52 protein-coding genes (1 of these 52 running past the window's edge) are annotated in these 57,671 nt (G+C 64.7%); 13 read left to right on the top strand and 39 right to left on the bottom strand.

Translation table 11 applies throughout. The features are described from left to right. From FJZ36_00005 to FJZ36_00075, 15 genes are all read right to left on the bottom strand, one after another. A partial coding sequence (locus FJZ36_00005; protein MBM3213288.1) for a hypothetical protein occupies positions 1–562 on the bottom strand: 562 nt, incomplete at its 3' end. Positions 563–578: 16 nt separating this feature from the next. Beyond that, the gene (locus tag FJZ36_00010) at positions 579–923 is read right to left on the bottom strand and encodes a histidine triad nucleotide-binding protein (GenBank protein ID MBM3213289.1); all 345 of its coding nucleotides are present in this window, start codon (positions 921–923) and stop codon (positions 579–581) included. 18 nt (positions 924–941) lie between these two features. Next, positions 942–2,528: an aldo/keto reductase gene (locus FJZ36_00015; protein ID MBM3213290.1), complete on the bottom strand. Its 1,587-nt coding sequence runs from the start codon at positions 2,526–2,528 to the stop codon at positions 942–944. Then, positions 2,525–3,520 (bottom strand): hypothetical protein, encoded by a 996-nt coding sequence (locus FJZ36_00020; GenBank protein MBM3213291.1) that lies wholly within the window; start codon positions 3,518–3,520, stop codon positions 2,525–2,527. Before FJZ36_00020 ends, FJZ36_00015 begins: the two co-directional genes overlap by 4 nt. A gap of 41 nt (positions 3,521–3,561) precedes the next feature. Continuing rightward, positions 3,562–4,752, bottom strand: a complete 1,191-nt coding sequence (locus tag FJZ36_00025; protein MBM3213292.1) for a Gfo/Idh/MocA family oxidoreductase — start codon at positions 4,750–4,752, stop codon at positions 3,562–3,564. A 173-nt stretch (positions 4,753–4,925) separates the two neighbouring features. Continuing rightward, the gene (melA, locus tag FJZ36_00030; GenBank protein MBM3213293.1) at positions 4,926–6,230 is read right to left on the bottom strand and encodes an alpha-galactosidase; all 1,305 of its coding nucleotides are present in this window, start codon (positions 6,228–6,230) and stop codon (positions 4,926–4,928) included. Positions 6,231–6,254: 24 nt separating this feature from the next. Further along, positions 6,255–7,292: a zinc-binding dehydrogenase gene (locus FJZ36_00035; GenBank protein MBM3213294.1), complete on the bottom strand. Its 1,038-nt coding sequence runs from the start codon at positions 7,290–7,292 to the stop codon at positions 6,255–6,257. A 42-nt stretch (positions 7,293–7,334) separates the two neighbouring features. Continuing rightward, positions 7,335–8,336: a zinc-binding dehydrogenase gene (locus tag FJZ36_00040; GenBank protein ID MBM3213295.1), complete on the bottom strand. Its 1,002-nt coding sequence runs from the start codon at positions 8,334–8,336 to the stop codon at positions 7,335–7,337. A 25-nt stretch (positions 8,337–8,361) separates the two neighbouring features. Next, positions 8,362–9,264 (bottom strand): diacylglycerol kinase family lipid kinase, encoded by a 903-nt coding sequence (locus tag FJZ36_00045; protein ID MBM3213296.1) that lies wholly within the window; start codon positions 9,262–9,264, stop codon positions 8,362–8,364. A 28-nt stretch (positions 9,265–9,292) separates the two neighbouring features. Continuing rightward, positions 9,293–10,897: a DUF2088 domain-containing protein gene (locus tag FJZ36_00050; GenBank protein ID MBM3213297.1), complete on the bottom strand. Its 1,605-nt coding sequence runs from the start codon at positions 10,895–10,897 to the stop codon at positions 9,293–9,295. Positions 10,898–10,918: 21 nt separating this feature from the next. After that, a complete protein-coding gene (locus tag FJZ36_00055; protein ID MBM3213298.1) occupies positions 10,919–12,136 on the bottom strand; it encodes a zinc-binding dehydrogenase in 1,218 nt (405 codons plus the stop codon). A 9-nt stretch (positions 12,137–12,145) separates the two neighbouring features. Next, complete coding sequence (locus FJZ36_00060; GenBank protein ID MBM3213299.1) at positions 12,146–13,213, bottom strand: NAD(P)/FAD-dependent oxidoreductase; 1,068 nt, start codon at positions 13,211–13,213, stop codon at positions 12,146–12,148. A 25-nt stretch (positions 13,214–13,238) separates the two neighbouring features. Next, positions 13,239–14,261 (bottom strand): hypothetical protein, encoded by a 1,023-nt coding sequence (locus FJZ36_00065; protein ID MBM3213300.1) that lies wholly within the window; start codon positions 14,259–14,261, stop codon positions 13,239–13,241. 14 nt (positions 14,262–14,275) lie between these two features. Further along, positions 14,276–15,526 (bottom strand): molybdopterin molybdotransferase MoeA, encoded by a 1,251-nt coding sequence (locus FJZ36_00070; protein MBM3213301.1) that lies wholly within the window; start codon positions 15,524–15,526, stop codon positions 14,276–14,278. Next, positions 15,519–16,079, bottom strand: a complete 561-nt coding sequence (locus tag FJZ36_00075) for a molybdenum cofactor guanylyltransferase (GenBank protein MBM3213302.1) — start codon at positions 16,077–16,079, stop codon at positions 15,519–15,521. Before FJZ36_00075 ends, FJZ36_00070 begins: the two co-directional genes overlap by 8 nt. A gap of 193 nt (positions 16,080–16,272) precedes the next feature. Between FJZ36_00075 and FJZ36_00080 the strand changes: the two genes are divergently transcribed. The 3 genes from FJZ36_00080 to FJZ36_00090 are packed head-to-tail and all read left to right on the top strand — an operon-like array spanning position 16,273 to position 18,740. Next, positions 16,273–16,923 (top strand): CDP-alcohol phosphatidyltransferase family protein, encoded by a 651-nt coding sequence (locus FJZ36_00080; protein MBM3213303.1) that lies wholly within the window; start codon positions 16,273–16,275, stop codon positions 16,921–16,923. Next, positions 16,880–17,818, top strand: coding sequence for a hypothetical protein (locus FJZ36_00085; GenBank protein ID MBM3213304.1), 939 nt, complete (start codon positions 16,880–16,882; stop codon positions 17,816–17,818). Before FJZ36_00080 ends, FJZ36_00085 begins: the two co-directional genes overlap by 44 nt. Before the next feature lie 13 nt (positions 17,819–17,831). Continuing rightward, entirely contained in the window at positions 17,832–18,740 is a 909-nt protein-coding gene (locus tag FJZ36_00090; GenBank protein MBM3213305.1) for an FkbM family methyltransferase, read from the top strand. On the opposite strand, the gene FJZ36_00095 is transcribed toward FJZ36_00090, so the two are convergent. Then, entirely contained in the window at positions 18,735–19,121 is a 387-nt protein-coding gene (locus tag FJZ36_00095; GenBank protein ID MBM3213306.1) for a cupin domain-containing protein, read from the bottom strand. The two genes, FJZ36_00090 and FJZ36_00095, sit on opposite strands and share 6 nt — an antisense overlap. A 47-nt stretch (positions 19,122–19,168) precedes the next feature. Here FJZ36_00095 and FJZ36_00100 point away from each other — a divergent pair, with 47 nt between their 5' ends. Then, positions 19,169–20,278, top strand: a complete 1,110-nt coding sequence (locus tag FJZ36_00100) for an acetylxylan esterase (GenBank protein ID MBM3213307.1) — start codon at positions 19,169–19,171, stop codon at positions 20,276–20,278. Positions 20,279–20,288: 10 nt separating this feature from the next. Here FJZ36_00100 and FJZ36_00105 read toward each other — a convergent pair whose 3' ends face one another. Together FJZ36_00105 and FJZ36_00110 are read right to left on the bottom strand one after the other, a co-directional pair. Then, complete coding sequence (locus tag FJZ36_00105) at positions 20,289–21,272, bottom strand: NAD-dependent epimerase/dehydratase family protein (protein ID MBM3213308.1); 984 nt, start codon at positions 21,270–21,272, stop codon at positions 20,289–20,291. Between the two features lie 81 nt (positions 21,273–21,353). Continuing rightward, positions 21,354–22,532, bottom strand: coding sequence for a hypothetical protein (locus FJZ36_00110; GenBank protein ID MBM3213309.1), 1,179 nt, complete (start codon positions 22,530–22,532; stop codon positions 21,354–21,356). Between the two features lie 97 nt (positions 22,533–22,629). On the opposite strand from FJZ36_00110, the gene FJZ36_00115 reads away from it, so the two are divergent. Next, positions 22,630–23,241 carry a hypothetical protein gene (locus tag FJZ36_00115; protein MBM3213310.1) on the top strand — a complete coding sequence of 204 codons (612 nt, stop codon included), beginning with the start codon at positions 22,630–22,632 and terminating at the stop codon, positions 23,239–23,241. Here FJZ36_00115 and FJZ36_00120 read toward each other — a convergent pair. From FJZ36_00120 to FJZ36_00160, 9 genes are all read right to left on the bottom strand, one after another. Continuing rightward, positions 23,238–24,326 carry a Gfo/Idh/MocA family oxidoreductase gene (locus tag FJZ36_00120; GenBank protein MBM3213311.1) on the bottom strand — a complete coding sequence of 363 codons (1,089 nt, stop codon included), beginning with the start codon at positions 24,324–24,326 and terminating at the stop codon, positions 23,238–23,240. The two genes, FJZ36_00115 and FJZ36_00120, sit on opposite strands and share 4 nt — an antisense overlap. Before the next feature lie 50 nt (positions 24,327–24,376). Continuing rightward, a complete protein-coding gene (locus FJZ36_00125) occupies positions 24,377–25,486 on the bottom strand; it encodes a hypothetical protein (GenBank protein ID MBM3213312.1) in 1,110 nt (369 codons plus the stop codon). Positions 25,487–25,586: 100 nt separating this feature from the next. Next, on the bottom strand, positions 25,587–26,897 hold the full coding sequence (locus FJZ36_00130; GenBank protein MBM3213313.1) for an alpha-L-fucosidase: 1,311 nt from the start codon (positions 26,895–26,897) through the stop codon (positions 25,587–25,589). 127 nt (positions 26,898–27,024) lie between these two features. Continuing rightward, entirely contained in the window at positions 27,025–29,406 is a 2,382-nt protein-coding gene (gene recG, locus FJZ36_00135) for an ATP-dependent DNA helicase RecG (protein MBM3213314.1), read from the bottom strand. Then, positions 29,315–31,447 (bottom strand): bifunctional (p)ppGpp synthetase/guanosine-3',5'-bis(diphosphate) 3'-pyrophosphohydrolase, encoded by a 2,133-nt coding sequence (locus FJZ36_00140; protein MBM3213315.1) that lies wholly within the window; start codon positions 31,445–31,447, stop codon positions 29,315–29,317. The genes recG and FJZ36_00140 overlap by 92 nt, the downstream gene beginning before the upstream one ends. Positions 31,448–31,453: 6 nt before the next feature. Next, positions 31,454–34,033 carry a single-stranded-DNA-specific exonuclease RecJ gene (gene recJ, locus FJZ36_00145; protein MBM3213316.1) on the bottom strand — a complete coding sequence of 860 codons (2,580 nt, stop codon included), beginning with the start codon at positions 34,031–34,033 and terminating at the stop codon, positions 31,454–31,456. A 104-nt stretch (positions 34,034–34,137) separates the two neighbouring features. Beyond that, entirely contained in the window at positions 34,138–35,163 is a 1,026-nt protein-coding gene (locus FJZ36_00150) for a hypothetical protein (GenBank protein ID MBM3213317.1), read from the bottom strand. Then, positions 35,160–36,023, bottom strand: coding sequence for an S-methyl-5'-thioadenosine phosphorylase (gene mtnP / locus FJZ36_00155; protein MBM3213318.1), 864 nt, complete (start codon positions 36,021–36,023; stop codon positions 35,160–35,162). Before mtnP ends, FJZ36_00150 begins: the two co-directional genes overlap by 4 nt. 10 nt (positions 36,024–36,033) lie before the next feature. Continuing rightward, on the bottom strand, positions 36,034–37,578 hold the full coding sequence (locus FJZ36_00160; GenBank protein ID MBM3213319.1) for an NAD(P)H-hydrate dehydratase: 1,545 nt from the start codon (positions 37,576–37,578) through the stop codon (positions 36,034–36,036). 195 nt (positions 37,579–37,773) lie between these two features. On the opposite strand from FJZ36_00160, the gene FJZ36_00165 reads away from it, so the two are divergent. Beyond that, the gene (locus FJZ36_00165) at positions 37,774–38,043 is read left to right on the top strand and encodes a hypothetical protein (protein ID MBM3213320.1); all 270 of its coding nucleotides are present in this window, start codon (positions 37,774–37,776) and stop codon (positions 38,041–38,043) included. Continuing rightward, positions 38,043–38,300, top strand: coding sequence for a hypothetical protein (locus tag FJZ36_00170; GenBank protein MBM3213321.1), 258 nt, complete (start codon positions 38,043–38,045; stop codon positions 38,298–38,300). The genes FJZ36_00165 and FJZ36_00170 overlap by 1 nt, the downstream gene beginning before the upstream one ends. 102 nt (positions 38,301–38,402) lie before the next feature. Here FJZ36_00170 and groL read toward each other — a convergent pair whose 3' ends face one another. Together groL and FJZ36_00180 are read right to left on the bottom strand one after the other, a co-directional pair. Beyond that, positions 38,403–40,034 (bottom strand): chaperonin GroEL, encoded by a 1,632-nt coding sequence (groL, locus tag FJZ36_00175; GenBank protein MBM3213322.1) that lies wholly within the window; start codon positions 40,032–40,034, stop codon positions 38,403–38,405. A 34-nt stretch (positions 40,035–40,068) separates the two neighbouring features. Next, the gene (locus FJZ36_00180) at positions 40,069–40,359 is read right to left on the bottom strand and encodes a co-chaperone GroES (GenBank protein MBM3213323.1); all 291 of its coding nucleotides are present in this window, start codon (positions 40,357–40,359) and stop codon (positions 40,069–40,071) included. A 426-nt stretch (positions 40,360–40,785) separates the two neighbouring features. On the opposite strand from FJZ36_00180, the gene FJZ36_00185 reads away from it, so the two are divergent. The 3 genes from FJZ36_00185 to FJZ36_00195 all read left to right on the top strand — a co-directional run bounded on the left by FJZ36_00185 (position 40,786) and on the right by FJZ36_00195 (position 43,931). Next, positions 40,786–41,499: a LamG domain-containing protein gene (locus FJZ36_00185; protein ID MBM3213324.1), complete on the top strand. Its 714-nt coding sequence runs from the start codon at positions 40,786–40,788 to the stop codon at positions 41,497–41,499. Positions 41,500–41,601: 102 nt separating this feature from the next. Next, positions 41,602–43,248 (top strand): hypothetical protein, encoded by a 1,647-nt coding sequence (locus FJZ36_00190; protein ID MBM3213325.1) that lies wholly within the window; start codon positions 41,602–41,604, stop codon positions 43,246–43,248. Positions 43,249–43,304: 56 nt separating this feature from the next. Further along, positions 43,305–43,931: a DUF1080 domain-containing protein gene (locus tag FJZ36_00195; GenBank protein MBM3213326.1), complete on the top strand. Its 627-nt coding sequence runs from the start codon at positions 43,305–43,307 to the stop codon at positions 43,929–43,931. A 44-nt stretch (positions 43,932–43,975) separates the two neighbouring features. On the opposite strand, the gene rpsR is transcribed toward FJZ36_00195, so the two are convergent. The 6 genes from rpsR to FJZ36_00225 all read right to left on the bottom strand — a co-directional run bounded on the left by rpsR (position 43,976) and on the right by FJZ36_00225 (position 49,947). Beyond that, a complete protein-coding gene (gene rpsR / locus FJZ36_00200; protein MBM3213327.1) occupies positions 43,976–44,296 on the bottom strand; it encodes a 30S ribosomal protein S18 in 321 nt (106 codons plus the stop codon). Positions 44,297–44,396: 100 nt separating this feature from the next. Continuing rightward, the gene (ilvE, locus tag FJZ36_00205) at positions 44,397–45,266 is read right to left on the bottom strand and encodes a branched-chain-amino-acid transaminase (GenBank protein ID MBM3213328.1); all 870 of its coding nucleotides are present in this window, start codon (positions 45,264–45,266) and stop codon (positions 44,397–44,399) included. A gap of 18 nt (positions 45,267–45,284) precedes the next feature. Then, a complete protein-coding gene (locus tag FJZ36_00210; protein MBM3213329.1) occupies positions 45,285–46,007 on the bottom strand; it encodes an ABC transporter ATP-binding protein in 723 nt (240 codons plus the stop codon). Next, the gene (locus tag FJZ36_00215) at positions 46,000–47,268 is read right to left on the bottom strand and encodes an ABC transporter permease (GenBank protein MBM3213330.1); all 1,269 of its coding nucleotides are present in this window, start codon (positions 47,266–47,268) and stop codon (positions 46,000–46,002) included. Before FJZ36_00215 ends, FJZ36_00210 begins: the two co-directional genes overlap by 8 nt. Before the next feature lie 52 nt (positions 47,269–47,320). Further along, positions 47,321–48,790 carry a lysine--tRNA ligase gene (gene lysS, locus FJZ36_00220; GenBank protein ID MBM3213331.1) on the bottom strand — a complete coding sequence of 490 codons (1,470 nt, stop codon included), beginning with the start codon at positions 48,788–48,790 and terminating at the stop codon, positions 47,321–47,323. Between the two features lie 53 nt (positions 48,791–48,843). After that, entirely contained in the window at positions 48,844–49,947 is a 1,104-nt protein-coding gene (locus tag FJZ36_00225; protein MBM3213332.1) for an NYN domain-containing protein, read from the bottom strand. Between the two features lie 241 nt (positions 49,948–50,188). Here FJZ36_00225 and FJZ36_00230 point away from each other — a divergent pair, with 241 nt between their 5' ends. Together FJZ36_00230 and FJZ36_00235 are read left to right on the top strand one after the other, a co-directional pair. After that, positions 50,189–50,959 (top strand): phytanoyl-CoA dioxygenase family protein, encoded by a 771-nt coding sequence (locus FJZ36_00230; GenBank protein ID MBM3213333.1) that lies wholly within the window; start codon positions 50,189–50,191, stop codon positions 50,957–50,959. A gap of 32 nt (positions 50,960–50,991) precedes the next feature. Then, positions 50,992–52,956 (top strand): DUF2961 domain-containing protein, encoded by a 1,965-nt coding sequence (locus tag FJZ36_00235; GenBank protein ID MBM3213334.1) that lies wholly within the window; start codon positions 50,992–50,994, stop codon positions 52,954–52,956. Between the two features lie 26 nt (positions 52,957–52,982). On the opposite strand, the gene FJZ36_00240 is transcribed toward FJZ36_00235, so the two are convergent. The 4 genes from FJZ36_00240 to pabB are packed head-to-tail and all read right to left on the bottom strand — an operon-like array spanning position 52,983 to position 57,650. Further along, complete coding sequence (locus FJZ36_00240; GenBank protein ID MBM3213335.1) at positions 52,983–54,005, bottom strand: hypothetical protein; 1,023 nt, start codon at positions 54,003–54,005, stop codon at positions 52,983–52,985. Between the two features lie 39 nt (positions 54,006–54,044). After that, entirely contained in the window at positions 54,045–55,364 is a 1,320-nt protein-coding gene (locus tag FJZ36_00245) for a hypothetical protein (protein MBM3213336.1), read from the bottom strand. Next, the gene (locus FJZ36_00250; GenBank protein MBM3213337.1) at positions 55,361–56,245 is read right to left on the bottom strand and encodes a hypothetical protein; all 885 of its coding nucleotides are present in this window, start codon (positions 56,243–56,245) and stop codon (positions 55,361–55,363) included. The genes FJZ36_00245 and FJZ36_00250 overlap by 4 nt, the downstream gene beginning before the upstream one ends. Next, positions 56,187–57,650 (bottom strand): aminodeoxychorismate synthase component I, encoded by a 1,464-nt coding sequence (gene pabB, locus FJZ36_00255; GenBank protein ID MBM3213338.1) that lies wholly within the window; start codon positions 57,648–57,650, stop codon positions 56,187–56,189. The genes FJZ36_00250 and pabB overlap by 59 nt, the downstream gene beginning before the upstream one ends. Between pabB and FJZ36_00260 the strand changes: the two genes are divergently transcribed. Further along, positions 57,643–57,671, top strand: the start of a protein-coding gene (locus FJZ36_00260) for a hypothetical protein (GenBank protein MBM3213339.1). It continues 1,381 nt past the right edge of the window; only the first 29 of its 1,410 coding nucleotides appear in the window; the start codon lies at positions 57,643–57,645; its stop codon lies beyond the right edge, outside the window. The two genes, pabB and FJZ36_00260, sit on opposite strands and share 8 nt — an antisense overlap.

Consider the following 57,671-nt stretch of genomic DNA (forward strand, 5'->3'; position numbering starts at 1 on the left):
GGGGGTAGATCAGGTCGGTCTTGCAGTAGACCTCGAAGCCGGCGTCGCCCGCCTTCTGGCAGAAGTAGAGGTCTTCACCGACGTATCTGCCGTCTGGCAGCCGGTGGTGGAACGAGAAGTAGGGCGGTTCCATGGCTTGGAACACGTCCGTCTTGATCAGCGTGCCGCCGCCGCCCACCGCGCCGCAGCGCGTCAGTCCACGCGTCGCCGGCACTTCCACTTCGAAGACGTAGGGCGTGCCGGTGGGTTGGAGGCAGACAGGCACATGCGGTGGGTTCCGCCGGCAAGCGAGACCGCACACGATATCGACGTCCGCTCGAAGCAGATCGATGAGCGAGTTGGGCGGGTAGATCATGTCGGCGTCGAGCATGAAGAGATGCGAGAACGAGCCTTCGACTGCGAGCTCCGCAAGACGGTTGCGCATCTGATCCAGTGTGTGCGAGCGCACGAACCGCGTCTGAGTCAGCGGCGGCTTCTGGAGCTCCACCAGAGACTGGACAAACGGAACCGGCACGGTATCCCAACTGCACGGGATCCCCACCAACACCCTTGGACTTGGCATCGCGTCCCTCCGTGCGTCAACCAGGCGGCCAGCCGAAAGCCCTGCCAGCGAGCAGATGAACGTGCAAGTGAGCCACTTCCTGACCCCCGTCGTTGCCGTGGTTGATGATCAACCGGTAGCCGGAATCGGCCACTTCGAGAATCCGTCCTACTTCCGCTGCGCTGGAGAGAAGACGACCCAGCATCGCCTCGTGGTCGGGCGTCGCGTCCGCGATGGACGCGATGGGTTCCTTGGGCACGATCAGCACATGCACGGGCGCCTGGGGTTTGATATCGCGAAACGCCAGGACATCGTCCGACTCGTAGACGATGTCAGCCGCGATTTCCTTACGGATGATCCTGCCGAAGATGGTATCTGGCATGTTGGGTCCTCCCGTCGCTCAGGGCGTACCGCCGCGTTCGGCAGCGCGGAATGCTGCCAGCGGATCCGCGAAGTCATCCTGAGCTAACACCTGCAACGCATCGAGCACGTACGGGTCCCGCCGCATGCCGGTGAGCACCGACGTCACCCCGGGTACCGACGCCACCGCGTTTAGCGCGATCTGGCTTAACGGGCGGTCGAGCACCACGTCCCCGAGCTCGACTCGAAGGCGTTCGCTGAGCGGCGCCAGCGCGTCACGATCCATCCGATTCACCTGTGCTGTCACGGAGACGGACAGCGCCATCAGCCCAGCGTGGTACTCGCGCACCAGGTTCTGCCACTCGCTTCGACGGCTGTCGTCGATCTGGGCGGACACGGACGACGTGGCTTCAACGACCGCCGGAGCGATGACGTGCTCGAACGCCTGAGTCCACTGGATCCGATTGCGCAGCTCAGGAATCCAGCTCTTCATGGTTTCGCCGATCCGGAAAGAGAGCTCGTTCGGCATTCCTTCGGACACCGCGTCCCAAAGCCGCCAATTCCTCAACGCCAGAACGATGTCGCGCTCCTTCGCGGCAACACGCGCCACGGCGGACAGCGGCGGCTCGCCGTCGGCGACCGCATCTGGCAATGCCAGACGAACCAACTCGCCGTCGGCTATCGCATTGAGCGGGCGGTTCGCCAGCACACCAATCCCAGCCTCGCGAGCGGTATCCATGAATGTCCGGCTGCGCGCTCCCGTCTTGGACGTTACGGCGTCGGGCTCGAACAGGTTCATCGGAAGCTGCGCGACAGCGAAGTGGTGCTTGCCGGGATTGCCAAGGATATCCTGTGCCGCGCGTCGAGCGCAGTCGAGGATCGCTGACAACGAGACGCGATCGAGCCTTTCACCGGACGCCGCGAAGGTGTTCGACGATACGCCGTAGTACGAGATGGAGCCCTCGGACACGAAGCGTTCCATCTGACGAAACGACTCGGTCATGCGGCGATAGAACTCGGCGCGGACTTGCTCGGGAGACTCGCCAGCGCTCTTCTGAGTCGCGACGGTGAGGTAGTACTCCGGGTTGTGCAGCAACAGCACGTCAAGATGGTCGAGTCCGAGCCGCGATCGGCTCTGGTCTAGCTGATGGCGCAGCCAATCGGGATGGATGCAGTGCCACAGGTCCGGCGCGACCTTCACCATCTCTGGAAACGGCTCGCTCGCCTGCTCGCGCGCCATCGCCGCCGACAGGTTCGATCCCTGAACGTAGCCTGCCTTCGTGACGACGACGATCTGCCCACGGCTGACGCCGCGGGAATCGACGAGCGCGCGAAGCACATTTCCGACAAGGCGTTCGCTGCCGCCATCCGTGTAGTTCGTCGATGTGTCGATCAGATTGCATCCGTGCAGCAGCGCGTAGATGAGCGTTCGGACGTGCTCCTCCATGTCGGCATGCACTCGGTATGTCCCGTATCCGACTTTGGACACGAGGAGACCGGTCGATCCCAGCGAGCGGTGGACTCGTTCGGCGAGGGAAACGCCGCGCAGCCGCATCTCATCGACGTAGGCGCGTGTGGACTCCGGCGTGGCGGCTCCTTCGAGTCGCTCCCGGTCGACAGACGTCAAGGGGTGCTCTCAGGACTGGCGGGAGGCGTCGCCTTCTCGTCCGCCCCTCGACGGCGGATCAGCCGGTCCAGCGTCTCCGGCGGAACGGTGGCGGTCAACAACGCTCGGTCACGAGCCACTTCGATACTCACGTCGTCAAGGAACTCAAGGATCAGCGGATCGATCTTCCCGCCCAAGGACGCCAGCCCGATCAGCGTTTCGATGCTCGACTTGACCTGAGCCGCCGACGTCTCCGAATCGCAGACCGCACTCAGGCGAAACCTCAGTCCCTGCGAAGCCGTGTAGTCTCCATCCCACACGAGATGATGAACGGCTCCGAAGCCGGACGTCATGGGGTTCTTCTGGGCTTCCTCCGCGATGGGGCCCGACACGTTCACGACGCCCCACATGGCGGCGTCGCGGTTCACGTCGCCGGCTTCCGCGAAGAGGGGCGACTTACGGGTCAGTCCCGACGCTTTCTTCTGGTCGCGTTCCACCACGGCGGTGACGGCGTCGTGCGCGCCGAAGGCGATGACGCCCTTGCGCAGAGCGACGATGGCGACGCGGTCCGGGTCGTCCGGACTGACCCACCCCTCGTACTTCCCGAAGGCTTCCCGTCGGAACGAGTGGTCTGACCTCTCCATCACGTCGCTCAGGAAGCCATCCGGCAGGTCCGTCACCAGAACGGCGACGACCTGGCTCGGGGCGTCAGCGTCGGTCGGGTTGACGCTGGATGGGATGGCGACGTAGAGGCTCCGCACGCTCTCCGCAAGCCGCACGTTCGAGTCCCGAAGAACGTCCCCCAAGCCTTGTGTCTTGCGGAGATCCTCCTCGATGGATGCCAGCGCGGAGGACCCATCGAACGCCGAAACCGAGAGCGCGACGAGCACCCCGGTGTCGGGCGGCAAGAGCGCGATCACCTTGTCGGAGGGGCTCTTCGACGCCCGGTCGCCGCAGCCCGCCGCCGCCAGTAGCAACGCCGCGCACACGGACGCAGCCAGGGTGCCCGTCAAACGAGCACCCCAACGGTGTCGCGCGCGACCGGAGCGGGTTGTCAGAACCGTGCCCATACGTTCCATTTCGTGTCGAGGATGCCCAGCTCGCGATTGATGTCCGCCTGGTAGTTCTCGATCTGGCACGACTCGACCTGGCGAAGGCTTACCGAAGCGTTGCGCCACGCCGATTCGAAGACGCCCATGCAGATCGCCATCGCCTTCATGCCATCGAGACCGTCCGTTTCGGGGTAGTAGCTGTCGTCGCGGAGCGCCTTGCCGAACTCCCAGAGCTCCGTCGCGATGGAGTCCGTCACGCCGTTGGGGAACAGACGGTACTTCTCATCTTCCGTCAACGACTGGTGGTACTCCTCGGTCACGTTGACGGGTTCCTTGCCCCGAAGGACGACGTTGGCTCCGTAGTCGATGGAGCCCTCTTCGCCATAGATGATGTGCTGGTTGAACCCGCGTCCCGGAGCGGCGCGGACCGAGCTCCACTGAACGAGCGCGCCGGACTCGAACTTCACGATGGCGAGGGCGCTGTCCTCGACCGTGACGCGCATCGCGCCCGACTTGTCCTCGCGGTTGCCGTAGCGATGCGGGTCGAACGAACGCACTTCGGCGTAGACCTCGGTCGCCTCGCCGAGGTGATACCGGAACATGTCGGTGTAGTGAACGCCTCCGTCGAGGACCCATCCGGCTCCGGCGTCGATCTTCGAGTCACGCCAGCCCCACGGGCCCAACGCCTCGCCGTAGTCGATGTAGACGAGAATCCGCGGAGCGCCGATCATGCCCTTCTTGAGAGCCCAGTTGACGGCTCGTTGGTTCGGGGCGCGCCGATAGTTCTCCGCCGTCGCGAGGATGCAGCCGCTGCGCTTTGCCGCCTCTAGCATGACGGCGCACGCCTTCATCGTGACGCCCAGGGGCTTCTCGATGATGACATGCTTCTTGGCGTCGAGAGCCGCTGACGCCAACTCGTGGTGGACACGATGGAGTGCACAGATGTCAACCGCCTCGACATCGGGCTCCTTGTCGAGCATGTCGCCGATGTCCGTATAGACATTGGGCTTTCGCCCGTCTTGCAGCGCGGCAGCTTCGGCGGCGCGGGCTTCCGCTGCATCTCGGCGCACATCCACCGTCGCGACGAAGTCGAAATCAAGAAGCCCTTGGGCGGCGAGCGCCTTGTATCCGTTCATATGGGCGCCGGAGATGCCACCACAACCGACGAGTGCCAGCTTGACCTTGTCAGCCATGTTCGTCCTTCCGGTCAGGAATCCGCCGTCACCGAAAGACTCCGGGTCCAACACCCTCGACGGCAATCTAGCACGGCGATGCGGAGGGGTGCAACGCGCGCAATCGTTGGGAAGCGACGGCACATCTGGCGGGGTCCTGTTCCCGGGCGCTAGCGACCTGAGCGATCCGTCACTCAGCCCGCCAACGAACGCGGGATCAGGTCGCGTTGCGCCGCGAGCAGTTGCGCCATGACCTCCCGAATCTGAGGGAGCGTGAGTTGAGCCGTCGTGTTGGGGTCTGCCATCGCCGCGTGGAAGACGTGCTCGCGGTTCGATTCGAGAATTGCGCGAACCACCAAGCCCTGCACGCGGATGTTCGACTCGCACAGCGCGGCACACTGAGGCGGAAGGTCTCCGACGAAGCACGGGTGCAGTCCGCTTCGGTCCACAAGGCAGGGAACCTCGACGCACGATCCCTGCGACAGGTTCCGAATGAGCCCGGTGTTCGGGACGTTCCCGTTGATGGCAAGCGGCGAGCCCGTCTCCATCGCGTGGATGATGCGAGCCCCGTATTCGTTCGAGCGCCGGATCTGCGCCGGCTGCGCCGCCGACTCGGCGACCATCGTGCGCCAGCGCTCCTCGCGAGACGACTGCTGACCCGCGAAGCTCTCCGCCGTACGTGGACGCAGCGACAAGCGCTCGATCTCCTCAGGAGACCGCAGGAAGTACGGGACGTACTCCGACATGTGCGTCGAGGACTCCGTCACGAAGTAGCCGAAGTGCCGGAGGATCTCGAACCGGACCGGATCGCGGGAGAACGCCTCCGAGTCGTCCAAGCAAGCGCGCAGCCGTGGATAAAGGTCCTGATCGCCTTGCGAGAGCTCGAGGAACCACGCCATGTGATTGATGCCGGCGACGTGATATCGGAGCGTCGCGTAGTCCACGCCGGCGTACCGCGCGAGCTGCTCGCTCGTGCCCTGCACGCTGTGGCAGAGCCCGACGGCGTCGATCCGGGTCGCATCGGCAATCGCCCACATGATCATCGCCATCGGGTTCGTGTAGTTCAGCAGAAGCGCCGATGGGCACAACGACTCCATGTCGCGGGCGATGTCGAGCATCGCTGGGATGGTGCGCAGCCCCTTCATGATGCCGCCGACGCCGACCGTGTCGGACACCGTTTGCCGCAAACCGGCGACTTCGAGCGGAATCCGTACGTCGAGGGCTTCGGGCTCCAGGTTTGACCCAACGCGAATGGATGCGATCACATAGTCGGCGCCATCCAGCGCCTGGCGGCGGTCGATGGATGCTTCGATCTTCGCCGGCAAGCCGGCTTCGCTCGCCATGCGTTCGGAGAGCGCTCGGATGTGGTCCAGGCGGTCTGCCGCCGGGTCCATGAGAAAGAGGGTCGAGTCTGCCAGCTCTGGGAACGAGAGGATGTCGCTAACAAGGCGCCTGCCGAACCCGAAGCTCCCGGCGCCGAGAAACGCGATCTTGCGCATCGACGAGCTCTCCCGCACACGTGGTTATTGGCATAGATGGACTTTGATGGACCCGGAGTTCTTGTCGGCGGCGATCTTGAACGCCTCCGCTGCGTCTTCGAGCGGCAGTCGGTGCGTCACCAGGCGCGAAGCGTTGACGCGACCGGAAGAGATCAGGTCGATTGCCGCATCGAAGTCCCGGCGTATGCCGCTGTAACCGTAGCAGTTGGAACCGATGATGCTCGCCTCGGACCACACGACGGCTCCCAGGCTGACCGTCAGCGGGCGATGGTAGCCTGCCACGAGCACCACGAACCCTTGCCGGCGCACGCACGCGAGCGCTTCGTCAAAGGCGGCGTCGGAACCCGTCGCCTCGATGACGACGTCGGCGCCGATTCCATCGGTCGCCTTGCGGACGAACTGCCTCGGAGAGTCCAGGGGTACGCGGATGGTGTAGTTCGCGCCGAGATCGCGGGCGGCGGCTTCCTGGTGTTCGTATTTCACGGTGACGAACGTCTCGCGTACGCCGGCGGCGCACGCAGCCGCCAGGCAGCATAAGCCAATCGTCCCGCCGCCGATGACCAGAACGCGGTCCGCGTACGTAGCCCGCGACTGCGCCACGGCGCGCACGCCAACAGCGAGCGGCTCGACGAGGGCTCCCTGCTCGTACGTCATGCCCGAAGGCAGGCGGAACACGCCCGAAGCGTGCACGCGGGTGTACTCGGCGAACCCGGCGTGCGCGTTCTGGCTGATCCATCCCCGGCGCAGACACTGGTTGTAGGCTCCGGTCCGGCAGAAGACGCACTCTCCGCAGTGGGAGAAGCACTCCATCGTGACCAGGTCGCCGACTTCGATTCCCGACACTCCAGCCCCGACCTCCTCCACGACGCCGCATGTCTCGTGACCCGATGCGTACGTCTTCGACTGCCCCCACTCGCCGAAGTAGCTGTGGAGGTCGCTGCCGCAGATGCCGGACTGCTTCGTATCGACGATGACGGTTCCCGGCTCGACGCCGTCGCGCTCGACGTCGGTGACGACGATCTCGCGGATTCCCTGGTAGATAGCCGCTCTCATCGTAGGCATTGGGTTCGCCTCCCTATCCCGTCGATGGACCACGCGTGTGCGTCACTGCGACGACGTCGGTTCCAAGATCACCTTGCCGGCACGACCTGCTGCGAACAGCGCGAACGCGGCATCTGCCTCCAACAAGGACATCCGGTGTGTGATGAGCTTATCGACGCGCAACCCGCGACGGTACAGTGCCAGCATGTCGCCGTACTCAGCGTAGTGGTAGAACCAACTGCCCATCAGCGTCACGTCCTTGCGGATGAGGTCGCCGCTGGGGCTGATCGGCACATCTCCCTGTTCGCCGACGGCGACGACGGTTCCCGCCTTGCCGACCAGTCTCAACGCCATCTTGAGCGTGTCGGGACGCGCGGCGGCTTCGATGCATTTGTCGGCGAGCTCGCCCCGCGTCATCTCTGTGACCGCCGCGACGACATCGACTGAGCTTGGGTTGATCGTTTGGGCAGCGCCGCATTGACGGGCGAGCTCGAGCCGATAGTCGTTGACGTCCACGGCGATCACCTCGGCTCCGAGGAATGACTGCATCAGGATATTGCCCAGTCCGATGGGCCCGGCTCCGAAGACGCAGACGATGTCCCCGCCCCGCGTCCCGATCCGTCGGGCGACGTGGTAGGGAACCCCGATGCCGTCGCCGGTGAGCAGGACGCCCAGGTCGAAGGACACATCGTCGGGCAGACGGAGACAGACGTGCTCCGGGGCGGCGAGCCGTTCCGCGTGTGTGCCCGGGCAAGTCGTGCGCGCGTCGCAGTAGGTGTACTGACCCGCGTCACACCAACGGCATGCGCCGCAGCCCCACACGGCATGGACGCCGACCCGGTCACCGACCCGAAGCCTTCGGGAGACTCCGGCATCCACGACGATGCCCGACACCTCATGACCGCCGTTGAACGCCTGTTCATATGCCGCGCGGTAGCCGTGCATCTCGCTGCCGCAAATGCCGGACGCGCGGATCTCGATCAGCGCCTCGCCGTTCGGTTGTGTGGGCTCTGGGAACTCCCGGACGGCGACGCGCCCGGACCCGAGCATTTGCACGCCGAGCACGGATCGCCTCCTGCCTATGGTAGACCTATGGTAGACGCGCGCCGAAGACGCGGAGAGCGCCCGGAGCGACGCTGAGGCGAGCCGGCGTCATGCCGAGGAACTCGCCGTCTGCGTAGATCGGGCAGGCTTCCTCCGCCTCGAGCGTGAGTTCGCGTGTAGGCATCACTTCGACGCGCGGGTCCGACACATGGGAACCGCATATCACGCGCGGCATCAGCATCAAGGCGCGGAAGGCACTCATACCACGGATCGCGCATACGTGAAACAGCGTGTCGTCGATGCGCGCCGAGGGCGCGATGCAGAAGACTCCGCCGTAGTTCGGCGTGTTGGCTGTCGCGCAGAGCAGGAGAGGGAGTTCGCGCGTACCGAAATCGCCGGACAGACGAGCTTCGCGGGGCATGTAGCGGAAGAGCTCGCGGATCGTCGCCGTGACGTAGGTGGCTCCCGTGGGCCCGGCAGCGGCGCGCTCTTCGACGGCGCGACTCACCGCAGCGTCCACGCCGAACGTCGCCACGGTACAGAAGAACCGATCCGACATCCTGCCGAGGTCGATGCGCGGCGGGTCTGACGCGCCTTTGAGGTCGCCGATGATCTGGGCGGCGAGTCGTTCAACGGGGATGTGCAGCCCCAGCGCGCGTGCCAAGTCGTTGCCTCGACCGGCCGGGATGATGGTCAGAGCGGTCTCGGTATGGGCGAGAACATTGGCGACCGAGTGCACGGTTCCATCGCCGCCGCACACGATGAGACATCTCGCGGACCGTGACGCCACGTCGGCGGCGAGTTGCCGGGATTCGTCGGCGCTGTGGGTCTGAACCAGTTCCACCGGGAATGAGGCGTCGGCAAGTATCCGCGCCACGCGCATCGCGACCTGCGCCCCGCGACCCCTGCCGGAGCTCGGATTGACGATCAACGGAACCGCCGATGGCATGGCGAGCGCCTGTTCGCGTGCGTGAGGGCTACCGAACGTCGCACACGAATATCGGCGGCCAGTGGAAGTTCGTGATGCTCGCGTTCGACCCGACCACGCTCTGCGCCTTCTCCACGGCTTCTGGCATCGTCGCCGCCGTGTCGAAGCCCATGCGACGCGCCGCCTCGACTGCCCGAGCATCTTGGGGCTTGAGGACGATCACCTTCGCGAGGTGCTGTAGCGCGTGCGCGCCCCAGTACCACATGTACGCGCCGTGCACGCCGTGGAACGCGTAGCCGTGGCGGTACATCTCGAGGTACTTCGGGTTCGCGGCAAGCTCCGGTTCATAGCGCTCGTAGATCGTCTGCGGGTCGCGCGTTTCAGGCAGCACGCGCTCGAAGAGCTCGATGTAGGACGGGTGGTGCTCCGCGTGGAACTTGTACTCCATCGGATGCGCGAGGATCAGCACGCCGCCTTCCCGAACCAGTGGCTTGTTCCGGTACATGTTGAACATGTACCCCAGCATCAGGCAGTGGACGAGTAGCGGATTCAGGATGGAGTTGACGTTGTAGGGCCCGAGATACGGCGTTCCGGCGATCAGGATGTCGCACTGCCCATCGATGGGAACCAACTGCTGTCGGTAGATGTTATCGAGCGTCGAACGATGCACGGGATCCGTCTTGCCGGCTTGGACACTCGTCATCGCATACGACGCGCGCATCGAGTGGAAGATCGACCGGATCAATCCTCGTGGCAGCGTTGCCGCCGAGATTCGGTTCGCGTGGAAGTTGATGCTGTCGAGCGCCGACCAGTCGTCCTCGCGCTTCTGAAGAAACGGGAAGATCGTGGGGAAGGTGCTCGTATTGAACGTCGTCTCGATGTGAAAGACGTTGAGATGCTCGTTGACGATGCGTCCCATCCGTCCGAGCGAGCTGTGCAACTGCGAGTGGCGCGGGTCCATCAGCGAGCGGGTGTGCGCCAACGTCTGCGGATTGTGGTGATGGTAGACGCTGCGATAGGAGGAGATGCCGGTGCTGAGCGACTTGTGCCCGCCGTCCATCGACGTCAGGTTCAAGTTGACGTAGATGACGAGGTCGGACTCGACGGCTCGCCGGTTCAGCTCGACGTGCTCGCCCTCTTCCGTGACGCCGAGGAGCTCCAGGTTCTCGTGGTCCTCGGAATCGTGGTTGTAGAGCCGTCCCGACGCGTGGAACTGCGAGTAGACGCGAGCTCCCAGCATCGACTTGAGCTCCCCGGGCGTCATACGGCGATGGAGTCCGATCGCGCCGATCAAGTGGATGTCGTCGATCCCGACGGCGGCGAGCTTCTTCACGAGCAGTTCGATGGCGATCTGGCGAACGTCCGGCTTCGGCAGCGGAGGCAGCGTCAGCGAGATGTCGTCGAAGACGATGGTCACCTTCATTCCGGGGCGAAGCTGAGCCGAGAGCGGATCGCACTCCATCGGGTGTTCGGTGGCATTGTCGATTGCTTGGGCGACGTCGCGAATCCCCGGAAACGGCGGAGGGGGAAAGATGACACGCGTCCCTTTGGGAAGCCGCTCGAACAGGAACCCTTCGCCGTAGTGCAACAGGAACCGTTTCCGGTCGTCTTCGACGTACTCGACCAGATTGGAGCGATCCGGGTACGCGTCCATGACGCCCTCTCTCGCCTGCCATCAATCGCGCGGGAACTCGAAGACCGTCTTTACGGAGCCGTTGGGACCCGATGCGAGCGCCCCGCGAATCGCGTTCCGATAGTCCGCCAGCCGGTGTCTCGTGGTTACCAGAGACCCAAGCGGCGCGGCGCCCCGGCGCATGAGCTCCATTGCCAGGTCGAACGTCTTCACCGACCTCTCGTCGAGCTTCTCGACGCCGTAGGCGTACGCGCCTCGAACGGTAAGCTCTTTGTGCCAGATGTTGGTCCAATCGACGCCGCTCGCGATGCCCGGCATGCCGACGAGCGTGACGGAACCGCCGGATCGCGTCAAACGGATCGCGTCGTCGATACTCGATGACGAGCCCACGCAGTCGAACGTGACATCGACGCCGCCCACCAGGACGGGCTTGCCGAGCTCCGGCTGGAACGTCAACGCTCCCGTCGCGTCCGGGATCGCTCGGTAGAGCCCGCTGCCCGTCGGCACGATATCCGTCGCTCCGAGCGTCCGAGCCCACTCCTGTTGATGCGGGTACTTCGCCGATGCGAGGACCCGGTTCCCGAAACCGAGCGCCCGGATCGCAGCGATGGTCAGCAGACCGATTGTGCCGCAACCGAGAACCAGTATGGTTGCCTCGGTCGGCAACGCGGTCCGTATCACTGCGTGCAACGAGCAGGCGAAGGGCTCGATGAGAGCCGCCTCCTCGTCGGTCAGATCGTCGGGCACGGCGTAGAGCTGCGCCGGATGCGCGACGAAGGATCGGCTCCATCCACCGCCCGTGTCGCGGCAGTAGCCGGTCTGGATGCCCGGCGCGATGCTGCCGCGCGTGATGTTCTCGCAGGTTCCCGTGTCGCCGCGCTCGCACGAAGGGCACACGAGCGAGATGCCGCGCACGGCGCAGTGCAGCGCCGGCTCGACGACGACGCGGGTCCCACTGGGAAGCCCATCGGTGCCCATCGCCAGCGTTCCGACCACCTCGTGCCCCAGCACGAACGGGAACGAGAGCAGCGGAGAGAAATAGGGACTTCCCTTGGCGGCGACGGTCGCCAGATCGGAGCCGCAGATGCCGCACAGACGTGTGTGGACCCGTACCCACTGGTCGTTCGGCAGCTTGGGCTCTGGCACGTCCCGGAGCCGTATGACGGCGGCATGGCTCGTGACGATGCCGGGCAACCGCCGGTACAGGGCTTTCACCGCCAAGTACCGCGGGACGCTCCGTACGTACTCGATCGCTTCCAACGCCCGCCCTCACTCGGGTCGATGCCACTTCCGCAGGGAGTCAGTCGCGGCGAGCGCCGCGTTCTGCCCGGATGCGAAAGCGGACGCGATGAGTTTCCGAGCTCCAGCCACAATATCCCCAGCCGCGTAGATCCCGGGCACCGGCTCGCCTGCGCTGTCCAGCACCTGGTTGTCGTCGTTGACGCACAACAGACCTTCTGCGTCGGTCTGGACATCCCATCCGGCAAGGAATTGTGTGTTGGGATCGAGCCCCTCGTCGACGAAGAACCCGTGGTGGTGAACCTTCTCCCCGTCCGCCAACTCGAAGCCGATGAGATCGGTTCCCGTGCCAATGTGGCGCCGGATTTCGCGAGTATCGATGTGGATGCCTCGCTCGCTGATCTGAGTCAGCACGGGCTCAGACATGCCGTGAGGCCTGCCGTTGGTGTAGATCGTGATCTTGTCGGTGAAGTCCTGCGCGCCGACGGCAACGTCGTAGACGTAGTCTCCCACGCCGAGGATCGCGATCGACTCGTTCACATGGAGATGTCCGTCGCATCGGATGCAGACATGCCATCCGCGCTTGTTGCCGGCATATCGGAACACGGCGCGGAACCGTTGGTAGGCGCGCGTCGCGCTTTCGTCCGCTTCGATCTGGGGCCAGCGGTCCTCGAAACCGGATGCGATCACGACGCGACGGGCTGTGAAAGTGGCTGTCTCGGCCGGCGCAACTCCAAGCGGCTGACGAGAGACTTCGAGCTCGAACCCATGAGCGTGTCGTCGGAGTCCTACGACGACGCCAGCCATGGGGTCGATTCCCGCCTTCCGCACTTCGCCAGCGATCTCAATGTCTTTGACCGGACGGCTCCGCATCCACTCACGAAGTGCCTTGAGCAGCTTGGGACCCGTAATGCCGGCGAACACCGGAACGTCCTCGAACTCGACGGACTTCGACCAGTAAGCGCGTCCCTTCCGGTTGCTGACTTCCCCGGCGTCCAGAACCAGCACGTGCCGCATCTGATGGCTCGCAGAGATGGCGGCTTGAGCTCCCGCCGGTCCCGCTCCGATCACGGCGACGTCGTACGCGTCGGCGTCCATCGTCGTCCTCCGAGCTTAGCCGTGGTCATGAGCCGATCTTGACTTCCACCGTGTGGTACCCGCCCGCGCCGGCTGGATACGGGTCCTCGTACTTCTCGCGCTGGACGGTTCCGTCCTTGCCGATGGCGCGCGCGAGGACCTTCGTCTTCTTCGCGCCCTGCGGGATCGTCCACTCGTACTGCCACAGCGACCACGTCAGAGGATCCGCGCTCGCCCATATCTCAGCCGCGTGCCAGGTCGATCCCCCGTCCGTGCTCACTTCGACGCGCTGAATGCCGCCCATGCTGCCGCCGTCGAAGGCGGAGCCGCTGATCCGGTAGGAACCCGCCGGCAGCGTCGCGTCCTTCGTGGGCACATGAACGCGGGTCGCCGTCTTGACCGCCGCGACATCAGACCAACCGCGCGTCTCCCAGTACCCGTGGTACTCCTTGGCGACGATTTCGATATTGTTGATCCACTTCGGGCATTTCTGACCGTACTTCCCGGGGTTCAGGAGCCGCACCGGGTAGCCATGCTCGCGCGGAAGGTCCTCGCCATTCATCTTGAACGCGAGGATCGCGCGCGGGTGCATCGCGTCTTCAATCGGGATCGCCGTATGGTAGAGGTCTGCGCATCGGAACACCGCGCGTGTCGCCTGCTCACGGATCCCAGCTTCCTTCAGCAGAACGCGTAGCGGGATGCCAGTCCACTCGGCGTTGCCGATCTGGTTGCCGCCGATGGGATCGCCGATGCAGGAGAGCGTGCGGTGCACCGTCGTCGACTCCGAAGCCTTGGCGAGAAGGTCGGGTAGGCGCACGATCTTGGGTTTCTGCACCAGTCCGTTGATGATCATGCGCCACTTCGACGCGTCGAGCGCTGGCGGGTTCCCGCTAGTGATGTCCTGAACGTAGAACTCGCGAGTGGGCGTCACCCACCGCGACGGCTCGACGCCCGCGCGCGCCCACTGATCGGGGCTTCTGGTCGCGGCGTCGGCGGAATCGCCGAACACCGGCAGCAAAACACCGGCGGCGCTTACGGCAGACACCTTGAGGAATGTCCTGCGGTTCATGTCGTATCCTCCGCTCAGATCGTCGAATGGTCAGCCCGCTGGATGTCGCCGGTGACGATCACCTCGACACGGTCTCCAAGGGACGCTCCGCTGCCGTCGATGACCGCAAGTCCGTTTGCCAGCACGAGGGACTTCAATACTCCAGAACCTTGGGAACCCGTCGTCGTCGCTCTCAGTTCGCCATTCCTCTCAGTGAGAATGACGCGCATGAAGTTCGTTCTGCCGTGGGAGTCGTTCGTGACGGACTCGTCCATGATGGCGTAACGCGGGCTTCGGAACGGGTCCGACCGCCCCGCCATCTTGCGGAGCGCCGGACGGACGAACAGCTCGAAGACGACCATGGACGAGACGGGGTTCCCCGGCAGCGCGAAGACCGGCTTACCCAGCACTTCGCCGAACGCCTGCGGCTTGCCCGGCTTCATGGCGACGCGCCAGAACCGAAGCTCGCCCAGCGATTCGAGCACCGACTTGACGACATCGTAGTCGCCGACGCTCACGCCTCCGCTCGTTACCAGGGCGTCCGACTGGGCAACGGCTTCGCGGATCTTGTGTTCCACGACACTCGCGTCGTCGGTCGCGATCCCGAGGTCTAGCGGCTCGGCTCCCGCCTCGCGTATCTGTCCGATGAGCCCGTACCGGTTGCTGTCGCGGATCTTCCCTGGAAGCAGCGGCTGTCCGAGAGGCGTCAGCTCGTCGCCGGTCGAAATGACCGCCACGCGCGGCTTGCGGGCAACTAGCGGAAAGGGAACGTTGAGCGCCGCCAGCATCGCCAGTTCCGAAGGGCGCACGAGCTTGCCCTTGCGCAACACCGTGTCTCCACGACGCACGCTCTCCCCGGCGAACCGGACATTCTGGCGGGAGCGTGGTTCCTCGAACACATCGACCCAGTCCTCCCCGGATCGCGTGTGTTCGACCATCACGACGGCATCCGCGCCTTCCGGCATCATCGCGCCCGTCATGATTCGGCTCGCCGTGCCCTGAACCACTGCGACGTTCGGCGCGAAACCCGCCGGCAGCGACTCGACAACGCGCAGGCGAACCGGCGACCCCTCCGAGGCTCCCCGCAGATCGTCGACGCGAACGGCGAAGCCGTCCATCGCGGAGTTGTCGAACGGCGGATTGTCCTCGGTTGCGACGATGTCCTCGGCGAGTGCGTAGTCGAGGGCATCGAGAAGGGGCACGCGAACGGCTTCGAGCGGCGACAGCGACTCGAGCATCCGTTCCCGTGCTTCGGCTACGGTCAGCATCGGCTGTCTGTCACGCATGGTCACGCTTTGCCATCAGGTCTCGCACTCGTTCCAGGTCAGCGGGCGTGTTGAGGTTCGTGAGAACGATGTCGTCGATTCCCACGCGCCGGAGCTCATCGGCGGTCACCGCACGGATTCGGGCGAACCTGGGCACGTCCTGCGCGGCGAGCAAACCCGAATCGACCATTCGTTGAATCGCCGGCAGCGCCGATCGAGCATACGCCGCACAGCAGGGCTCGTAACCTCGATCCGTGCAGACCATCGCACCGTCGAAGCCATCTGCAGCCTGCGCAACCGCCCAGAGCGCTTCCGGCGTGAGGAACGGCATATCGCACGCGATCACCAGCGCCAGATCGTGCTGCATGACGCGTAGTGCCGTCGCGATGCCGCCGAGAACGCCCAACCCCGGCGCGTCGTCAGGAATGCAACGCGCCTCGGATTCCGGCACGTCCCAACCGGCGGGCAACGCGCCGACGACTAGGACTTCGTCCGACGCGCCATTGAGCGTCTGCAACGCGCGGCCGCCGAGAGTCTGCGTTCCGAGCCGGATCAGAGCCTTGTCCGTGCCCATTCGGCGACTCCTGCCGCCAGCGAGGAGTACGCCGGTTGTGCGTCGATGCGGCTTCGCAGAGGGGCTCGACAGGACAGCTCTCCGGGGGCTCGATGCGTCGCGCGCGGCTTTGCCGGACGTGCTCGTTCGTGTAGAATCAGCGACACCGACAACTTAGCACCGTGGTCGGCGCCTACACAAGGGAGGCGCAGCCTTGGCGAACATCCTGACACTTGCCCGCGTCGCTCTGATCTTCGTCGTCATCGGTGTGTGGGCGCGCCGAGCCTTCCTGGAGTGGTGGTGGCTCGACGCTGTGATGGTTCCGCTGTTGGCTTGGGCGATCTTCATGGACGCCATGGACGGTTGGGTGGCGCGCAGGCGGCACGAGGAGTCGGAGTCGGGCGCGCTCTTCGACATCGCTGGCGACCGCATCGTCGAGCTCGTTCTGTGGGTCTTTTTCGCGATCCCGCGAGTTGCCGGCGAGTCCGCGCTGGTCCCCTACTGGGTCCCGGTCGCCATCGTCACGCGTACCGTGCTGACGGACTTCATCCGAAGCGTCGCGTTCGGACAGGGCAAGACGCCGTTCGGCGCCAAGACGATGATGGACAGCGGCTGGGCGAAGCAGCTCGTCAGCTCGCGCTGGAGCCGCGCGCTCTATGGCATCATGAAGGCAATCGTGTTCTGCGCGCTGGGCGCGATGCTTGCCGCGCAGCGTATGCGCGCCTCGGGTCCCGTCTGGCAGGCGTTCGCACTGGCGACGGACGTGCTCGTGTATTTGACGGCTGCGTTCTGCATCGTCAGAGCGGTGCCCGTCCTGTGGGATGGCAGGAAATACTTCGTTGCTCGACCCGCGAACCCGACGTGACGCGATCCGCTATCCGGCGGAACCCGCGCTGCTGGCGTACCTCGCTGTCGTGGCGGCGTCGGCATGGATCATCGACCCGCCGCGTGCGAGCTGGATCGTCCTGGGGCATGTGCTCGCCGCAGGATTCCTTGGTCTGCTCAGGCTGTCGGGACCCTCGCCGTCCGTGAAGTACCGTTGCGCGCGGGCGGTGTATCCGCTTGCCCTCTATCCTGTGCTGTACCGGATCACGCTCTATGTCAGCGCCTCAGTCGACCCGCGGGTCTTCGAGGAACCGATTCGGCGAATCGATGCCGCCCTGTTCGGCGCTGAACCCGCCGAGTTCCTCGCCAAAGCGTTCGCATCACCGGCGCTCAGTGAGGTCTTGCATCTGTGCTACCTGACGTTCTTCCCGCTGGTGGGCGCTCTCCCTCTGATGCTCGCCCTGGCAGGGACTGAGAGAACCCTCGCTCGCGTCGTGGGGGCGTTCAGTCACTGCTTCTTCATCTGCCTCTTGCTGCGTCTGTGGTTCCCGGTTTCAGCGCCGATGTCGCTCGTGGGCGCAGACTCGACGCCGGACGACATTGGGACGATCGAGCGATTGGCGCACTCCGTCGCCGCGCGCGGGGGAGGCATGGAGGCGTCGTTCCCGAACACTCACGCGGCGCTGGCGACACTGACCTGGTTGCTCGCCTACCGAGTCCGGCGGCGCTGGTTCTGGGTCTCAGCGCTTCCGACGCTGGGCATCGTGGCGGCGACGGTTTACGGCGGATTCCATTTCGCTTCCGGAACCGTTGTCGGAATCGCGCTGGCGGTACTGATCGACCGACTGCACCGCACCAAGCTACGAGCTGCGGTCGAGGCAGACCGTCACCCGAGCAGGCTTCGTCTCTTTGCCGGCGCTCCGTCGGTCATCTGACGAAGGAGCGCGCGTGGCTGCACCTTCCGCGATCTTCCGATGCTTTCGGGCGCTGAGAACCGCAGTCGGAGGGCGTGCCGGGCGCGGGTACGCCCGACTTCCGGTCGTCGGCGCGGTCTACCGAGCGCTCTACGAACGGCTCAAGCCCCGAGGAACGGTCGTCGTGCCGTTTCGAGGGTTCCACGTCCAGGTGGACGCGAGCGACCCCACACACGCCATGCTCCTGATGGGCATGGACTTCAACGACCCGGAGATCGAACTGCTCGAACAACGGCTCAAGCCGGGCATGACGGTCGTCGATGTGGGAGCCAACGTGGGGTGTCTGTCGCTTGTCATGGCACGTCAGGTGGGTCGCACTGGCAAAGTGTTCGCCTTCGAACCGGGTCCCGACAACTACGCTCGGCTGGTCGCGAACGTGGCGCGAAACCATGTCGATGTGGTCGTTGCGGAAGGCAGCGCAGTCACGGATGAGGTGGGAGAAACGACGCTCTACCTCTCCGCCGAAGCGTGCGGTGACCACAGCATCAGACCGGGCGAAAGCCGACGCCGAAGCGTGATCGTCCCGACGACCAGCCTCGATGCCTACCTGGGCAGCGCGAGCGTTCGTCCGGACTTCGTGAAGATCGACGTACAGGGAGCCGAGGGCGCGGTCCTGAGGGGCATGCAGTCGGTTCTCAAAGCACGCCCCCTGCCTGACCTGCTGCTAGAGTTCGATCCAGCGGCTCTGTCGCTGTACGGCGACGATCCCGCAGCGGTGCTGTTGGACCTGACGACACGCGGCTACGTGCTGCACCACGTACTGCACGACCCGAAGCAGGCGAAGTCGCTCAGACGAGTCACCGCGCATCAGGCGCTCGAAGCCTGCCGCGCGGAGGGAAGGCACATCAACCTGTTCTGCACCGACGAGATGGCGCATTCATAGATCTCGAGTGAGGTGACCCATTCGCTCGACTCCCATCAGCACGCTGGAGAGCTGGAAGTAGACGAGTTCGTGGTCGGCGCGAAGCGTGTGTTCGACGCCTCTTAGGCACGCCACCATGTCGCCGGGCGACAGCCGCACCTCGCAGCGGCCGCCGTCAGGGAGGCGCAGCGTTACGGTGGGCTCCCCGGCGGTGAAAAGCCAGTACTCGTCGAAATCGTGGAAGTGGAGCTCGACCTCGGCGTTCGCGGGAAGCCGGTACTCGTGGAGACTCGCCGGATCGATCGGGTTCAGGAGCGCCGACATGGGCTCGCGGATGCGTTCGCCGCGACTCAGTCGGACAATGCACAGGGATGGGTCTTTCAGGTTCGACGCAGGCTGCACGTGGGTAGTCCTTTAGCGATGGCGCACGTCACAGGAGATGGAGGCGAATGGCGTTGGCTTCTGAGCTTTGGGACATCGACGCGTTGCGAAGCGTACCTGCCGCCGGATGGGGCGACGAGCAAGACGGCGTGCGACCCGTCTACTACGCCAACGAACCGTACCGAGGCAAGCCCACGCGCGTGTTCGCCTATGTCGGGTTGCCGGCTAAGACGCCCGCGCCGGGCATGGTGCTCATCCACGGCGGCGGAGGGCGAGCCTTCGCCGAATGGGTGCTCCTCTGGACGGCGCGAGGCTACGCGGCGATTTCGATGGACCTGAGCGGTCGGAGCGTCGATGCGGCGCGGATGGAGGACGGCGGCCCCGAACAAGGCGACCGTGAGAAGTTCCTCGACATGGACCTCGGGCTCCGCAACATGTGGACGTACCACGCGGCAGCCGCTGCGATCCGAGGCGGTTCGCTGCTGTCGAGTCTGCCGGAAGTCGACGCGTCTCGTATCGGGGTGACCGGAATCTCGTGGGGCGGGTACCTGACATGCGTCGTCGCCGGTCTCGACAGCCGATTCCGCTTCGCCGTCCCTGTTTACGGGTGCGGCTTCATCCACCAGAATAGCTGTTGGCTTCCGACGTTCGCGCAGATGACGCCAGACCATCGGGTGGAGTGGGTGCGGCACTTCGAGCCCTCGGTACATCTGACGCAGGCGAAGATGTCGATGCTTTGGGTCAACGGGACGAACGACTTCGCCTATCCGATGGACAGTTTCCAGCGGAGCTACCGAGCCGCTCCGGGTGCACGGACGCTGTGCATCAAGGTTCGCATGCCGCACGGGCACGAACCCGGATGGGCTCCCACCGAGATCGGGCTCTACGCAGACTCGATCCTGACCGGCGGGGAGCCGTTCCCGACAATGGGCAAGACACGCATCGACGGGCGAGTCGTGTCGGCGGACGTCTCATCGCGACGACCTCTGGTCGATGTCGCGATGCACTACACGACCGACCGCGAGGCGTGGCAGGAACGCATGTGGTACTCCGTGCCGGCCCGGCGAGACGGAAGCCGCGTGGTGGCGGAGCTTCCGGTGCGACGACCTTCCGCCGCCTACCTGACCGTTACCGACGACCGTGACGTGACCGTCAGTTCGGAACACGTCGTCATGTAGGCTGCGTCTTTCAGGCGCTGCGCACCGCTCGTTGTGCCGCGATCAGCCGGTCTTCCCAGTCCTGAGCGTCGGAGTTGGGCACGCGGTTCTCCCGATCCATCGTTTCGATGACCTGCGCCATTCCGGCTTCGAGCGAGACCGCGGGCTGGTACTCCGGCACGTCGCGGAACAGCTTCTCCGCCGAATAGATCGTGTTGTAGGAGAAGATGTCTCGGCAGATGCCGACGTTCGGGACATCTCGCGCGACCAGATCCGCCAGCGGGACGCCGACCAGCTCGACCTCTCTGCCGAGAACCCGCATCGCGGTTCGGTGATGGTCCTCCCACGTCGTGTGCCCCCGGCGCACGAGGTTGTACGTCTGCCCGATGCAGCGTTCTCTCCCCAACATGTGGGCGAATCCGAGCGCCGCGTCGTCGACGTGCAGAAACTGGTGCAGAGCGCGGCCGTCTCCGCAGACGGCGATCGGCTTTCCTTTGCGGACGCGGTCGATCCAGGCGAACTCCCAGGCGATCTGGCGCAGCATACCCATCTTGGGCCCGTACGTCGTCGAGGGCTTGATGATCGTCGCGGGAAAGCGGTTCGTGTGATAGGCGGAGAGGAACACGTCGTCGGCAGCGATCTTGTTCTTGCCGTAGTCGGTGATGGGCCGCAGCGGATGGTCTTCAGGAGCTGGCAGCCAGTCGTAGGAGACGCCGTAGGTCGCCACCGTGGAACACTGCACGAAGTGACCCACGCACTGGAACGCGCGGACACTACTTGCCGCCTGCTTGGCGTTGAAGCAGATCATGTCGATGGCGGCGTCGAATCCCTCTGCCTGCATACGCCGTTCGTACTGTGCCTCATCCGCGCGGTCGCCCTGGATGACTCGGACGCCTTCGGGAACCGATCCGCTCCTTCCGCGATTGAAGCAGGTCACCGAATGCCCCAGCTCGACCAGAAGCCGCACGATGCTGGTGCTGATGTTGCCGGTGCCGCCAACGATACAGACGCGCATCGTGCGCTCCTCTCCGCCATGGCTGAACGCTCTCGATCCGAGCTTCTCGTCGCGTGCGAGGACGTCCCGCTTCGGACCGGGCTACTCGACTGAAATCGCGCGGTCATCCGCCTCGTTCTCGATGGACTGACCATCGAGCGCATTGCCTGACACAACGATCCTGGACGCCTTGGGCCCGACGGATACGGCGGTCCGCTGTATGTCCGAGCCCGCGAACCGGTTCCGCTCGATGAGGATGTCGTGCGTCTCGCCATCGATACGGAACCCATACATGCCGTTCGACGCGATCTCGTTGTCGGCGAACCGGTTCCGATGCCCCGCCATCGGCTCGGACTCATCGCGGAAGTGGATGCCAGCAATGCCGTTCCCCACGATCCGGTTCCCGACAAACGTGTTGTCGGTGTCCTTATGTCCGATCGAGAACCCGTAGCGCTTGTTGTCCTCGACTTCGTTCGCCTCGAAGACCCCATGCCGCACACGCCAACAGAGGAAGATGCCCATGTCGTCGTTCCGACGAGAACGATTCCCGACCAGCGTCGGTCGCTGCGATCCACTGCCGGGATGCAGTCCCAGGTGGCTGCATTCCTCGACGAGGCAGTCCCGGACGACCACATCGTTGCTCTGCTGGAAGCTGATCCCGTCCCCGTGGTAGCGCGACACACGGCAGCGCTCGATCCGCGTTCCGTGGCTCCGATAGAGGAAGATGCCCGCGCCACGGCAGCCGTTGAGGTACGGGCTCCGGTCGCGGCTGCCATCGATCGTCAGGTTCTCGATCCGAGCGCTCTCGACGTAATAGCCGCTGACGACCGGAAACGCGATGGCGGCACGGGCATTGCCGCTCACCATGCAGTCCGCCTGCAGCGGCGTCGAGATGCCGAACGAGTCGCCATCCTGCCAAATCAACGTGCCGACGGTCGTGTGGAATCCGCCGGATCGGTCATCGCGAACCGAGACGCCCATTCCGACGCGGAACGGCGTAGGATCGACCACGGTGATCTGCTCCTCGCCGTAGTCACCGTCGAGCCGCAGCGGAACCTCGACGCCGTCGCACCTCCGAAGCAGCGTAGATTCACCCGCGCCCCGCACGGCGACGTGGGAACGCAGGTGCAGCGAGTCGTACATGGCGTACTCGCCCTCGAGCACTTCGACGGTTCCGCCACCGAGTCCGGCGACGTAATCGACAGCGGCCTGAAGCGCGCGATGGTCAACGCCGTTGATATCCGCCCCGATGTGCCCAACGCGGACGACGATGCCCTTCATTGGACGACCTCCCGACTGCGACCGTTCCCGGTGTCAACGACACGTGCCCCGCAGGCGTTGTCTGAAACGTGCCATACGACCCAACGGAGAACGCATCATGCGAATGTGCAAGCGGTATTTGCTGGCAGTGACGCTTGCCACGATATCTCTGCCAGCCGTCGCGTATCAGGCGAGTCTGGCGGTGTCGCCCACGGTCGTCACGACGGCAACCGATGCCGTCGTGAAGGTCGAGCTCACGAACGACAACTTGAACCCGTGCGACTTCGAGGTACGCCTGATCGCCGACTACGCAAACATCACCTACTTCGTTCGCAAGGATGTCGGGAACAAGATCGTCCTCGGCGGGGCTCTCTGGCCCCACCTCGTGCCGCCGATGGTTCCGTGCGTCGTGCCGTGCATCGCGCTGGCAGCGCCGCCCTATGCCGTTCTCGCCGAAGTACCGCTGGGCAGGCTGCGGGCTGGCGAGTACGAGATCGAGCTGACGCTGCCGGGGCTCTGCGACCTGCCGACGCCGTGCAAGGATGTGCCGATTGTCCGATGCGACTTCGCGCAGCCGCTTCGCGCGAGATTCACCGTTCACGGACCGGCGAGTGTCGATCGGCGCGACAAGGTCTCGACGACGTGGGCCCGGATGAAGACGGCGCGGCTCTTTGGGTCGTTCGCCTCCGAACGCGCGCCTGCCGTCGTGAACGCCTCGAGAACCCGCTAGGCATAGTAGAGCGGCGGAACCTCGAAGCGCGTCGTCGTGTTCATCGAGTGACCCGACTGAGCCGATTCGAGCGCCAGCAGGCAGACCTCCAGGACGTGCAGAGCCTGTTTGCCCGTTGCGTGCTGGGGCGAGCCGGTTCGCAGCGAGTCCGCCATGTCGAACATGGCGCGACCCCATTCCACTCCTGGGAAGGGCTCCGCGACGTACTCCAGGGGCTCCCACTTGCCGGCGCGCTGGATCTCGCACGCGCACTGGAAGTCGTGGTTGGAACCGACGAAGATCGCTCCGGTCTCACCGTGCACCTCGGTTCCCGACGCCTGCTTGGAGCCGCCGACAATGAAGCTCGACGTGAGCCGACCCACGGTTCCGTTCTCGAACTCGAGCCCAACCACGACGATGTCGGGCGTCTCGACGGTGAACTGGGAGCCCTTCTGCGGGCCCGCGTTGAGGGTGCGAAACGGCTGCTGGACGGTCCCGAAGCCCGTCACCCGCCGCACCGGACCAAAGGCGCTCGTGATCAGCGTCAGCGCGTAGACGCCGACATCGAGGAGCGGTCCCACGCCCTTGCGGTAGAACGCCGCCGCGTTCCCGTGCCAGGACTCGATCCTGCCCCAGTTCATTTCGGAGTAGACGACCAGTGGCTTGCCGATTACGCCCTCGCGGATGGCGCGGATTATCGTCTGTTGCGCTTCGCCCATGAAGGTGAACGGCGATGCGCTCAGCCGCAGACCCCGCTCTTCGGCGAGCCGCACGTTGGCTCGACCGGATTCCAGGTCGGTCGCCAGCGGCTTCTCGACGTGCACATGCCTGCCGGCGCGCAGGGCGGCATCGGTGACCTCGGCGTGGGCGTGGTGGATCGTGAGATTGACGACCGCTTCGATGGCGGGCTCCGCCAGCAGGTCGCCCAGGGACGCGTACGCCTTGCCTCCGTGCGCCTGCGTCCAAGCCTGGGCGCGGTCGGTGTCCACGTCGTAGGCTCCGACGATCTCGACCTTCTCGGGTTTGGTCCGCATGCTGTTGCCGTACGGTCCCGAAATCCCGCCGCATCCGACGACGGCGACACGCAACGGTTCGTAGGTTGCCATGGTCTTCTCCCGGTTCGGCAGCTCAGAGCCGCGCAGCAGGCTTGCGGTTCCTAGACGCTCTTCCCGATCTTCGCGTGCGCGTGCTTCGCTCCCAGTTTCTCAACGCGCTTCAGCAACGCTTCCACCTCGTCCTCGGACATGCCCCATCCGCCGCCTGTGAAGAGCAAGCCGTTCGGCGGCAGTACTTCGAGGATCTGCTCGATCTCCCGAACGTCGCCGATGATGACCTGGGCGCACTTGCCCGCCTGCTGGATGCGGCGATAGACGTCGATCCATCGCGTGCAGGGCTCGTTCCCGCTGCCGAACACCCACTGGACCCCGTTGAGCTCCGGGATCGACAACAGCGTGTCCAGATGGACGAGCGCGGTTGGACCATCGAGATGGAAGCAGGATCGGTCGAGGAACCGCGTCTCGTCGACGATGACGGGCAGGAAGAAGTCGTTGAACATGTCCGGGCTGATCAGACCCGCGAAGTCCATGTTCGTCCCGTAGCATCGTCCGTCGTGGTAGACCGACATCCAGGTCGTCGATCCGAGCCCTGCGTCGCGGATCGGGAGCCACAGGTCGTCGTAGACCGGCGCGTACAGTTCGCCTGCCTTGCGGATCGCCTCGCGAACCTCGTCGGGTCGATCCTTCAGGTCGACGCAAAGCTCCTCTCGACCTCTCATGGCGGACAGCAAGTCGCCGTTCATGTGCAGGTCGGTGAGCGCCGTGATATACTTCCCTCGACCCATTTCGATGGACAGCTCCGTCATGTCGCGCAACGTCTGCCAGTAGATGCTCGTGAACTGGGGCGTCCAGTCGACGTCCTTCCAGTCCTTGACGAAGGGAACCGCCCAAGACGTACCTGGCGAGAAGACGAGCTCGGCGCCTACCAGCGTCGCGCACTGGTCGGGCCCCAGGTTCGGCAAGTACGCCGGGAACGACTCGCCGAGGTACTTCCGGTGAGCCATGGAGGCGGCATGCGCCTCGACCTGGAACTCGCTATCCATCCAGCGCTCGCGGAGCGTCTCGTGGCGCTTGGACGGTATCGTCGGCAGGTTGCCTTCCTTGCGCGGGATCGTTATCTGGACGCATGCGCGGTCGATGACCTCGCAGTGCCACCACGCCTCCATGCGCTCCATCGCCCGGTCGAAATCCGGCTTGTATTCGAGCTCCATGCGCGTCCTCCGTGGTCCACACCCCGACGCCGTTCACCGCCGTACAGGATAGCCAACGCTCGCAAGACCTGACGTCGCGGCGCGGGAGCTGCACCGTCGATCAGTCCTCGAACGCGGGCGCATCGAACAGGCTGAACCGACTGACAAGCGGCGTGTCGCGCGATGCCACGATGGTCAGACGGACGCGATTCGTCCGTACCGCCGGGAAACGGTCGAGCTTCTTGTGCCCCATCGTCGTACCGGAGACGATCCGTTGCCACGCCCCTGCTACCCATGCGTCGATCCGGTACTCCTCGACGTGCTGACCTTCCGCGATGCGCTCCTGCGTCATCGCCGTGTTGACGCTCACCGGTTCAGCCAACCGGAGCTCGATCCAGGGCTCCTCGGTTCCGGGTGTGGGCTGCCAGTAGGTTTCGGGGTGGTTGTCAACGGCACAGGCGGCGGGGCTTCCCGCCGTCGCGCTTCTGGCTCCCGCACGCGCTCCGAGCGCGACATCGCGGCGGAACGAACGGTCGATGGCATCGCGGAACTCGCCCAGTCGGGCGACATCCGGGTCGGCGAAGAGACCGCGGTCGTTCGGCGGGACGTTCAGCAGCAGGACGCTGTTCCGACCGACGGAGCGGTAGTAGATGTCCATGAGGTGCGGCAGCGTCTTGACGCGCGCGTCCTCATGGGCATGCCAGAACCATCCCGGGCGGATGGAGACATCGCATTCTGCCGGATACCAGACCTTGCCGCCCACACCGTGGATCGCCGGGTTGGCGTCCTGCACGCTCCATTCGGTCTCGCGGGCGTACCCGTCTTCGTTGCCGACCCACCGAACGTCGGGACCGCAGATGGCGATGACCGCGTCGGGTTGGTGCTCGCGGATGACGGCGTAGTAGCTCTGCCAGTCGTACTCCTGACGCTTGCCATTGGGACCTTCGCCGCACGCGCCGTCGAACCAAGCCTCGCCGATGGGTCCGTAGCGCGTCATCAGCTCGGTGAGCTGTCGGCAGAAATACTCGTTGTATGCCGGAGAGTCGCCGTAAGTGGGCGCGTTGCGGTCCCAGGGCGACAGATAGATGCCCAGCTTCATGCCGGCGTCGGCGCACGCCTGGGCGAGCTCGCCCACGACATCGCCCTTACCGCCGCGCCACGGAGAGCTCTTGACCGAGTGGTTCGTCCAGTCGCTGCGCCACAGGCAGAACCCGTCGTGGTGCTTCGCCGTCAGGATCATGTAGCGGAAGCCGGCGTCCTTCGCCGTCTGCACCCACTGTCGAGCGTCCAGGTCTGATGGGTTGAACGCGGCGGGGTCTTCGGTTCCCTCTCCCCATTCGCGGTTCGTGAAGGTGTTCACGCCGAAGTGCAGGAACATGGTCAACTCGGACTGCTGCCACTCGAGCTGCGACCGCGTCGGCTTCGGGTCCATGCGGGTACCTTCCGGGCTGGTTGCGCACCGGTGATGCCGAGAGCGCCGATTATACCGGCGCTGTGACAGACCGGCAACTCTGCGTGGATCGTCCGACGTGGTCTGGATCACCGGGCGCTGAGGAACGCTACCCGATGCCTGCGAACCGGAGACGCCCCCGCCAGCGTCGTCGTAGCTGATCCCTGAGCACGTGGTGATCCTCGGACGAAAGAGAGGGGTCGCTGGCGACGATGGACTCCGCCTCGCAACGGGCGACCTCGAGCACATCGGCATCGCGGATCAGGTCGGCGATCCGCAGCGTGGGCGTGCCCGACTGCCGCGTTCCGAGAATCTCGCCGGGCCCTCGGATCGCCAAGTCCTCTTCAGCGATCTCGAACCCGTCAGTGGTACGGAGCATTGCGGCAAGACGGCGTTTGCCTTCGTCCGTCCTGGGGCGGCCGACCAAGGCGCAGTAGGACGCATGCTCGCCGCGGCCCACACGTCCTCGAAGCTGATGCAGTTGAGCCAAGCCGAATCGCTCGACGTTCTCGATGACCATGATATTGGCATTGGGCACGTCGACCCCGACCTCGATGACGGTCGTCGAGACGAGGATATCGACCAGTCCCTGCTGGAACCGCTGCATCGTGCTGTGGCGCTCGTCCGAGGACAGCCTGCCGTGAAGGAGGGCGACCCTCCGGTTCGGAAACGCCGCAGCCAGGCGTTCCGCCGCCTCGGAGGCTGCCTGCACGTCCTCCAGCTTCTCCGATTCCTCGATCAAGGGGTAGACAACGTACGCCTGCCTATCCTTCGAGAGCTGATGTTCGATGAACCGATAGAGCTGCTCCCGATCCTCGTCGGAGAACTGCTTGGTCTGGATCGGCTTCCTACCGGGGGGCAGTTCGTCGATCACCGACACGGCGAGGTCGCCGTATACCGTGAGCGCGAGCGTGCGCGGGATGGGCGTCGCGGTCATCACGAGCGTATCCGGCATCCCGCCCTTCTGCCGGAGCTTGTCTCGCTGGAGCACGCCGAATCGGTGCTGCTCATCGGTCACGACCAAGCTCAAGTGCGCGAACTCGACTCCAGATTGGATGAGCGCGTGGGTTCCGACAACGACGCGCGCCGACCCCGACGCGATGGCTTCGAGGGCAGCGCGCTTGTCGCCAGCCGACATATCCCCCGTAACGAGACATGGTTCCACCCCAATCGGCGACAGAAAGCACCGGAGCGTATCGTGGTGCTGTTCGGCGAGGATTTCCGTCGGAGCCATCATCGCTGCCTGATACCCGCTCTCGACCGCGTGCAGCATCGCGACGGCAGCCACGACCGTCTTGCCCGATCCCACATCTCCCTGCAACAGTCGGTTCATGGGCTTGGGACGTGACATATCCGCCTCGATCTCGTCGAGCACCCGACGCTGCGCGTCTGTCAGCCGGAAGGGCAGGCTGCTCAGCAATCGACGAGGCGAATCGCCATCGATCCGGTGCGCGAGACCTGCGGGTCCATCCTCCGCAGCCCGGCGTCTGAGCAACAACCCCAGTTGGAGTCCAAGGAACTCGTCGAAGACCAACCGACGCCGTGCGACTTCGGCGTGACCTGGGCTCGATGGGAAGTGGACCTCGCGGATCGCGTCGCCCGCGTGTATCAGGTTCAGCCGGTCGCGTACGTCGGTCGGAAGCGGCTCCGGGTAGGCGTCGGCGTATTGGCGGACCGCGATGGAGGTCAGCGACCGCAGAGCGCGCTGACTGATCCCTTCGGTAAGTCGATAGACCGGAACCAATCTGCCTGTGTGGACGAGCTCGGCGTCGTCGTCGGATAGGACTTCGTACTCGAACGTCGTCGACTCTACGGCAGGCTGCCCGCGCGGGCTCCGGCGGAACTGCCCGCTGACGACAATCACATCTCCAACCTTGAGCGACCGCTTCAGGTACCCTGCTCGCTTGCCGAACCCGACCAGCGCGGCGACGCCCTTGCCGTCAGAGATGATCGCCTTCGACACCTTGGGCGCGTTCGACCGGCGTACAGGGACGTCCACATGGTTCACGACCCTTGCTTCGACCGACACGACGTCGGACGCGTAGCCGACGCGGTCGAGAGTCACCATCCGGCTTCTGTCCAGGTATCGAGTCGGGTAGTTCTCCAGGCAGTCCTCGACCGTCTTGAGACCCAATTTCTCGAGCAGACCGAGTCGACGGGCGGTCATGCGCGACAGCTCGGCGACGGGCATCTCCAGCCGCTGGCGATCGCCCGGAAGCACTTGAGGGGACGTACCTTGTGGCGATGGGCGTGTCTTCGGCGCTTGGGGCGGCTGAGATGACGGTCGTGGGTCGGTCGCAGGTTTGCCGTCGGGCTCTGAGGCGAGGTCGAACGAAAGCTGGGGGTCCTTCATGCTGCCCTGTCGTGCGCCGTTCCTGAGGCCGCCGCGCACCACGACACTAGCCTTGATGGCGCCTGGATACCTTGCGCACGCCTCGCACGCGGGCGAGGGCTGCCACGATCTTGTCGAGCTGATCCCGACTCGTGACATCCAGCGAGAACTCGTGCACGGCGGTGAACTCGTCCGGCGTCGTCACTTTCGCGTTGAAGATGTTGGCTCCCGAGGCGGCGATGACCTCAGCGACGTCGCGCAGGAGCGCGACTCGGTCGTTGCTCTCCAAGACGATCGCCGTGCGATACGTTCCCTTGCCGGTCGATGACCACTCGATGGGCTGGATCCGCTGGAACTCCCCGGCAATGCGCGGACAGTCGAGGGCATGGATGGTGACGCCCCGACCGCGCGTCACGTATCCCACGACATCGTCGCCCGGAATCGGCTGACAGCACTTCGCGATACGGGTCTCGGCTTCGGAGATGCCATCGAGTCGTGCGTCCACCATCTGGCGGTGACGCTTCGCGGGTTCAACCGCCTCCTCTTGGCGTTCCTCCGGCGGAACGAGTGTGTGGTACACCCGTTGTGGTGAGATTTGGCCGTTGCCTACGTCAGCCAGGAACTCCTCGACCGTCTTGTGGTTCAGCCTGGTCGCCAGATCGCTGAGCACGGCGGGCTTGAGCAGCGCGCGCGGGTTGCGTCGGTGTGAGCGGAGCTCCGCCTCGATCAGCCGTCTTCCGAGCTGAACGCTCTGCTCGAACTCCTGCGCCCTCAGCCAGTGGTTGATCTTGGTTCGCGCGCGCGACGTCTTGACGTACTTGAGCCAGTCGCGGCTCGGATGTGCATCTGGGCTCGTGAGGATCTCGACCTGATCGCCGCTGCTCAACTCCTGCTTCAGAGGCACGATGGAGCCGTGCACCTTCGCCGCCGAGGTGTGAAGCCCGACGTCGGAGTGGATCGCGAAGGCGAAGTCGATGGGCGTCGCACCTTTGCGGAAGATCTTCATCTGGCCCTTCGGCGTGAACACGAAGATCTCCTCCTCGAAGAGCTCGCCTCGCATCGACTGAATGAACTCCTGCGGGTTCCGCACCTCCTGGATCTGTTCGACCAGGCCGCGGAGCCATGCGAACCGGTCGATGCTCCGGGACGATGGGCGGTCGCCATCCTTGTAGCCCCAGTGAGCCGCCACGCCCAGTTCTGCGATCCGGTGCATGTCGTGCGTGCGGATCTGCACCTCGGCGGGACGACCGCCGTCCATGATGGTCGTGTGGAGCGACTGATACATGTTCGTCTTGGGCACCGTCAGGTAGTCTTTGAACCGATCCGGCATGTGAACCCAATGCCCGTGGATGATCCCAAGAGCCAGCCAACAGTCGGCTGGCGTATCGACCAGCACGCGGAAGCCGATCAGGTCGTAGATGTGGTCGAATGGAACCCCGCGCACCGTGATCTTCCGATAGATGCTGTACAGGTGCTTAGGCCGGCCGAAGACCCGCGCTGCGACGTTGCCATCCCGCAGGATCGCCTGGATTCGGTCGACCATCTCCTGCGTGTAGGACTCGCGCTCCCGCCGCTTGTCGTGAACCCGCTGCGCGATGTCTTTGTAGGCTTCCGGGAAGAGGCACTTGAAGGCGAGGTCGTCGAGCTCGGTGCGAACGCGCGCAATCCCGAGACGGTGCGCCAACGGAGCGTAGATCTCCAGCGTCTCCTGCGCGGTCCGGCGACGCTGGGCGTCCGACATGTAGTCGATGGTCTGCATGTTGTGGAGGCGATCCGCCAGCTTCACGATGACCACGCGCACGTCGCGTGCCATCGCGAGCACCATCTTCCGGTAGTTCTCAGACTGGTGTTCATCGAGGCGCAGGTATTCGATGCGGCCGAGCTTGGTCACGCCGTCGACGACATGAGCGACGATCGGGCCGAACTCCTTCTCGAGCTCTTCGACCGTCACGCCGCAATCTTCGACCACGTCGTGGAGTAGACCGCCACAGATCGCCGGCGAATCCATGCGCAGATCGACCAGGATACGAGCCACCTCGAACGGGTGCACGAAGTACGGGCAACCGGACCGGCGCAGTTGTCCCACGTGAGCGCGCTGGGCGAAGTCGAACGCCTTGGCGACCGCGTCCACTTCGTCGGGTCCGATTGCCGCGAGGTGCTCCCGCATGTCCGAGAGCAATGTATCCAGCCGAGCTTCCATATCGGTCTATCCTGTGCCAGAACGTCGCATGGTTCGCCGGTGCCGGTCCAGCACCTCCCAGAAATCACGCGGTGTCGCGCGTAGCCATCGCTCTCCCCGAAGACGCTGGCGGAGCCGCGCTATCCTGAACTCCCGGAACGTCGCGGAATCGTCGAGCGAACCTGTCGCGGCCTCGATTCGTGCGAACGACGGAGTGTCGCCTTCGTGGCGGCTCAGCACGCCGATCTCGACCAGCACATCGGCGACACGCTGCACCGTGCCTGGATCCAAGCCGCTCTCGACGGACCAGTCAGCTAGCGCGACGGCTCCGCCGACCCGTGCTGCGACCGTCCTATGGACCCTGAAGGCTTCGCGCAACGTCTCCTCCGAAGGATGGTCCGCTTCGACCTGTCTCGCATCCGCGACGATGTCTCGCTCGTTGAAGAGCAGCACGATGCGACCGGACGCGGTCTCCAGGTCTGGCGCCCCGACCCAACGCATCAGCAACGGCTCGCAGAGCGCACAGAACGCGGGATCGTCAGACGGGGCATGGCACAGCACTATCTGGTGTATCAAAGCCCAATCGGATGGCGGCACGGCGTGATCGACCGCCTCCGACGTGAGCAATGCCGTAACGTCGCCCGCGATGAGCTGCTGCGCCCCAGCCTCGTCCTCGCCGCAGGACACTCCCATACCGTCGAGTAGCTCGCGCGCCTGCTCTGCCGCTCGCGCGTCTCGCACGTAGACCAGAGAGGGCTCCCCACGGAGCAACACATCGGCTAGGGCGTCCGCCTTGCTGGTCTCGCGACGCCTATCCTCTATTCTAACCCATGCGGCGGTTTCGTGCGGGGGGTAGATTCCCGTGCTTCCGGCGGGACGTACCGACCAGTGATCGACGCTGATCTGCGGTCTGCTGGTGTTCCCGTACTCGTCGATTTCGACGACGCCCGCCACATCGACCTCGACCCCTGAAGCGCTCAGCGCGACGGCGTCCTCGGTGTGACGCCACCGGATCGCCCGGATCGAGTAGGGCTCATCGACGAGCGTCACGCCGAGGTGTGTCGATTCCTTGCCGAACAAGCGTGGCGCGCCCTGCACGCGAAGCCCGCGAATGCCGACGCGAGGCTGCGGGTTCCCTTCGCTGAAGGGGTCCAGAGCCGCTGTTTCGCGGATGGCTTCGATGGTGAGTTCGCTGAGGGGGATCACGGAATCGAGCCGGAGCTTTGGGGCGATATCCGTTTCCGATAGGCGTTCGCGAGCCACCGCAAGGAACCGCCTCCCCAGCGATCTGGCGCGGTCCCTCGTCACGGTCAGACCGGCAGCCGCGCGGTGTCCGCCGAATGTCACCATGAGCTCGCGGCACTCGAGCAGGGCGTCGTGGATATCGAACTCCGGGATGCTTCGAGCCGACCCCTTCCCGATGTCCTCCTCCATGCCCACGAGGACCGTCGGCATCCCGTATCGCTCGACCAAGCGCCCAGCGACGATGCCGACCACTCCCGGATGCCAGCCGTCACGGCAGAGGAACAGAGCTCGCTCGCGCTCCAACGCTGCCCGATCGCTGTCCACTTGTGCGCACGCATCCTGGAAGATCCGTTCCGTCAGCCGTCGGCGCTCTTCGTTGTCGGCGTGCAGCTCACGGGCGATCTCCTGGGCTTCCATGTCGGAGTCCGTGATCAACAGCCTCACGACCTTCCGGGCGCTGTCCAGCCTGCCCGCCGCGTTGATCCGAGGTCCGAGCTGCCATCCGACGTGGCGACCCGTCAGCGTGGTCTCAGGCTTGATGCCAGCGACCTCGCAGAGCGCGCGGATTCCCGGACTGTTGCGCCGGTTCAGCACTTCGAGTCCGAGCTTGGCGAGCGCGCGGTTCTCGCCGCGCATCTGCGCCATATCAGCGATGGTGCCCAGCGCCACCATCCCGAGTTGGTCGAGGAGCAGTGGGTTCCTGTCCGCATCCAGCGATCCTCCCACCAGCGCGTGAGCGAGCTTGAACGCCAGCCCGACGCCCGCGAGTTCCTCGAACGGGTACGTGGAACCGGGCAGCTTGGGGTCGATTACCGCGACGGCGGTGCCTTCGCGCGGCAGGCGGTCTTCGTCCGGGCTATGGTGATCCGTGACGATGACATCGATGCCGAGCTCGTGGGCTGACTCGATTGGACCTTGAGCCGTGACGCCGCAATCGACCGTGACGAGCACTCGTGTGCCGGACGCATGGATCGCATGGATCGCGTCGGTGTTGAGCCCGTAGCCCTCCCGGGCTCGCTCCGGGATGTAGTGGTCGACATTGGCTCCAAGGGCTCGGAAAACGCGCAGGAGGATCGCCGTCGCCGTCGTGCCATCGACGTCATAGTCACCGTAGATGGTGATACGGCTCCCGTCGCCGATTGCCCTGCGGAGGCACTCGACCGCAGGCTCCATGTCCGGCAGAGACCAGGGATCGTGGATGTCGTCGAACGTGGGATGGATGAACGCGCGCGTCTCGGCAACCGAAGCGATGCCCCGGTTCAGCAGCAGATGAGCGACAAAGGGCGTTACGCCTGCGTCGACGCTCAGCGCGGCAACCGCCGGGATGTCATACGGCGCGGCGTGCCAGACTCGTCTGTCCATCACCGGTTCCCGGCTGCGGACTCAGGTGCTGCGGCAACGTGAGCGAGGCATGCACCCGTGCTGACGTTCACTGCGGACGGGCGGTTACGTCGCATGCAGATCGGTCACGCACTCAGTCGCTCGCTCGCTCGTCGGTACAGGTGTCGCACCCGAGCCGACGGCTCGTGGGAGGCGACCGCTCCGCGCCCGAGCAGGTTCATCAGTCGTTCGTACCGATGTCTGCCTGCCCAAGATGATCGCGACGACGGGTCGCCACCCCTGAGAACGCGCTCCAACGCGACCGACAAGAACACGACGACGTGAGCCTCCAGGGCTGCGGGATCGAAGTACAGACCGTCCCCGAGCGCATCCACGAGCTCGGCTGACACCGATTGCACGAAGTTCCCATCTGGCGTCGAACTGCCGAGCGCGATGAAGTACTGGGCGATGCGCCGCTCATTCCAGTCCCAGCCCACCGTCGACCAGTCTGCGAACACGACCGCATCGGCGTTCACCAGCACGTTGCGGGCATTGTAGTCGAGTGAGCCAATCGTTGGCTCGGAGCTCTGTGCCGCGTCCACAACTCCCAGCCACGCGTCCTCTGCCGCCGCCGACGTCTCGCTGGTCCAGAGCCCTGCGAGCCGAAGGACGTGCTCCAGGGCTTTGTGAGCATCGTCCACATGGTAGAGGAAGTCGCTTCCGAGGTAGGCGTCGTAGTCCATCTCGAAGCAGTATGGATCGATCTCTGACTCGTGAGCGTCGATTCCCCGTTGGAGGCTCCTGAGATTCCGCAGCCCCATCGTGGCGATGCGGGAGGCGCGACACGGGTCGCGCTGGCACACATCATCGAAGGTTCCGTCGCTGAACCAACGAGTGACCAGCAAGCCTGCCTCTTCGTCGAGCCCAACGGGTTCGGGAACGCAGTCCCCCGTGCCGTGGAGGAGCGACAGCATCGCCCATTCGGTGTCGAGGCTGTCGTATCCGCCGCGCGTCTGCGCTTGCCGCGCCGACAGGTGCTTGACGGCGTATACCTCGCCGGACGGCGTGCCCACGCGCCAGACGCGTCTCCCCAGGCGAGCGCGGTCGGAGACAGGAGACAGCGTAACGGAGTCCGCGCCGACCAGAGCACACACAGTTGACTCGATGGTCATCGCAAGTACTTGCCGACGAACAGCCCAAGGCGCTCCCGAACGTCGCCCGGCACGACATCGGGGTTCGTTGCGATCGCCGAAGCGAGGGCGCTGCGACACGAGCAGTCACGTAACGGTGTGACACGTCGGATCGCGTCCCGCACTATCCGCTTGCCGTTCTCGACGTTCTTGGAGAGGTTTGCCAGGATCATCTCGGTCGTGACCGTGGCATGGTCGGGATGCCAAACGTCGAAGTCCGTCACGGCGGCGAGCGTGGCGTAGCACATCTCCGCCTCGCGCGCGAGCTTGGCTTCGGTGGCGGCGGTCATCCCGATGATGTCCATACCCCACTGGCGGTAGGTCTTCGACTCGCCCACCGTGGAGAACTGCGGACCCTCGATGCAGATGTACTGCCCGCCGTCGTGAACGGTGGAGCCCTCCGCGTGCCCGGCGGCGATCAGCGTATCGCGAAGGCATGGGCAATAGGGTTCCGCCATGCCGACGTGCGCGACGATCCCTTGTCCGAAGAAGCTGGAGGAGCGGCTCTTGGTGTGGTCGAAGAGCTGGTCCGGCACGACGAACGACGTTGGCTCGATGTGCTCGCGCAGGCTGCCCACGGCGCTGAACGACAGCAGCGTGTCGACTCCGAGCGTCTTGAGCGCGTAGATATTCGCACGCACGTTCAGATGCGTCGGCGAAATACGGTGACCGCGTCCGTGGCGGGGTAGGAACGCGACTCGCTCGCCGTCCAGCGTGCCCAGAACCACCGAATCGCTTGGGGAACCGAATGGCGTCTCCACCGCTCGTTCTTCGATGTCGCTGAGACCGTCCATCTGGTAGAAGCCGCTGCCACCGATGACCGCGACGCGCGCTGTCGCCATGGGTTCCTTCCTATCCGGTGGTGAGAGCCCGCATCGCCGACGGGACATGCGAGAGGATATCGCCGGCGAGCAGCGAAGCTCCGAGCGTCGCTGCCGCCAGGTCTCCCGCGAGTCCGTGCAGGTACACGCCCAGGATCGACGCATCCACCGGGTCGAGCCCCTGCCCCGAGAATCCGGCGATCAGACCGGTGAGAACGTCTCCCGAGCCTGCGGTCGCCATACCGGGATTCCCGGTCGGGTTCAGGTATGCCAACCCGTTCGGCGCTGCGATAACCGTGGGCACGCCTTTGAGTACCACGACTGCGCCGCACTCGGCTGACAGTGAACGTGCGATGCCGATGCGGTCCTTCTCGACGGCATCGACGGTAGTTCGGCAAAGACGAGCCATCTCGCCCGGATGGGGTGTAAGGACCGCACCTGCCGGGAGCGATGTCGCGCCAATCGCCGCCAAGTGGTTCAGACCGTCGGCGTCGATGACCATGCGGGTCGGGAGCGTCGACCAGTCTGCGGCAAGGTTCGCCATGGTCGCTCGCGCTCCATCGGATGCCGATAGTCCGGGACCAATCGCGAGAACGTCTGCGCTCTTCGCGCGGGCGCGTATCGAGGGCACGGCTTCGGGAGAGACGCATCCGTCTGGCGTATCCGGCAGCGATGCGACCATGACTTCCGTGAGCCTGGATGCCAGGGAACCAACCACGGCGCGAGGCGTCGCGAGCGTCACCAGCCCAGCGCCGGCGCGAAGGGCTGCTTCCGAGGTCAGGGCAGCGGCTCCAGCCATCCCAGACGAACCGGCAACGAGGAGGACGCGCCCGAAGTCGCCCTTGTGGGCGTTCTTGCGCCGTACCGGGAGCCTGGCAGCAGCGTCAGATCGCTCGACCTGCCACAGCGAGACCGAGGCCGCATCGATGGCTTGGCGCGGAAAGCCGATGTCTGCGGTCGAGAGCCGACCGACGTAGTCCGCGCCGGGATAGAGCAGCAGCCCGATCTTCGGGAACCCGATGGTCAACGTCTCGCGAGCTCGGATGCAAGGTCCCGCGACCTGACCGGTTGTCGCATCCAGTCCGCTCGGAACGTCGCAAGCGAGCGCGGGGCGTCTCGATGCGTTGATGCGGTCGATCACTCGCGCCGCATGACCGCATGCCCCGCCGCTGAGTCCCGTCCCTAGGATGGCATCGACAAGCCACGCGTGCGCTGTAAAACTCGTCGCATCGAGCGCGACTGGAGTACTGATCGACGAGACAGGCACCCCGACCCGCTCAGTGGCTTGCAGACACGCCAACGGCTCAGACCCGAGCTCGTCCCGCTCCACCGTGAGATACACGGTCGTCCTGAACCCCCATCCGTGCAGGAACCGCGCGGCGACCAGTCCGTCGCCACCGTTGTTGCCCTTGCCGCAAACCACGGCGATGGAGCCGTCGTTACCAACAACGTTGCGGACACGATCCGCCAGAGCGCGCCCGGCGTGTTCCATCAGAGATCGCGCAGGAATCCCGACGACGTCGATCGTGTGGCGATCGACGGCTCGCATCTCGCCCGCTGACAGGACGGGGATCACATCGGGGCTCCAGCCGACGCGCGGACAGTCGATGGGTTGGCGTCACTGATTCTATCAATCAGGAGACGACGATGCACGTCCGGGTTGCACTGGCGATCGGCTTTGCGGCTGGCGCGATCCTTGACCCGTACCTACGGATCGCCTATCTTCCATGCGAGACGGGCGGCGTGCCGTGTTCCTGAGAGGAAGGCGCGGATGGAGTTCTTCGGACTCGTATTCCCCTTCATCGTCGCACTGGTGCTGATCAACCGCGTCTTCGACTACCAGAAGGCGAAGGTGTTGTCGAGGACGCAGGATCGCGATGCTCAGCAGCTCGCGGGCTTGCGCGAAGACATCGGTCGGCTGCAGGAGATGGTCGCCGACGTGCTGCTGGAGCTCGACGAGCAGCGGCGGCTGCGGTCCACCGGCTCCGCCCCGCCTCTCCCGCCATCGTCGCGCGCTGAGCAGGAACGGAATCACTCGTGATGTCGCTTTGGCTGTTCTTGACGATCGCTGCGCTCTGCGTGACCGTGATTTCGCTCTTCGCGCTGCGGATGGTTCTCGGTCCGCCTCACATCCCCAGTCGCCATTCGTCTGGAGAGCTAGAGGACCTCCGCCGGGCTATCGAGGACATACAGCGGCGCGTTGCGTCAATCCAAGAGACCCTATCCGACGTGCTCGTCGAGCAAGAGCGTCTGAGCGAATCCGACCACGCGCCCTCCATCGGACGTTCCGACACGTAGCCGGCTCGACGCCGCCTCGACGTTGCCGCACCTACACGGTTCTGAAGACAGAAAGGGCGGCGAGCCCATGCCCGCCGCCCTTCACAGTGTACCGGTTCTGGACTAGTACATGTCGCCGCCCGGAGGCATCGGAGCCGGCTTCTCCTTCTCGGGGAGCTCGGCGACCAGCGCCTCGGTGGGGATCATGAGACCGGCGATGCTGGCTGCCTTCTGCAACGCGATGCGGGCGACCTTCGTGGGATCGATGATGCCCGCGTCGAACATGTTGGCGTACTCTTCGCGCTGGGCGTCATAGCCGAAGTTGGCGTCGTCGGACTTGCGGATCGCGTCGACGATGACGGAGTCCTCCTGACCGGCGTTGCGGACGATCTGGCGGAGGGGTTCTTCCAGGGCTCGTCGCACGATGCCGACGCCAACCTGCTCGTCCTCGTCTGCGGCGCTGACGCCGTCGAGTGCGCTCTGCGTGCGGACCAGCGCCACGCCGCCGCCGGCGACGATACCCTCCTCGACCGCCGCGCGTGTCGCGTGCATCGCGTCCTCGATGCGCGCCTTCTTCTCCTTCATTTCGACCTCGGTCGCCGCGCCGACGTTGATGACGGCGACGCCGCCGGAGAGCTTCGCCAGGCGCTCCTGGAGCTTCTCGCGGTCGTAGTCCGACGTCGTGTCTTCGATCTGACGGCGGATCTGCTCGATCCGACCGCGGATCGCCTCAGCCGTTCCCGCGCCCTCGATGATCGTCGTGTTGTCCTTGTCGATCACGACGCGCTTCGCCCGACCGATGAACTTCGAGTGCAGGTTCACGCTCTCGAGCTTGACGCCGAGCTCTTCGGAGATCACCTGACCGGCGGTCAGGGTCGCGATGTCCTCGAGCATCGCCTTGCGGCGGTCGCCGTACCCGGGAGCCTTGACCGCCGCGGCGCGGATGGTGCCGCGCAGCTTATTGACGACGAGCGTGGCGAGCGCCTCGCCCTCGATGTCCTCGGCGATGATGAGGAGCGTGCCGCCGCTCTGAGCGACTTCGTTCAGCAGGGGCACGAGATCCTTGAGCGCGGAGACCTTCTTCTCGTGGATGAGGATGTACGGGTCATCCAGCGAGACTTCCATGCGCTCCTGGTCGGTGATGAAGTAGGGCGACAGGTAGCCACGGTCGAACTGCATGCCCTCGACGACTTCGAGAGTCGTCTCCAGGGACTTCGCCTCTTCGACCGTGATCACGCCGTCCTTGCCGACCTTCTCCATCGCGTCGGCGATCAACTCGCCGATGCTGGCGTCGTTGTTCGCGGAGATCGCCGCGACCTGGGCGATGTGGGTCCTGCCCTCGACAGGCGTGCTGATGCCGGCGAGACCAGAGACGACCGCGCCGACGGCGCTGTCGATCCCGCGCTTGATGCCCATCGGGTTCCGGCCCGCCGTGACGTTCTTCAGACCCTCGCGGTAGATCGCCTGGGCGAGAACCGTCGCCGTGGTCGTGCCGTCGCCGGCCTCGTCACTGGTCTTGGACGCGACTTCCTTGACCATCTGGGCGCCCATGTTCTCATAGGCGTCCTCGAGCTCGATCTCCTTGGCGACCGTGACTCCGTCCTTCGTGACGGTCGGCGCGCCGAACTTCTTCTCGATGACGACGTTTCTGCCCTTGGGTCCGAGCGTTACGCGGACGGCGTTCGCGAGCGCGTCGACGCCGCGCTTGATGGATGCGCGCGCGTCGTCGGTGAATGCCAACTGTTTCGCGGGCATGTAGGATTCCTCCTCCGAACTCGGTGCGAATCGGTTAGTCGACGATCTTGGCGAGGATGTCCTCCTCGCGCAGGATCAGGTATTCCTCGTCCTCAAGCTTGACCTCGGTGCCGGCGTACTTGCCGAATAGAACCTTGTCTCCCGCCGCCACATCGGGCTTCTGCCGCTCGCCGTTGTCCAGCACTCGGCCTGCTCCGACGGCAACGACCTTGCCCTGCTGAGGCTTCTCCTTAGCCGTGTCGGGGATGATGATCCCGCCGACCTTCTGCTCCTCTTCCTCGATCCTCTGCACGAGGATGCGGTCGTAGAGAGGCGTGATCGCCATGCGTAGTCTCCTGTGATCGCTCCCAACCTGTCTGGAACGGCACTCATCGCCGTTTGCGGCAAGGAGTTAGCAATCGGCGTGCCAGAGTGCCAACTCACGTGAGTCATGCCGAAAACCCCCGCCAATACTGCGATCTCGTGTTCTGTCGAATGGCTAGGAAGATAGATCGAGCCGTTTTGGCACTGCTTTGCTCCACGGATGTAGAGCCATTATGGCACTCTCGCGTTCGGCGCGCACTTTCTGGCACGGCGGAGTCGTGTCCGATCCCATCCGGCAAGCGTTGCGCGCCTGTTGGGCGTTGGCTACATTCGGTACCGAGTGGGGCGGAGGATGGGCTGAGCCCCGTACACGAGGAGCACCAGAGTGGAGAGACGGTTCCTACTTGTAGTCCTGGTTGCGCTCTGCCTAGGAGCCGCATCCGCGGCCTTGGCGCAGGTCGAGAACGCCGTTGGCATTTGGCTGTTCGACGAGGGTTCGGGCGAGATCGCCAAGGACGGTTCCGGACTGGGCAACAACGGCAAGATCATCGGCGCGAAGTACGTCGACGGGAAGTTCGGCAAGGCGCTTCAGATGAACGGAGCCGACCAGTACGTCCAGGTTCCGGACGCGAAGTCGCTTGACCTCGAGACCGAGCTCTCGATGGTCTGCTGGTTCAACTGGGAAGGGTCCGGCGACGGCTGGCAGACGTTCTTCTCAAAGGGCCCCATGTCGGGCACCAATGAGAACTGGGCGCTGTTCATCAACACCGGGTCGAAGTACTTCCATTTCGTCATCACGCCGAACGGCGGCCGCACCAACTTCGACTCGCCAGGAGGAGCGTTCGACGCCAAGAAGTGGACGCACGTCGCCGCCACGTACGACGGCAAGACGCGCCGGATCTACGTGAACGGCAAGATGGTGGGCGAAACGGGCACCAGCGGCAAGACGACCCCCAACGACAACTTCCTGGGCATCGGCTGGCGCGAGGGCTCGTCCCATTGGTGGAAAGGCTCGCTCGACGAGATGGCGGTTTTCAACAAGGCGATCACGGAGAAGCAGATCACTACCATCTATGAGCAGGGAATCGACTCGCTCTTGGCGGTGCAGCCCAAGGACAAGGTGACGGTTGCCTGGGGCGAAATCAAGCGCGCCTACCCCTAGCACATCGGCTCTTCGAGACGACGATGGGGCAGGTCTTACGGCCTGCCCCATTGACTTGGATCGACGCACGACAGCGCGACACGAACCATTGGAGGCAGTGCCATGCCGCTTCGATGCGCGAGCCATGAGACGCTCATCGCAGAGACCGACCGGTTTGTCGCGCGCTTCGAGGGCGGCGCGTTGATCAGCCTAGTGTCCCGTGGGACTGGCACTGAATGGTGTCGGAACGGCGAAGCGCCCTTCCCGGTCGAGATCTACTATGCACAGGGCGATTCCTACGGACGCGACAAGCACCAGCGGATCACGGTGAAGCTCCTGTCCGAGCTCGCCGCGCGAATCGTGTTCATCGGGAACGATACGGATCGAGAGCTGTTCGTGCGACTCGATCCATCTACGGGCGATCTGTGCGTCACGCCGTCGGCGCAGGGAGCTCGTCGCGGCATCGTTTCGGCTCGGTGGAACGTGCCGTTCGCCAAGGAAGCTGCCCTCATCCTGCCTTGTGTGAACGGCATCCGCGTCGACTCGGATCGCGAGTTCCCCCGGAACGATCGGTTCCCGTGGCCCTTCCGTTGGAACGCGCAGCTCGCCGTCGCGGAGATGGGCCGCGAGTCGTTGATGATTCACGCAGAGGACACTTCCTACAAGTTCAAGGCGCTGAACCTGAATCGGCGCGAAGGGGCGTCAACGCTCGGGTTCGAGAGCGAGCAGCCTGGACCCGTGTGGCAGAACCGGAACGCCGGGGGCGTGGAGTGGCGCGTCAATGTCTACGACGGCGATTGGCGCGCGCCCGTCGCCCGGTACCGCGCGTGGATGAACCGCACGTACTCGCTGGCGGCAAAGCGCGCCTCTCGGCCCGACTGGGTGGATGGCATTCGGTTCTCGATTGGCTGGGCGAGCCCGAACGTCGCCGTTCTGGATGCGTTCGCCCGAATCTTTCCGCCCAACCAAACGCTCATCCATCTCAGTAACTGGCGCACCAGCGCGTACGATGTCGACTACCCCGACTACGTTCCCACCGACGACACCAGGGCGTACCTCGCGAAGGCGAACGAGATGGGCTTCAAGGTGATGCCCCATTTCAACTACTTCGCCCTCGACGAGGACCACGCCGTCTACGGCAAGGTGCGCGACTGGCAGATTCGCGGGGCGTATCGGAACGATCCGCAGGGCTGGTACTGGCCCCCAGAGTCGCACGACTACACGCGGATGGGCTTCATCCACCCAGGACTGGGCTCATGGAGGCGCACGATCATCGACGCGTCGCTGGAGGCCGCACGAGATCTACAGGCACCGGCGATCTTCATCGACCAGACGTTGTGCACGTGGAACACGGACAACGGCCTCGTCGAGGGCATGACGACGCCCGAAGGCATGTGGCGCATGCAAGAGGAGTACGTCGCCGTGCAGCCCGATCTCGTGCTGGCTGGCGAGGGCTTGACCGAGATCAGCTTCCAACGCGAGTGTTTCGCGCAGGCGCATATCCACGACGGCTGGGGCGACCTGCGCGACGAACACATTCCTGCCGCGCATGGCATCTGCGCGGAGCTGTGGCGCGGACACACGCGCTTCGTGGGATACTACCACCTGCATCCGACGCAGAAAGACGCGCACATCGCCATTGAGGTCTATCGTCGGATGGGAGCCATTCCGACGTTGATCTGCAACGAGCCTTCGCTGATCACGCTGGATCAGCCGATCGTGAAGCGCCTCATCGAGCTTGCAGCGGGCAACGACGGCGCATCAGGCTGAACCAACCCATACAGTGCGCGCGGATTGCTCGCGCGCGAACACGTAGGAGTGACCCGATGGCTGGCTCGCCTCCGAGTGGAGCGGTTGTGCTATTTGACGGCAGCGATCTCAACGGCTGGACGACGCGTTCCGGCGGAGCGCCTGGATGGCAGGTGTCTCACGGGATCATGACGGTCGTGCCGAAGTCCGGCGACATCATGAGCCGGTACACGTTCCGAGACAGCCTACTACATTTGGAGTTCCGCTGCCCCGACATGCCCGAAGCCCGGGGACAGGCGAAGGGAAACAGCGGCGTGTTCCTTCAGGGTCGGTACGAGATCCAGGTGCTCGATTCATACGGAATCCCTGTCCCGGGCAAGGGCGATTGCGCTGCTATCTACGACCAGTTCGCCCCACTGACGAACGCCTGCAAGCCGCCGATGGAGTGGCAGTCGTACGACGCGTGCTTCCGAGCTGCGCGCGTCGATGGCGATGGCAAGACCATCACGCCGGCGCGGATCACCCTACTGCACAACGGCGTCGTCGTGCACAACAACGTGCAGACGAACGGGCCCACCGGCGGCTCCGTCGACCTGAACGTCGGAGAACCGGGTCCGCTGCTGCTCCAGGATCACGGGAACCTGGTGTCGTATCGGAACGTGTGGGTGTTGCCGCTGGCGGAAGAGGGTTCGTCGGCTTACTAGGGCGTTCGGATGGCGGCGACCTTCGCCGCCATCCCCCAAGCCGTCTACTTCACTTCAAAGGGCAGCAAGGCGAGCATTCGGGCGCGCTTGATCGCGACCATCAGCTTGCGCTGTCCCCGCGACGAAAGGTAGGTCGTGCGTCGCGGGCGAATCTTGCCTCGGTCCGTCAAGTATTGGCGGATGAAGCCCAGGTTCTTGTAGTCGATCTGCTTCTCGATCGCCTCCAACTGCTCGCGGGTGAGGCGTCGTCGTCGTCCGCCTCGTGCTGCTCGCACCACGTCGTGCTCCTCATGGGGGTCGCGTTGGTTCGTGTCTCTTCCAGGACCTAGCCGTCCGCGCACCTGTCGAGGGGCTGTGCGACCCATCCCTTTCTGGGACCCCTCCGGCCGGCGCGAAGCGCACGGGTGCGCGGGTCAGACCTAACCCATTGTACCCGCCCGGTTCGCGGTCGGTCAACGGACTCGGCTACCCGATCGGCGTGCCCGTCGTCTGCGTCAGCTCGCGGAACGCCTCGGTCAGCTTGCGAGTGACGCTCCCCGGAAGACCGTCGCCGATCACCCGCCGGTCGACCATGACCACAGGGATCAGCTCTGCCGCCGTGCCGGTGAGGAAGCACTCGTCGGCGGTATAGACCTCGTAGCGGGTGAAGAGCGTCTGCTTTGTGGGCATCCCCTGCTCTGCCGCCAGTCCGAGCACGACGTTCCGCGTGATGCCCTCAAGGGCTCCGACATGCGAGGGAGGCGTCAACAACGCGCCGTCGCGGACGACGAAGATGTTGTCGCCGGTGCACTCGACGACATAGCCCTCCTGGTTCAGCATGATCGCCTCGGGAACCCCTGCGATCTGCCCCTCGATCTTCGCCAGGATGTTGTTCAGATAGTTCAGCGACTTGATCCGCGGGTTCAGCGCCTCGGCGATGTTCCGGCGGGTCGGGACGGTCACGACCTCCAAGCCCTGTTCGTAGTACTTCTCCGGGTACAGGGCGATCTTACCCGCGATGCAGAACACCGATGCCCGGGGACATTTCTCGGGTCCCAAGCCCAGGTCGCCGACGCCGCGCGTGACGACCAGGCGCACGTAGGCATCGCGCAGACCGTTGCGTCGGATCGTGTCTAGGACGATGCCCTCCATCTCGCCCTGCGTCAGAGGGATCGTCAGCATGATCGCCTTCGCGGAGTCGTAGAGGCGCTGCAGATGCTCATCGAGGCGGAATACGCGGCCGTTGTAGGCTCGAATGCCTTCAAAGACCCCGTCGCCGTACAGCAGTCCATGGTCGAAGACGGAAACCTTGGCGTCCTCCTTGGACACGAAGCTGCCGTCGAGATAGATGATCATCCGCGTCGCCTTCCTGCCCTATGGCACATCCGTGGCGGCTGCACTGATCCGCCCGTCCAACAAGTGTATCGTACGGTCCGCGCGTTGGGCGAGCTCCGCGTTGTGGGTGACGACGACGAAGGTCTGACCCAGCCGGTCTCGCAGCCCCCAGATCATGTCGTGGATCGCCTGACTGGTTGCGCGGTCCAGGTTCCCGGTCGGTTCGTCTGCTAGGATGACGCGAGGGGAGTTGACGAGCGCCCGCGCAATGGCGACGCGCTGCCGCTCTCCTCCCGAGAGCTTGGGGGGGCGGTGCGCGGTTCGCGCGCTCATTCCCACCAAGTCCAGAAGCTCTCGCGCCCTCGTCGCAGCAGCCGCGGGCTTGTCCCCGGCAATCAGAGCGCTCATCGCGACATTCTCTGCGGCAGAGAACTCAGGCAGCAGATGATGGAACTGGAACACGAAGCCCACGTCGCTCCGGCGGAATCGAGTCAAGGCACGGTCATCGTGCGACGTGATCTCGATGCCTTCGTATCGAATCGAGCCGGATGTGGGGCGGTCGAGTCCGCCCAGCAGGTGAAGCAGCGTGCTCTTTCCGGCTCCCGAAGCGCCGACGACAGCGATGATCTCCGATTGGCGGATCGTCAGATCGACGCCACGGAGCACCTCCGTCGTCACATCGCCGTCACGGAACGACTTGAAGAGCCCTTCGACCGAGATGAAAACGTCTGGAAACAGCACGGCTCGCGCGTCTCTACTCATATCGGAGCGCCTCGACGGGGCGAAGCCTCGACGCCCGGTATGCCGGATAGAGGCTCGCGAGCCAACACACGGCGATGGCGAGGGCGTTCACGCTCGCCACGTAGCCCCAACTCACCTTCACCGGCACGTAGTCCACTTGGTAGACCTCGCCCGGCAACGGGATGCGCAGGTAGTGCTTCAGCAGCCAGCAGAGCCCCAAGCTGACGACCGTGCCCAGAATCGCGCCGATGACACCAATGATCGTGCCGTTCAGCATGAAGAGCCGCAACACGCTGCCGCGCTCGGCTCCCAGAGCCCTCAGTGCTCCGATCTCCCTCGTCTTCTCCATCACGAGCATGATGAGCGTAATCGCCGTGCTGAACGCCGCGACGACGATGATGAGAGCCAGCGTCACAAACGTGAGACGCTTTTCGAGCTCCAAGGCTCCGAAGAACGAGCCGCGCAGCTCCTTCCACGTCTTCGGCAGGTATTCTAGGCCGTATCGCTCGAGGATCGCCCGTTGCACGGTGTCCGCGTCGTCGGGCGTGTCGGTTCGCACCTCGATCTGTGACACGTCGGTCGGCGTTCGGTACAGCGATTGCGCCGCCGTCAGCGATACGAACGCCATGTTCGAGTCCATCTCGTAGAGACCCGACGTGTAGAGGTCAACGACCACGAACACGCGCGGCACGGGATAGATCCGCCCGTACGGATCCTCCTTGAAGTCGGCGAACACGAAGAGCGGGTCGCCGACGCGCACCTGCAATCGACGCGCAAGCGCCCATCCGAGGATGATGCCGCCCTGGATCGTGTCGTCCGCCGGAACGCGAGGGCTGTCTCCCTGCTGCAGAGGCGCGATCAGGTCGGGTCGCTCGAGATCAAGGGCTCCGGTGCGCAGGTAGCTGCCGAGATCGGTCACACCGCTGATCGTCGCTGGGTCGATCCCTTTCACCAGAGCCCCCGACAGCCTGTCGCGGTCGTCGTAGTTGCGCAGAAGGGCTTGGTTCATGATCGTTGGCGTTGCTCCGGTCACCTTGGGAATGGCGCGGAGTTCGTCGATGAACGCGTTGTGGTCCCCGAACGAACCTCCCTGCGGGAGCACGACCAGGTACGGTTCGGAACCCAGCAGTCGGTCGCGTAGAGTCGTCTGGAAGCCGTTGAAGACGGATAGCGAGACGATTACCACGACGACGCCAAGCATCACGCCTCCTGCGGACATGATCGTCTGGGCGGGCTTGGCACGCAGGTAGCGAAGACCGATGAGGTACTCGAAGTACTTCATCGTGTCGCGCAGGCTGAAGGCAGCAACAAGGGGAAGGACTCCAGCATCGCGCTTAGGATGCCGTCTCGGGCCGCATCTGCGGGAACAGAACGACGTCACGAATCGTCGCGCTGTCCGTGAGGATCATCGCGATGCGGTCGATGCCGATGCCTAAGCCTCCCGTCGGCGGCATCCCGTATTCCAGCGCTCGCAGGAAGTCCTCATCCAGAGGGTGCGCCTCCTCGTCGCCTCCGGCGGCGAGTCGAGCTTGCTCGACGAAGCGGAGCCGTTGAATGATGGGGTCATTGAGCTCGCTGAACGCGTTCCCGACCTCCATCCGAGCGATGTACGGTTCAAACCGCTCGACGAATCGTGGGTCCCCTCGCTTGGCTTTGGCGAGCGGCGACACCTCGACGGGGTAATCGTAGATGATCGTTGGTTGGACGAGTGTTGCTTCGACGCACTCCTCGAACAGCTCGGCGACGAGATTGCCCCACGAGTCCGGCAGCGCCTCTGGACCTTCTTCGGAGCGCCGAGCGTCCGACAGGAGGCGCTGGAGCTCACCGGCGCTCAGGTTTCGCACATCGACGCCGAGCACCTCGCGGATTGACTCGACCATCGTCACGCGCCGCCACGGGGGCGTCAGATCGAGTGTCTCGCTTTGGTACTGGGCGACGAGACCGCCGTTGACCGCCTGTGCCGAACGCACAACCAGGTCCTGCACCAGGTCCATCATCATCCCGTAGTCCGCGTATGCCTGGTAGCACTCCATCAGAGTGAACTCGGGGTTGTGCGAGCGGTCGATGCCCTCGTTCCTGAAATCCCGAGAGAACTCGTAGACGCGCTCCATGCCGCCGACGATCAGCCGCTTCAAATAGAGCTCGTTCGAGATGCGAAGATAGAGCGTCCTGTCGAGCGCGTTGTGATGTGTCGTGAAGGGCCGCGCCGCTGCTCCGCCGTAAAGAGGCTGAAGAACTGGCGTCTCGACCTCAAGATAGCCGAGCTCGTCGAGTCGGCTTCGGATGGCTTGAACGATCGCGGCGCGCTTGCGGAAGACGTCGACAACGCTCGGGTTGGCGATGAGATCGACGTAACGCTGACGGTAGCGTGTCTCGACATCGGTGAGCCCGTGCCACTTCTCCGGCAGGGGCCGCAGCGACTTGCTCAGGAGCACAACCTCACTCGCCTGGACGGTCAACTCGCCCATTCGAGTCCGGAAGACGGTTCCCTCGATGCCGAGGATGTCGCCTAAGTCGAAGTCGCCGAACTGCGTAAACGCCTCCTCGCCAACGACATCGAGGCGCACGTAGATCTGGAGCTCCCCGGTGGCATCGCGGATATGGGCGAAGGCGCTCTTGCCGTGCGACCGCCGAGTCATCATTCTGCCCGCGATGCGCACGCGGTGAGCGCCCTCTTCGATGGACTGCTGGTCGCCGAAGGCTGTGTGGAGCGCTTGCGCCGAATGAGTCGGCTCGTACGCGTACGGATAGGGATCGATCCCGTTCTGGCGCAGAAGAGCCAGCTTATCGCGGCGCTGCTGCATCAGGGCGTTGGTGTCGTCAGTCTGCACGGAAGAATGCTCCGGATCGATGTGAATCAGTATTCGTCTTCTTCCTCGCCGAGGTCGTCGGTGTCCTCATCCGGTTTGTCGATCCGGATTCGGACATTCTGGCCAGCGCCGGCGCGGTTCGCTTCCGGAAGCTTGCGTATCTCGAACGCCACAGGCGTGCCCTCGGGCAGGTCGTCGTACAGCAGATCGGGAGATAGATCCGTCAGGTGGAAGAAGTAGTCGAGTCCGTCGACCGAGCTGCGGATGAATCCGTAGCCCTTGTCTGCCATCTTGGATTTCACGTACCCGGTGTGCGAGTCTCCGATTGCCGGTCGCGCGCCATCTGGGCTCGCGGAGAGCAGAGGTCGTCCCATGGCTTCCTCGTCGCCATCCGGCCGCTGGCGGCGAAATCTATCGCGGCACTCGTCGCAGAAGAACCGCTGGCCCGGACGTGGATGGAACGTGGTCCACACGTCACGGGGTCCTGCATGGAACGACGACTCGCAACGGATCCGGTGCGGCAGGTACCTGAGCTCAACGTCATGGAGAAGCTCGTCGATCCAGATCACATCGAAGTCGCGCACGCGCGCGTCATCGCGCGGATCCCAGAGCTCTTGGGCGCAGCTTCCCCGAACGCTGGCGATCACGACTCGCTTGCCGAGCATTCGCGTGTATCGGAGCACAGGAACGAAGTCTCGGTCGCCCAGCACGACCATCGCAATGTCGTACACCTGCGGGACAGCAGCCAGGTAGAGCATCGACGCGGCGAGGGAGATGTCGACGCACTTTTCGCGCGGCTCGAACGTATCGCCAGCCGCGCGGTCCGCTGCACGCAGGCGTCTGCCACGAAAGTCGATCGGGTACGCCTCCACTTCGTAGTGGAAGTCTTCGCGAAGGCGGTCGAAGAAGTCACGCTGCCGCTGGACCGCCTCCTCATCCTGGTGGTCGTAGTTCGCGGCGTAGCTGCCGAAGAGGTACGTGCGCACAATGTCGAGCTCGGTATCAGGAAGCTGGTCCTTGAGCTGCCTGGCGAGAACCGGTGGCAGCTTGCCGAAGTCGATCCGGAAGTCGGTTCGGCCGTAGATTTCGCTGAGTCTGGGAAGATTGCCGTAGAGCCAAGTGCCGTCGATGAATACCATCACCTTCGCCACGCACGGTTCTCCTAGCGCAGACCGTTCTTACATCTCGCAGTCACGGCAAACAACAGCACCGGCACGATGTTACTTGACCCAAGCAGACCAATACAAGGCGCGCGCCGGTTCCCACGCAGCCTGGGCGTGCGTTCTGCCCAGCCTCGTGATACAGTCCGCATTCGTGCGACGATCGCTGACATGCCTGCGAGATGCGATCGCCGACAACCGGTGGGACCGACTGAACAGGGGTTGAGGATCGATGTCGATGTCACTGACTGAGCAACAGCTCGAGGCGTTTCGACGCGACGGGTACATCCGGCTCGACGGCTTGTTCAGCGACGAGGAGGTGTCGGTACTGCGTCGAAATGTGGACCGCGCTCAGTCTTCGACGACGACATGGACCTCTCGCGACCGCGAGGCGGGGCAAGTAGCGTTGGCGCTGTGGACCCAAGCCGGCGACTCGGCGTACGCCGACCTGTATCGACTGCCACGACTCGTCATCCCCGCCAGACAGCTATTGGGCGACGATATCTACCACTGGCATTCGAAGATCAGCTTCAAGCCGCCGAGAACCGGAGCGTCGTGGCACTGGCATCAGGATTACGGCTACTGGTTCCACGACGGCTGTCTCACCGCTAACATGCTGTCCGCCATGGTGTTCATCGACCCGGCGCGTGAGGACAACGGTTGCCTGCGGTTCCTCGTCGGCGCGCACAGTGAGGGTCGCTTCGAACACGACGCCGTCGATGCCGGCACCGAGGGCAAGCAGACCGGTATGTCCCTGTCTTTGGTGGAGGAACTCCGACGCAAGTACCCGGAGCGCAGCATGATTGGCGACCCGGGCGATGTCGTGTTCTGGCATTCGAACCTGCCGCACGCATCAGCGACCAATCGGTCGGAACACGGGCGTCTCGCCGTCATCGTCTGCTACAACGCGATGGGGAACGACCCCGGGCCCGGGCGAGGACACGGCAAACCGGTGCCCATCGAAACGGCTTCCGACGAATCACTGCTTCGCGCCAGAACCTAGACGATACGCTGCACCGCTCGAGGAGGGCCCTTGTGGCACGCGTCACGACCGCAACGCTCCTGGGTGAGATGACCGACCTTTCCGGGCTCGCCACGAAGCCCGATCCGTTCTACACGACGTGCCAATTCTCGTCGTACGACCGCCGGTCCGTCGCTCCGGACAAGCCCGGCTGGTTCGCCAACGGCGACAACGCCAACACAACCGACCGACGACACTACATCCGTGACGAGAAGGTCGGGAACCGGGTGGAGCACGTGTTGGCGGATATGCGAGGTCCCGGAGCGTTGGTCCGGTTCTGGTCGGCGAACCCATGGGTGGGCGAAGGCGGCAAACTGCGCGTCTACCTCGACGACGACCCGACGCCGGTCATCGAAGCAGACCTCATGGAGCTCGTGAACGGGAAGGCGAGAATCCCGGAGCCGTTCACGTCGCGAGCGGCGGGCGGAGCCGGGAACGTCTACTTCCCGATTCCGTTCGCCCAGAGCTGTAAGGTGACGCACGACGCGGACTGGCGAGGGTTCTACTACCAGGTCAACTTCCGCCGTTACGTCTCATCCGCCGACGTGGAGTCCTTCGCTCCGAACCATCTCACCGAGCACGCGGACGTGATCCGCGAAGTCGGCGCACGTCTGGCGGATCCGATGAACCTGGTGGTCGAGGCTCTCGACGGACATGAGATCGACGTGACCGTCAGTCCCGGTTCGCGGGGCGATGCCGTCATCCTCGACGGGCCCGCTGCGATTGGCACGATCACGCTTCGCGTCTCGGCTCCCGATCCCCGCGCCGCGCTGCGTCAGACGCTGCTCCAGGTCTACTTCGACGCGTCGCCCACGCCCCAGATCGAAAGCCCATTGGGCGACTTCTTCGGCGCAGGACCCGGCGTCTGTCCATACCAATCGCTGCCTTTCGTCGTGGAACCGGACGGCACGATGCACTGCCGCCTCGTGATGCCGTTCGCCCACTCGGCGCGCGTTCACATCGCAAACTTCGGCAAGCAGACCGTGACGGTAACCGGTGGCGTCGTGCGAACGCCCCATACGTGGTCTGCTCAATCGATGCACCTTCGCGCGAAGTGGCGCGTCACGCACGGCGCGGTGGGCAGCCCGGACGGGTACGACATGACCTACCTGATCCTGCATGGATCGGGCGTCTGGGTCGGCACCGCTCTCATGATCATGAATCCCACCGACATTCCAACGCCCGGCGGCGGATGGTGGGGTGAGGGAGACGAGAAGGTCTACGTCGACGGCGAGTCGTTCCCCAGTACGTTTGGAACCGGTTCTGAGGACTACTTCGGCTATTCCTGGAGCTCCCCTGACCTGTTCCAGGGCCCGCTGATCGGTCAGCCGAGGTGCGACGGACCGGGGAACCGGGGGTTCACGTCCAACTACCGGTGGCACATCCTGGACGCCCTGCCTTTCGCGAAGAGCCTCGAGTTCCTGATGGAACTCCAAACCCATGTGCCGACACCCGGGATCACCTACGCGCGCATCGGCTACTGCTACACGACGCCCGGCGCACGTGACGACCATCCGCAGATCCATGCGGCGATGCTGCGCATCGAGGACCCGCCAGCGTGGATCGTTCGTGCTGCAGGAGCTGCCCAGAACTCGACCGTGCTCGAAGCAGAGGACCTGGCTCGGAGCGGCATCGAAGCCGACGTGCAACACGATGCTCGTTGGTCGAACGTTGCGCAGGTGGGGTGGGATGGGACGCCCGGAGACGTGCTATCGCTGTCGCTGCCGATTGAGGAAGCCGGCAAGTACCGGGTGATTCTCTGTCTGACCACCCGTCCAGGCGGCGGGACCTGCCGTATCGCGCTGTCCGGCAACGCCGTCGATCACGCGTTCGATCTGTCGCATCCGTCGTTGACAATGACCCGCGAAGTCGATGCCGGCATCCACGACCTGGCGGCGGGCGACGCCGAACTGTCGCTGATCTGCCAGGTCGCGGGCGCGATTGGCATCGACTACGTCCGTTTGGCGCGAGCCCAGTAGCCTCACGGCGACCGGGCTCCGCTGGACTACTTGTCAGTCGTGACGATGACGCCCCACGATCCGGCGGCGAAGGCTTTCCCCGTCGGTGTGACGGCGAGCCCGTGCAGGGCTTCGTTGACGCCGGACTTCTGCTTCTTCCAGGTCTTGCCGCCATCGGTCGTGGCGAGGACGGTTCCACCGTCTCCGCAGACCCAACCGCGCTTGGGGTCCGACTTCAGAAACGCGATATCGTAGAGGTCGTAGTAGTCGTCTTGCGCCTCGTTGTCCACGCGCGTCCATGTCTTGCCGGCGTCAGTCGTGTGCAGAATCGTCGCCTCTTGCCCGACGATCCAGCCCTCGGTCGCTGACGTGAACGCGATACCGTAGAGGTTCTCCGACGCTCCGATTCCGCCTTCGGGAGCCTCCCAGTTCAGTCCGCCGTCCGTGCTCATCGCGGCTGTGCCCGAGGACCCGACCACCCAGCCCAGTTCCGGCGTCGCGAAGGCAATCGCCTCATAGATCGTTCGGTTGTCACCAGCCCTGGCTCTGGCTCCCGAGACGACGGTTTCCCACGTCTTGCCGGCGTCCGATGTCCGAGCGAGCGTGCGGTTGTCCCCGGTAACGAAGCCCACGTCTGCCGTGACGAACGTGAGATCGACGAGTCGGTTCCCGCCTCCGGAGTTGGCGCGACTCCACGTCTCGCCTCCGTCCTCGGTCGTGAGCAGCGCTCCCCCGCCACCCGCGATCCACGCTCGCTTGGCGTCGAGCGCCGAGATACGCCACAACTGCGTGTTCTGCGACATCGCGGCGAACCGAGGATTCGCATTCGGCGGCGGCGCAGGCATCGCCTGTTTGACCCACGTCTTGCCGCCGTCGGACGTGCGCAGGATGGTTCCGCCGTCTCCCGCCGCCCAGCCGTTCATGTCGTCGGCGAACGACACGGCGCGGAGGTCCGCCTGAATGCCGTCGTCTCGCGTGAAATCGTCCTGTCGGCTCGTCGTCCACTGTCCGTGCGCCGCCGCCGCCACTAGGAAGCCCACGGCGCACAACGCAGCGAATCGAGTTCTCATCGCATGTCTCCTCTCTGCCGTGACGCCGACTTGCGTCACTCAGATGGTCAGAACGACGAAGAAGTCATTGGGCCCGGTGACCAGGTCGAGGTGTAGAAGCACGCCATGCGCCCCGATCCATTGCACGTCCCCAACGTTGTTGTCGTAGAGCCGCAGATGCCGATGGTCGCCCCACAACATCAGGGCATATGGCATCGGCTTCGGCGAGTCGAGGCTGAAGTCGAGGCGGATCTGCTCCCGGTCGCGCGTGGGCGACAGGACAGACAAGCTGGGCGCCTCGTACTCCAGCAGGTACTTGGATTGCGTGGCTGGCGACACGTAGTTGTGAAAGACCGTCGGTGCCCCTGATTCTCGCTCGAAGACGTACTGGGCGCGCGAATCGTAGTAGAGCACGCGCACGGAAGCGTCGGCTACGGTCACCTCACCGTCGGACAGGACCAGAAGCTGCGGCTCCGTCTCGGCGAATCGCTCGCTGTACAGCCGAACCTGGTCCCCGACGGAGGCGTGCGGAATCCCCTGCTCCTCCAGCGATCGCCAGAGCGCCACGCAGCGTTCACGCTCGTCGTCGGTCCAAATCGCGCACGCGGTCGCCGCTAGCGTCTGGATCGACGCCGACCAAGCCCCCAGCCTCGGCGTGGCTCGCGACGCCTCGATGATTCTGAGAACCGTGTCGATCGGCAAGGGATCGCCGCCGACGGTCATCTCTCCGACGTCTCGATCCACGTCGTGGCTGTGGCGTCCGAGCGCTCGCCCGGAATCCCGCGGCAAACCTACCAAAGGAGTCGCCGGGCTCCCCGCCGACTGGAACCGCGCACGCGACACGAAGAAGCATCCGAACGGACACCCACGATCCTGTGACCGGCGCGACGCCTCGTTCCACCGGTAACCCCAGAGCCCGGCAAATCCAAGACTCACCAGCGCATCGACCAGCGGCTCCGTTTTCAGGTCCGAGCCCGCCAGCGTGATCTTCGCCCACGGCAGCAGCGCAACGACACGGTCCCGTTCCGCCTGCACGCGCGCTCTCAGGTCCTCCTTCTGGCGAACCATTCCCTCTGCCGCGCTCCGAGCATCGGTTGCCTCGACCGACTCGCCCAGCCAGTTCTGGACGTCGAGCCACAGGATGATGTCTTCGTCGCGGCTCGACGGGTCGGCGGCTCGACGAGACTCGCGACGTTCGTTGAGCCATGTCGCTGAATTGCGAGCGGCCCGAACGTCCAGGGCCCATGAGACCGGAACGCCGGTTGCATCGGCAGCAGCAGCGGCTTCCACCATGCCCTTGCGGACGCGGGCAAGGTCCTCCCCGACGGCGTCGATGACGACCGTGTGATGAGACCAACCGCTACCGCTTTGGTCACTCATAGGGCATCATAGCCGTGGCGCAGGTCCAGCGTGATGGAACCAGCCTGACCGGTACCGACCGGCATACCGTCGTGTTCGACCACAGGAACGACGCCCGACGCGGCGTTCGTGACGAACACCTCGTCCGCCGCGAGGAGTGCGGCGAAGTCGAACGCACGCTCCTCGACTCCGATCCTCTTCGACTTGGCGATGCCAACTACGGTGCTCCGCGTCACTCCGCTGAGCAGGGGCAGATCAGCCGGAGGCGTCACCAGGACGCCGCGCATCACGGCGAAGACGTTCGACGCACAACCTTCGAGCACGGTTCCAGCAGGATCCGCCCAGATCGCCTCGTCGTATCCCTTCGCCTGCGCAGACTCGCGCGCGAGGATGTTGTCCGCGCAGCCCGTCGTCTTGTAGCGCGCCATCGCAGTGTACCGAGGTTCCGGCAAAGACATCGTCCGTATGCCGTTGACACTCCACGCGCCAGCCACGTCACGGACGTGGACGATCGTGATCGCTTCGTCGATCTCTTCACCACATCCGACGGTCACCCGTACGACCACGTCGGACGAATGCGCAGCCTCCGCCGTCGCCTGTTCCACGAGTCCCTCCCACTGAACCTCAGTTCCGAAGGGATCGCGGATGCGAAGGTGGCGCAGGGCTCCTCGCAGTCGAGCTAGGTGTCGGTCGGGATGGACGACGCCGCGACCTGCCCGCCAGCGCATCGTCTCGAACGCGCCGTGACCGTACAGCACGAGCCTCGTCGATGGGGAGACGCCGCCGTCCTCAGCCTTCGCCAGCCGACCATCCGTCCAGACGTACGTCGCCACGATTGCCATGTCATACGCCGTATCGATGCGTCCGAGAACCAGCGTACGGCGGGTCTGCCAGCGCCGCAAGCAAGGGCTGTGCCTTCGTCATCGACTCCTCATACTCCGCAACGGGGTCGGAATCGGCAACGATGCCGCTTCCGGCTCCCATGTATGCATTCCCGTCGTGTAAGACGACCGTGCGGATGGCGATGTTGAGGTCGAATGAGCCGGAGAAGTCCACGTACCCGACGGCTCCGGTGTAGTAGCCGCGAGGAACCGGCTCCAGCTCATCGATGATCTGCATCGCCCGGATCTTGGGCGCCCCGGTGATCGATCCGCCCGGGAACGTCGCGCGAAGCATGTCGGCAAAGCCCACGCCTTCGCGAGCCGTGCCCTCGATGGTCGCAACAGTGTGCAGGACGTTGGCGTATTCCTCAATGGTGCGGAGCACGGGTACGTGAACTGAGCCGTACTCGCAGACTCGCCCGATGTCGTTGCGTTCCAGGTCGACGATCATGACGAGTTCTGCGGCGTCCTTGGCGCTGACGAGGAGCTCCGCCGCGTGCGCAGCGTCCTCGTCGGGCGTCGTCCCACGGGGTCGGGTGCCCTTGATGGGTCGGGTTTCGAGACATCGTGTGGCAGGATCGAATCTGAGGAACCGCTCGGGGGAGGTGCTCAGCACGGTCGATTGACCGAGATCGACGCACGCAGCGTAGGGGGAGGGATTGGCAGCCCGCAGCCGGGAGTAGAGTTCCAGCGGCGAGCCCTCCCAGCGGGCAACGAGTCTCTGGGTCAGGTTGATCTGGTAGACATCCCCGGCGGTGATGTACTCCTGCACTCTCTTGACCGCGAGGCAGAAAGACTCCTGCGTCATGCTGCTCAAAGCCGGTTCAGCGAACCGGCGGCCGCGCACGGTTCGGACGCGCTCTTCCGGCGCGTGCCGAGGGGTGCGGCAGGCATCGAGTGCCGTGTTGACCCATCCACGGTTCGGGGCATCGGGCACGTTGCAGTGGAACGCCGAGGCCGTGCGACAACGGTGGTCGAACGCCAGCACGTCGGCGTAGAAGGCGAGTGCGATGTCCGGGTGCTCCGGGCTCTTCGGGTCCTCGGGCGCGGGAGTGTCGGTCCAGAGCCGAAGGTCGTAGGACCACGCCCCGACGGCTCCTGCGGTGAACGGGCTGCCATGGCTGAGCGGCAACGTGCGATACTGGTCCAGACAGCGCTGCAGGGCTTCGAGCGGATGGGCAACGTGGATCGAGCGATCCAGGAGCCCTCTCTGCCCAAAGCGAGACTCGACGATCCTCGAACCCCATGCTTCAAACGTCAGGAAGGGGTCTACGCCCAGGAACGACCAGCCGTCGGCGTAACCGATGGTCGGAACCGTCTCCAGGAGGAACGGGCGTGCCGGGGAGTGACGCTCCAGGATCGTAGAGAAGACGTCGAATGGCCCGGCGACGGTATCTGTCGTCGCCACGCAGTCGACAGTGTACATCGTTGCCTCGATGGGACCGCC

The sequence above is a fragment of the Candidatus Poribacteria bacterium genome, from assembly GCA_016866785.1.
In the GTDB taxonomy this organism is placed as follows: domain Bacteria; phylum Poribacteria; class WGA-4E.

What these genes read in the sequence shown, in the direction of transcription:
- FJZ36_00165 (MBM3213320.1), top strand. Translation starts at nt 37,774, where the DNA reads ATGGAGTTCTTCGGACTCGTATTCCCCTTCATCGTCGCACTGGTGCTG.
- FJZ36_00125 (MBM3213312.1), bottom strand. Translation starts at nt 25,486, where the DNA reads ATGGAGCTCGAATACAAGCCGGATTTCGACCGGGCGATGGAGCGCATG.
- FJZ36_00230 (MBM3213333.1), top strand. Translation starts at nt 50,189, where the DNA reads ATGTCGATGTCACTGACTGAGCAACAGCTCGAGGCGTTTCGACGCGAC.
- FJZ36_00245 (MBM3213336.1), bottom strand. Translation starts at nt 55,364, where the DNA reads ATGAGTGACCAAAGCGGTAGCGGTTGGTCTCATCACACGGTCGTCATC.
- FJZ36_00045 (MBM3213296.1), bottom strand. Translation starts at nt 9,264, where the DNA reads ATGCCATCGGCGGTTCCGTTGATCGTCAATCCGAGCTCCGGCAGGGGT.
- FJZ36_00070 (MBM3213301.1), bottom strand. Translation starts at nt 15,526, where the DNA reads ATGCGTGACAGACAGCCGATGCTGACCGTAGCCGAAGCACGGGAACGG.
- FJZ36_00075 (MBM3213302.1), bottom strand. Translation starts at nt 16,079, where the DNA reads ATGGGCACGGACAAGGCTCTGATCCGGCTCGGAACGCAGACTCTCGGC.
- FJZ36_00110 (MBM3213309.1), bottom strand. Translation starts at nt 22,532, where the DNA reads ATGAAGGGCATCGTCGTCCGCGTTGGGCACATCGGGGCGGATATCAAC.
- ilvE (MBM3213328.1), bottom strand. Translation starts at nt 45,266, where the DNA reads ATGATCATCTATCTCGACGGCAGCTTCGTGTCCAAGGAGGACGCCAAG.
- FJZ36_00035 (MBM3213294.1), bottom strand. Translation starts at nt 7,292, where the DNA reads ATGCCTACGATGAGAGCGGCTATCTACCAGGGAATCCGCGAGATCGTC.
- FJZ36_00150 (MBM3213317.1), bottom strand. Translation starts at nt 35,163, where the DNA reads ATGACCATCGAGTCAACTGTGTGTGCTCTGGTCGGCGCGGACTCCGTT.
- FJZ36_00100 (MBM3213307.1), top strand. Translation starts at nt 19,169, where the DNA reads ATGGCGTTGGCTTCTGAGCTTTGGGACATCGACGCGTTGCGAAGCGTA.
- mtnP (MBM3213318.1), bottom strand. Translation starts at nt 36,023, where the DNA reads ATGGCGACAGCGCGCGTCGCGGTCATCGGTGGCAGCGGCTTCTACCAG.
- groL (MBM3213322.1), bottom strand. Translation starts at nt 40,034, where the DNA reads ATGCCCGCGAAACAGTTGGCATTCACCGACGACGCGCGCGCATCCATC.
- FJZ36_00130 (MBM3213313.1), bottom strand. Translation starts at nt 26,897, where the DNA reads ATGGACCCGAAGCCGACGCGGTCGCAGCTCGAGTGGCAGCAGTCCGAG.
- FJZ36_00120 (MBM3213311.1), bottom strand. Translation starts at nt 24,326, where the DNA reads ATGGCAACCTACGAACCGTTGCGTGTCGCCGTCGTCGGATGCGGCGGG.
- FJZ36_00065 (MBM3213300.1), bottom strand. Translation starts at nt 14,261, where the DNA reads ATGAACCGCAGGACATTCCTCAAGGTGTCTGCCGTAAGCGCCGCCGGT.
- FJZ36_00060 (MBM3213299.1), bottom strand. Translation starts at nt 13,213, where the DNA reads ATGGACGCCGACGCGTACGACGTCGCCGTGATCGGAGCGGGACCGGCG.
- rpsR (MBM3213327.1), bottom strand. Translation starts at nt 44,296, where the DNA reads ATGGGTCGCACAGCCCCTCGACAGGTGCGCGGACGGCTAGGTCCTGGA.
- FJZ36_00195 (MBM3213326.1), top strand. Translation starts at nt 43,305, where the DNA reads ATGGCTGGCTCGCCTCCGAGTGGAGCGGTTGTGCTATTTGACGGCAGC.
- FJZ36_00180 (MBM3213323.1), bottom strand. Translation starts at nt 40,359, where the DNA reads ATGGCGATCACGCCTCTCTACGACCGCATCCTCGTGCAGAGGATCGAG.
- FJZ36_00140 (MBM3213315.1), bottom strand. Translation starts at nt 31,447, where the DNA reads ATGGAAGCTCGGCTGGATACATTGCTCTCGGACATGCGGGAGCACCTC.
- FJZ36_00025 (MBM3213292.1), bottom strand. Translation starts at nt 4,752, where the DNA reads ATGGCTGACAAGGTCAAGCTGGCACTCGTCGGTTGTGGTGGCATCTCC.
- FJZ36_00105 (MBM3213308.1), bottom strand. Translation starts at nt 21,272, where the DNA reads ATGCGCGTCTGTATCGTTGGCGGCACCGGCAACATCAGCACCAGCATC.
- FJZ36_00240 (MBM3213335.1), bottom strand. Translation starts at nt 54,005, where the DNA reads ATGAGAACTCGATTCGCTGCGTTGTGCGCCGTGGGCTTCCTAGTGGCG.
- FJZ36_00190 (MBM3213325.1), top strand. Translation starts at nt 41,602, where the DNA reads ATGCCGCTTCGATGCGCGAGCCATGAGACGCTCATCGCAGAGACCGAC.
- FJZ36_00050 (MBM3213297.1), bottom strand. Translation starts at nt 10,897, where the DNA reads ATGGACGCGTACCCGGATCGCTCCAATCTGGTCGAGTACGTCGAAGAC.
- FJZ36_00115 (MBM3213310.1), top strand. Translation starts at nt 22,630, where the DNA reads ATGCGAATGTGCAAGCGGTATTTGCTGGCAGTGACGCTTGCCACGATA.
- pabB (MBM3213338.1), bottom strand. Translation starts at nt 57,650, where the DNA reads ATGTACACTGTCGACTGCGTGGCGACGACAGATACCGTCGCCGGGCCA.
- melA (MBM3213293.1), bottom strand. Translation starts at nt 6,230, where the DNA reads ATGCGCAAGATCGCGTTTCTCGGCGCCGGGAGCTTCGGGTTCGGCAGG.
- recJ (MBM3213316.1), bottom strand. Translation starts at nt 34,033, where the DNA reads ATGGACAGACGAGTCTGGCACGCCGCGCCGTATGACATCCCGGCGGTT.
- FJZ36_00210 (MBM3213329.1), bottom strand. Translation starts at nt 46,007, where the DNA reads ATGAGTAGAGACGCGCGAGCCGTGCTGTTTCCAGACGTTTTCATCTCG.
- FJZ36_00010 (MBM3213289.1), bottom strand. Translation starts at nt 923, where the DNA reads ATGCCAGATACCATCTTCGGCAGGATCATCCGTAAGGAAATCGCGGCT.
- FJZ36_00170 (MBM3213321.1), top strand. Translation starts at nt 38,043, where the DNA reads ATGTCGCTTTGGCTGTTCTTGACGATCGCTGCGCTCTGCGTGACCGTG.
- recG (MBM3213314.1), bottom strand. Translation starts at nt 29,406, where the DNA reads ATGTCACGAGTCGGGATCAGCTCGACAAGATCGTGGCAGCCCTCGCCC.
- lysS (MBM3213331.1), bottom strand. Translation starts at nt 48,790, where the DNA reads ATGCAGCAGCGCCGCGATAAGCTGGCTCTTCTGCGCCAGAACGGGATC.
- FJZ36_00215 (MBM3213330.1), bottom strand. Translation starts at nt 47,268, where the DNA reads ATGAAGTACTTCGAGTACCTCATCGGTCTTCGCTACCTGCGTGCCAAG.
- FJZ36_00085 (MBM3213304.1), top strand. Translation starts at nt 16,880, where the DNA reads ATGGCAGGAAATACTTCGTTGCTCGACCCGCGAACCCGACGTGACGCG.